This is a genomic window from Breznakia pachnodae (genome assembly GCF_030814225.1).
Taxonomy (GTDB): Bacteria; Bacillota_I; Bacilli_A; order Erysipelotrichales; family Erysipelotrichaceae; genus Breznakia; species Breznakia pachnodae.
The window spans coordinates 230,687-275,122 of the sequence record NZ_JAUSUR010000006.1; the positions used below are offsets into that span (position 1 = coordinate 230,687).

At 33.4% G+C, this 44,436-nt stretch carries 30 protein-coding genes (1 of these 30 running past the window's edge); 4 read left to right on the forward strand and 26 right to left on the reverse strand.

Annotated features, from left to right (window positions below; genetic code table 11):
• Together J2S15_RS15715 and J2S15_RS15720 are read right to left on the reverse strand one after the other, a co-directional pair.
• Window positions 1-254 carry the 5' portion of a hypothetical protein gene (locus J2S15_RS15715; protein WP_307410042.1) on the reverse strand. 853 nt of this gene lie to the left of the window's left edge, so the window shows 254 of its 1,107 coding nt (coding positions 1-254); the start codon lies at window positions 252-254; the stop codon falls past the left edge of the window.
• A gap of 40 nt (window positions 255-294) precedes the next feature.
• Window positions 295-474: a hypothetical protein gene (locus tag J2S15_RS15720; protein WP_307410043.1), complete on the reverse strand. Its 180-nt coding sequence runs from the start codon at window positions 472-474 to the stop codon at window positions 295-297.
• Between the two features lie 171 nt (window positions 475-645).
• Here J2S15_RS15720 and J2S15_RS15725 point away from each other — a divergent pair, with 171 nt between their 5' ends.
• The 4 genes from J2S15_RS15725 (at window position 646) to J2S15_RS15740 (ending at window position 4,514) form a co-directional block, all read left to right on the forward strand.
• The gene (locus tag J2S15_RS15725) at window positions 646-1,272 is read left to right on the forward strand and encodes a helix-turn-helix domain-containing protein (protein WP_307410045.1); all 627 of its coding nucleotides are present in this window, start codon (window positions 646-648) and stop codon (window positions 1,270-1,272) included.
• 129 nt (window positions 1,273-1,401) lie between these two features.
• Window positions 1,402-2,229, forward strand: coding sequence for an undecaprenyl-diphosphate phosphatase (locus tag J2S15_RS15730; protein ID WP_442319970.1), 828 nt, complete (start codon window positions 1,402-1,404; stop codon window positions 2,227-2,229).
• Window positions 2,230-2,313: 84 nt separating this feature from the next.
• A complete protein-coding gene (locus J2S15_RS15735; RefSeq protein WP_307410049.1) occupies window positions 2,314-4,086 on the forward strand; it encodes an oleate hydratase in 1,773 nt (590 codons plus the stop codon).
• A gap of 245 nt (window positions 4,087-4,331) precedes the next feature.
• The gene (locus J2S15_RS15740; protein WP_307410050.1) at window positions 4,332-4,514 is read left to right on the forward strand and encodes a hypothetical protein; all 183 of its coding nucleotides are present in this window, start codon (window positions 4,332-4,334) and stop codon (window positions 4,512-4,514) included.
• 28 nt (window positions 4,515-4,542) lie between these two features.
• Here the strand turns inward: J2S15_RS15740 and lepB are convergent, their stop codons facing one another.
• The 24 genes from lepB to J2S15_RS15895 all read right to left on the reverse strand — a co-directional run bounded on the left by lepB (window position 4,543) and on the right by J2S15_RS15895 (window position 44,107).
• Window positions 4,543-5,112, reverse strand: a complete 570-nt coding sequence (gene lepB, locus J2S15_RS15745) for a signal peptidase I (RefSeq protein ID WP_307410052.1) — start codon at window positions 5,110-5,112, stop codon at window positions 4,543-4,545.
• A gap of 1 nt (window position 5,113) precedes the next feature.
• Window positions 5,114-6,022: a hypothetical protein gene (locus J2S15_RS15750; protein WP_307410053.1), complete on the reverse strand. Its 909-nt coding sequence runs from the start codon at window positions 6,020-6,022 to the stop codon at window positions 5,114-5,116.
• 14 nt (window positions 6,023-6,036) lie between these two features.
• A complete protein-coding gene (locus J2S15_RS15755; RefSeq protein WP_307410055.1) occupies window positions 6,037-7,158 on the reverse strand; it encodes a bactofilin family protein in 1,122 nt (373 codons plus the stop codon).
• Between the two features lie 138 nt (window positions 7,159-7,296).
• Window positions 7,297-7,758 (reverse strand): hypothetical protein, encoded by a 462-nt coding sequence (locus J2S15_RS15760; protein WP_307410057.1) that lies wholly within the window; start codon window positions 7,756-7,758, stop codon window positions 7,297-7,299.
• A 72-nt stretch (window positions 7,759-7,830) separates the two neighbouring features.
• On the reverse strand, window positions 7,831-22,995 hold the full coding sequence (locus tag J2S15_RS20350) for an immunoglobulin-like domain-containing protein (RefSeq protein ID WP_370872564.1): 15,165 nt from the start codon (window positions 22,993-22,995) through the stop codon (window positions 7,831-7,833).
• Between the two features lie 126 nt (window positions 22,996-23,121).
• A complete protein-coding gene (locus J2S15_RS15805) occupies window positions 23,122-25,767 on the reverse strand; it encodes a leucine-rich repeat domain-containing protein (RefSeq protein ID WP_307410059.1) in 2,646 nt (881 codons plus the stop codon).
• Window positions 25,764-26,936, reverse strand: coding sequence for a hypothetical protein (locus tag J2S15_RS15810; RefSeq protein ID WP_307410061.1), 1,173 nt, complete (start codon window positions 26,934-26,936; stop codon window positions 25,764-25,766). Before J2S15_RS15810 ends, J2S15_RS15805 begins: the two co-directional genes overlap by 4 nt.
• Before the next feature lie 3 nt (window positions 26,937-26,939).
• A complete protein-coding gene (locus J2S15_RS15815; protein WP_307410063.1) occupies window positions 26,940-28,259 on the reverse strand; it encodes an RNA polymerase sigma factor in 1,320 nt (439 codons plus the stop codon).
• A gap of 522 nt (window positions 28,260-28,781) precedes the next feature.
• Window positions 28,782-29,222: a PTS sugar transporter subunit IIA gene (locus J2S15_RS15820; protein ID WP_307410065.1), complete on the reverse strand. Its 441-nt coding sequence runs from the start codon at window positions 29,220-29,222 to the stop codon at window positions 28,782-28,784.
• Window positions 29,223-29,240: 18 nt separating this feature from the next.
• Window positions 29,241-30,038, reverse strand: a complete 798-nt coding sequence (locus tag J2S15_RS15825) for an alpha/beta fold hydrolase (RefSeq protein WP_307410067.1) — start codon at window positions 30,036-30,038, stop codon at window positions 29,241-29,243.
• The gene (locus tag J2S15_RS15830; protein ID WP_307410069.1) at window positions 30,031-30,864 is read right to left on the reverse strand and encodes a sugar phosphate isomerase/epimerase family protein; all 834 of its coding nucleotides are present in this window, start codon (window positions 30,862-30,864) and stop codon (window positions 30,031-30,033) included. The genes J2S15_RS15825 and J2S15_RS15830 overlap by 8 nt, the downstream gene beginning before the upstream one ends.
• 1 nt (window position 30,865) lies before the next feature.
• A complete protein-coding gene (locus J2S15_RS15835; protein ID WP_307410070.1) occupies window positions 30,866-31,954 on the reverse strand; it encodes a Gfo/Idh/MocA family protein in 1,089 nt (362 codons plus the stop codon).
• 130 nt (window positions 31,955-32,084) lie between these two features.
• Window positions 32,085-32,780 (reverse strand): DeoR/GlpR family DNA-binding transcription regulator, encoded by a 696-nt coding sequence (locus J2S15_RS15840; RefSeq protein ID WP_307410071.1) that lies wholly within the window; start codon window positions 32,778-32,780, stop codon window positions 32,085-32,087.
• 97 nt (window positions 32,781-32,877) lie between these two features.
• Window positions 32,878-33,438, reverse strand: a complete 561-nt coding sequence (hxlB, locus tag J2S15_RS15845) for a 6-phospho-3-hexuloisomerase (RefSeq protein WP_307410072.1) — start codon at window positions 33,436-33,438, stop codon at window positions 32,878-32,880.
• A gap of 1 nt (window position 33,439) precedes the next feature.
• Window positions 33,440-34,192 carry an SDR family NAD(P)-dependent oxidoreductase gene (locus tag J2S15_RS15850; protein WP_307410073.1) on the reverse strand — a complete coding sequence of 251 codons (753 nt, stop codon included), beginning with the start codon at window positions 34,190-34,192 and terminating at the stop codon, window positions 33,440-33,442.
• A gap of 18 nt (window positions 34,193-34,210) precedes the next feature.
• Window positions 34,211-34,855 (reverse strand): ribulose-phosphate 3-epimerase, encoded by a 645-nt coding sequence (locus J2S15_RS15855; RefSeq protein WP_307410074.1) that lies wholly within the window; start codon window positions 34,853-34,855, stop codon window positions 34,211-34,213.
• Window positions 34,856-34,881: 26 nt separating this feature from the next.
• Window positions 34,882-36,132, reverse strand: coding sequence for a PTS transporter subunit IIC (locus J2S15_RS15860; RefSeq protein ID WP_307410076.1), 1,251 nt, complete (start codon window positions 36,130-36,132; stop codon window positions 34,882-34,884).
• Window positions 36,133-36,189: 57 nt separating this feature from the next.
• Complete coding sequence (locus J2S15_RS15865; RefSeq protein WP_307410078.1) at window positions 36,190-36,492, reverse strand: PTS sugar transporter subunit IIB; 303 nt, start codon at window positions 36,490-36,492, stop codon at window positions 36,190-36,192.
• Between the two features lie 89 nt (window positions 36,493-36,581).
• Window positions 36,582-37,058 (reverse strand): PTS sugar transporter subunit IIA, encoded by a 477-nt coding sequence (locus J2S15_RS15870; RefSeq protein WP_307410080.1) that lies wholly within the window; start codon window positions 37,056-37,058, stop codon window positions 36,582-36,584.
• 12 nt (window positions 37,059-37,070) lie between these two features.
• Entirely contained in the window at window positions 37,071-39,128 is a 2,058-nt protein-coding gene (locus J2S15_RS15875) for a BglG family transcription antiterminator (RefSeq protein ID WP_307410082.1), read from the reverse strand.
• A gap of 152 nt (window positions 39,129-39,280) precedes the next feature.
• Window positions 39,281-42,373 (reverse strand): InlB B-repeat-containing protein, encoded by a 3,093-nt coding sequence (locus J2S15_RS15880; protein WP_307410084.1) that lies wholly within the window; start codon window positions 42,371-42,373, stop codon window positions 39,281-39,283.
• A gap of 190 nt (window positions 42,374-42,563) precedes the next feature.
• Window positions 42,564-42,998 carry a MarR family winged helix-turn-helix transcriptional regulator gene (locus J2S15_RS15885; RefSeq protein WP_307410085.1) on the reverse strand — a complete coding sequence of 145 codons (435 nt, stop codon included), beginning with the start codon at window positions 42,996-42,998 and terminating at the stop codon, window positions 42,564-42,566.
• 140 nt (window positions 42,999-43,138) lie between these two features.
• On the reverse strand, window positions 43,139-43,591 hold the full coding sequence (locus J2S15_RS15890; RefSeq protein WP_307410087.1) for a WapI family immunity protein: 453 nt from the start codon (window positions 43,589-43,591) through the stop codon (window positions 43,139-43,141).
• 36 nt (window positions 43,592-43,627) lie between these two features.
• Entirely contained in the window at window positions 43,628-44,107 is a 480-nt protein-coding gene (locus J2S15_RS15895) for a GNAT family N-acetyltransferase (RefSeq protein ID WP_307410089.1), read from the reverse strand.
• Between the last annotated feature and the right edge of the window lie 329 nt (window positions 44,108-44,436).

Here is a 44,436-nt window from a genome sequence, read left to right on the forward strand (position 1 = left end):
AATATTTCATCATTCGATGAAATATAATAAGTATTATTAAAACTATATAATTCATTATCGTTATAAACTTCAATTAGACCTATACAATCTTTATCATCATTTTTTTTATTTATATAAAAACTATATATCCCTTCATAAAACCAATAGTCTATATTTTTCCCATTATTATCAATTATTTTTAAATTTATTCTTTGCTTAATCAATTCTTTGCTATCTTCATCTTTGAATTTTACATTGACTTGTTCTCTTCCCATCTATATCCCCTCATATTTAACTAACTATTTAAACTAAAAATCAACTTTTTCTTGAAGAATACAACATTTTAAGGATTCCAATAACTGCAAATATAAAATAATACCCAGTTACTGTAATATCCACATTAAAGAGTTCTTTTGAACCTTCAATGATTAAATTATCAAATCCAAACAGCGCTAGAAACCACGCTAATATTAATGCACCTACAATACTCCACATATGATGTTCTCCTCTGTATTCCTAGAAATCACTTTTATTCTCATGAATAGATTATATCAAATGTAAAAGCACTACTACAAGTATTTATTATCAAATCAGAGATATAGAGGTTTATTGACAAAAAACTATTATAAGCATACTATGAAACAAAGAATATGGGAGTGTCATTATATGAATTTTAATGAGAAGTTACAACAACTTAGAAAACTAAATAATATGACTCAAGAAGAACTGGCAAAAGTATTGTTTGTTTCAAGAACTGCTGTTTCAAAATGGGAAAGTGGAAAAGGTTATCCCAATATTGATTCATTGAAATCAATTGCTGAAGTATTTGATATTACGATTGATGAATTATTGTCTAATGATGAATTAATTACACTTGCAATAAATGAGAATGACAGTAATATAAACAAACTATCTACCCTTGCTTTTGGTTTGCTTGATATCTTAGTTATCATCTTTATCTTTCTCCCTCTTTATGCAAAACAGGAACCTACTTATGTTCATACTGTATCACTATTATCGAATCCAGATCTTAATACAGTTACGTTCTATATGTACTTTGCGTTTTTGATTCTCCTTTCTGTATTAGGTATCATTGAAATCATCCTTCAGTTTAAGAAAGACGAAAAGAAATCAAACATAGTAAAATTAATTTCAATTGCAATTCATACAGCCACAATTCTATTGTTTATCGCATCACGTCAGCCATATGCTGCTGCACTTATGTTTATTCTTTTTGGAATTAAAATTATACTATTATTCAATAGTAAGAAATACAACAAACATTCTATTTAGGCCTATGACACGAAAAGTGTCATGGCTTTTTTATAATGTGAGTATTGGTGTCTTGCCCTTCTAATTCCTCTACTTGATAATAGGTTTATCATTATTAAACTAATTATGATGAAGGAGGTTATTGTGATGATCGATTTATATGAAATATTAAAAGTAATAATTCTAGGAATTATTGAAGGTATTACCGAGTGGTTACCAATTAGTAGCACAGGACATATGCTATTGGTTGATGAATTTATTAAACTTAATATGAGTAGCGAATTTAAAGAAATGTTTTTTGTAGTGATTCAGTTAGGTGCAATCCTTGCAGTCGCTGTTATCTTCTGGAAGAAAATGTTTCCATTTCAGTTTAAGGAAAAGAAGGAACCAATCATTAAGATGGATATTATTTCACTTTGGATGAAAGTAGTTGTTGCCTGCATCCCTGGTGCAGTAATAACCATACTTTTTGATGATTATGTAGAAGCAAACTTTAAGACACCCCTTGTGATTGCCCTTGCTTTAATTGTATACGGAATATTGTTTATTGTTATTGAAAGAAAGAATAAAAATAAAGTCCCACGAGTTAATACAATGTCGGAATTGACTTATAAAGATGCACTGGCAATTGGTGCATTTCAGGTACTATCAATTATTCCTGGTACATCACGTTCTGGTTCCACAATCATTGGTGGATTACTAATTGGTATATCAAGAATGGTAATAGCTGAGTTTACCTTCTTTCTGGCAGTTCCAGTGATGTTTGGGTTAAGTGCTATTAAATTATTGAAGTTTGGTTTTGTCTTTACACAATCACAATTAATTGTTCTTCTTGTTGGTACAATCACTGCATTTATTATTTCCATTCTGGTAATTAAGTTTTTTATTAATTATATTAAAAAACATGATTTCCAAGTTTTTGGATGGTATCGAATTGTCATCGGAATCGTTGTTTTTCTATACTTCTATTTACAATAAAATTTACTCATTCATATCAACTGCACTTTCCTCTTGTTGGGTGTATATTAGGGACGTATAGCGAGAGCTAGATAGGAGGATTATATGAAGTATACAAATGGAAACTACGAAGCATTTGCTCGTAGCAGAAAACCTGAAGGAGTAGATCAAAAATCAGCATACATTGTTGGAGGAGGGCTGGCAGGATTAACAGCTGCTGTGTTCTTGATTCGTGATGGACATATGAAAGGTGAGAATATTCATATCTTTGAAGAATTGTCTTTAAATGGTGGTTCATTGGATGGTAAATTTATCCCTCATGATGGGTTTGTAACACGTGGTGGTCGTGAAATGGAAAACCACTTTGAATGTCTATGGGATGCTTTTCGTTCCGTTCCTTCACTAGAAGTTGAGGACGCTTCAGTGTTGGATGAGTTTTATTGGTTGGATCATGATGATCCAAACTCCTCAAACTGTCGTATTATTCACAACCGTGGAGAAAGAGTAGATGATGATGGTAAGTTCACATTATCAAAAGCAGCTCAAAAAGATTTAGTTAATTTATTTATGAGCGCTGAAGATCAGTTAGTTGGTAAACGTATTGAAGATGTATTTGGAGATGAATTCTTTGAATCTAATTTCTGGTTATATTGGTGTTCAATGTTTGCTTTTGAAAAATGGCACTCTGCAATTGAAATGCGTCGTTATATCATGCGATTCATTCATCATATTAAAGGATTGCCTGATTTTACTGCACTGAAGTTTACCAGATACAATCAATATGAATCATTGGTAAAACCATTGTTGGCTTTCTTGGATAGCCACGATGTTGATTTCCAATATGAAACAACTGTAAATAATGTAATTGTTGATTTTGAAGGTAAGAAAAAAGTTGCTCGTAAACTATTGATTACCAAAGCTGGTAAAGATGAAGAAATTGAATTAACCGAAAATGAATTAGTGTTTGTAACGAATGGATCTATTACTGAAAGTTCAACTGAAGGTGATCACCATACACCAGCACCTGTTACTCATGACTTAGGTGGCAGCTGGAGATTATGGAAGAACTTAGCAAAACAATCAGAAGAATTTGGTAACCCAGATGTATTCTGTGATAACCTTCCAGATAAAAGTTGGTTTGTATCAGCTACTGTAACTTGGCAAAACAAGGAAATAGAACCATATTTTGAAAAATTAACGCAACGTAAGTTACGTACTGGTAAAATTGTAACTGGTGGTATTATTACAATTAAAGACTCTAACTGGTTAATGAGTTTTGCAACTCACAGACAACCACACTTTAAAGAACAAAATGATCAACAAACAATTACCTGGGTATATGGTCTGTTATCAAACACACCAGGTAACTATATCAAAAAGCCAATTGAAGAATGTACGGGACAAGAAATTGCTCAAGAATTAATGTACCACATGGGAGTTCCTGAAGAAGACATTGAACGTATGTCTGAAGAAGCATGTACGGTTATTCCAGTATACATGCCATTCATTACTTCATACTTTATGTTAAGAGAACCTGGAGATCGTCCACTTGTTATTCCTGAAGGATCTCAAAACTTAGCATTTATTGGTAACTTCGCTGAAACAAAACGTGACACTGTATTTACTACTGAATACTCTGTTCGTACAGCAATGGAAGCAGTATATCAATTGCTTGGTGTAGAAAGAGGGGTTCCTGAAGTATTTGCTTCTGCTTATGATATCAGAACTCTTGCTAATTCTGTATATTATTTATCAGATAAAAAGAAAATAGCAGAAATGGATCTGCCATTCTTTGAAAAAGCAATTGTGCATGAGTTCATTAAGAAAACAAAAGGAACTTATGTAGAAGAAATATTAAAGGATGCAAACCTACTTTAGAATATATAAAGGCTTCAGTTGAAGCCTTTTCTTATACTCATTCTTAACAGTTAATTAACACAATTAGACATAATACCTGTGGTATTATTTAGGTAACCTATCACATCCTTGTACTGATAGAGTGATGTGAATAATTATTCATATTAGTAGTATTCTATATTTAGAATCGCATATAATAACAATAAGAAATACTAATAGGAAGATAATTTCTGGCAGATACATACCAGGAAAAGAAAGGAGACACTATGAAAGAGAAATTGGTAGGTTTATTTCTTATCTTAATGATGTTTCTTCTGATAGGATTAATCATTTATCATGCTGATTTCGTTTATGAACTGATTATTGGTGTAATTATAGTATTTACATTAATCAGGTTTTTGATAATGATTAAGTTTTTTGGAAAAACAAATAACGAAGATAATTCATAATATAGTAAAAGCCCAATGCTGGGCTTTTTTAGTTGAATACGATTAGAAAATCTTTACTAATGATTTCACTCTTTTCAAATGGCCCCAGTTCTCTGGAATCTCTAGATACTCGTCGATTATCTCCACATAAGAAATATTCATCCTCACCTAATTCAATTGGCCCATAGTTAGAAGTAAATGGGATACTTCCATTGTTGGTTTGCTCATTTACATAATCATCATCCAGAAACGTTTCTTCAATAACTTCTCCATTAATATATAGAGTTCCATTTCGGTACTCTAAGGTCTCACCTGGTAAGCCAATTACTCGTTTTGCGAGGTTTTTTTCTTCTACATGGTCATAGACCGTAACTACATCAAATCGCTCTATTTCACCTACATAAACTCCTATTACATTGGTAATACCTATTTGCCCATCTTCTAAGAACGGATACATACTGTTCCCATTAATATAGGTCGGACGTATAAGACAGTTAATGGCAATTAGAAAAACAATCATACTAATTAGTACAATTCTTATGAGTGATAACCCCTCAAATATGAAGTTTGTTTTTCTTAACTTCTTTTTTATTTTATGGCTGTTATTTGTATCATTCATCTTAATTACCACATGTATCCTTTCTTCTTTTTAATATGAGACCAGATAAACCAACTACACTTAGTAATACAATTGCATCACTCCATGCAAATGGCAGATTAAATCCTGTTGTAATACTCGTTGTATCTTCCTTTGTTATCTGAAGTTCAAACTGCAATAATACTTCATCTTCCAATTTTAATGTATAGTAACCAATGTTATCTTCACTGATAGATGGTATGGATAAGTGATTACCGCTTTGAATAATTATTGGATTATCCACACCAACATACCAGGTAAGTTTATTAATATCACTGTTAATTGTTACTACTTCTTCACTTTCGTTCCATGCACCATCTTCATATACATACATAAGTGTTTGTTTCATATCAATCGTTATATCAAGTGAATCGCCAAGTTGTTTCTGATAATGTAATACCATACTATAATCACTTTGATCTAATTTAACATTATCTACATAAACTGAAAACTTATTGTTTTCATATAAGGAGATTTTCTGATTACTTGCAAATGTAGAAGTAGATAGTACTTCTACAAATTTATCCGATGTTCCTTCTGGTACAATAATTCGCTTAAGATAACGATTCTCTTCAAATACATCGCTTGCTACATAATTAATATCCTCATGTAACTCAATTTCTTCAAGTGCATCTGCACCAAAAAAAGCCTGATTTGAAATTGCCGTTATCTTTTGATTATCATATTCATCATCAATGACAACTTTTTTGTCATTGCCTGAATATTGTAAAATCTGATAACTGCCATCAGCTAGTTTCTGATAACTGAAATCACCGTTTGTAGTGACTTCACCAGTAGGTGCACTTGCATGTATAAGCGTAATCGAAGAAGCAAATAAAACAATGATAAAAATAATAGTTTCTTTAATAAAAATCAGATTTGATTTCTTCATAAATTAAGAACTGATTATTCCCTAGTTTGTGTATTATTTGTATCTGTTTGCTCTCCAATTCGCATTGTACCTACGATTCTTGCACCTTTTTCAATATCAATACTCATTGCTGTAATATCCCCTAATACACGAGCACCACTTGAAAATGATACCTCTTCATATGCCTGAATATCACCTTCAACTGATCCATTCACAGCGATATTTGCCGATACAATATTCCCTTTCACATAGGTGTCATTACCAATATATGTATCTTGGTTTGAAGCAATTGAACCTTCAATTTTTCCACTTTGTAAGTTCAATCGATCCGCTTTGATATTTCCATTAATTTGTGCACCATCATTAATATCAACATCTTGTCCACTTCTTACATCACCGTTTACTCTACCTTTAATAATCAATGATGCATTTGAAGTTACATTCCCATCAATTACTATTCCTTTTCCTAATACGGAAACATCATCACTCACGGTTTCATTCACTGGTGATGTTCTATTATATGATTCTACAGAATCATGATTATCTGTATTGTTATCAAATTCCATTTTTTCTTTCTCCTTAACCATTACTTGTTCCTGTGTCACTTTTTCTTTTATCTGCGGTTTTCTCATTTCATATGCAGGAGTAACCTCTTTGACATGAATTGAAGTATCTCTTTTTATTTCTTGTGTTGGTCTTGTGTATTTTGCCATAATTAATATTTCATCAATATCTTTATTTAAGGCTTCTACATCATCTTTTTCACTTTCAATTACATCATTTACATAAGATAAAACATGTGCGATTTCTTTCATCTCATATTCTTCCATATGTTCTTCATCAAGTGAAGCCACCAGAACATTACAACTATCTAAGACTTCTGCAATCTCATTGAATCTTAAATCTAAACGTTGTTCTATTTTCTTTTGCTGCACATCTAAATGGTCTCTTGATATTCTGTTTAAATCATCCCACTTGGAAGAAAATAAACGATTTCTTAAATCGTTACTTGCTTCACGTGCAAGCGCCAGTTCATTGATATATTTCTTTTTTAGAAACATTCTGATTAAAACAGTCACAATAAAAATCGCTACTAAGATACCAACTAATGTTATGATAAACGAAAATGAAAACATTGCCCCGATCAGTACGTCCATAAACACTCCTTTCTTCTAAACGATTATTTAGGTGCTTTATTAAAAAGCACAAAAGAACACTTAGGTTTTACCCTTGGTGTTCTGATTGATATTTAACATACAAGGTTATTTGAAAAAGTATTCGTCTTCATAACTACTTTATTCAATTTCTCCACATGTGTAATCATCACCTTGTAAGTTTTTAACAAGTTTTTCCAAATCATTGTAATCTTCAATTCCCAATCGTTCCATATCAATTTCTTCTGCTTTATCTGGATCAATTGTAATTTTTACATGAAGCATTTTTTCTTCTTCATCAACTGAAATATCAAATTCCATTCCTGGTTGTTCTTTCTTTTCATTGATGTAATCAGCTTCAAATGCTTTTTCTAATTCTTCAATAGATTCATAATCTTCAAAATAGAAATCCATTAATGCAGCATCTTTAGTTTTTACAATCTTGGTAATTTTCTTATCTCCATCATAAGTGATTTTTACTTTCTCATTGATTTGCGATGCACCTGAATCAAGTTCACATGTAACTTTTTTTGCTTCATCTGCACTGCTACTACACCCTGTGAAGACTAATAAACTAACTATTAATAAACAAAACTTTTTCATATTTTTACCCTCGTTTCTTTCTATCATAGGAAGCTTGGAAGATGCATTTGCATCTTCCTACCTCCAATTAAACTATGCTTCTTCTTCGTCTTTACGTCTCTTCACAACGATTATTGCTGATAATGCAATCATGAATAGTGCCAGTAATGTTGTCTTATCAGTTGTATCACCAGTCGATACACCAGGTTTTGATGGTGCTGCAGGTACTGCAATCGATGGTTTTGCATCCTTAGGATTTACTGTTACTTTAACGATTACTTCGTATTCCTCATTTTCGTGAGTAACACTGAAACGTAAGTCGTATTCGCCACCTTTTGCAGGTGCTTTTTGAATTTCACTTAAATGCGCTTCTTCGACTACTACATCGTCGACAGTTGGCACTGCAGCTCTTGATCTGCTGTCTACATCTACTTTCACGTTTGATAATGCTTTTGATGTTTCTGCATCAAGATTAGCAGCATCTTCATGTTTGATATTGAAGTCATTAGCACTAATTACTAATACTGTCTTAGAAACAGTTACAGTAATTGTACAAGTTGTTGTTGGTTCATCAACAACATAGAATGTTGCTTCATATTCACCAGCTTCACCTTTTACGTTGTGACTTTGAACTGCAACTTCTGCACTACTCAAGTCTTTCTTCAACCATGCTTCTGCATCTGATAATGCAATCAGTTCTTCATCCGTAATTGCAGATGCTGTTTGGGCATTAATTGTAATATTATTTGCTCCCATAAAGTATCTGTCACCTTCAACGATTACATCTTTAGAAACAACCTTAATTTTCACTGTTGCTTTGGTTTTTGGTTCTTCTACTACTGAGAATGTTGCAGTATAGTCTCCAGCAACTGCTTCAAATGTTGTTTCATCTAATTGAACTGTTCCTTCGCTCATATCTTTGCGTTTGTATGCTTGTGCTTTTGCAAGTTTTATTACATCATCACTTGTTTCTACTGCTTGTGCATCTTGTTCGCTTATTACGATATTACTTGCGACAATCGTGTATTCATCACCATGTTCAATGACATCACCATCAACAACTTTAATCTTCACTGTTGCTTTGGTTGTTGGCTCATCTACTACAGAGAATGTAGCTTCATAGTCTCCAACTTTTACTTCAAATGAAGTACTATCTAGTTTCACATTTGCTGCACTCATATCTTTACGTTTGAATGCTTGTGTATTTGATAGAGTAATCAAGTCGTTGCTGTCTGTCATTGCTCTAGCTTCATCCAATGTCATTACAACATTGTTTCCAACGATTGTGTATTTGTCACCATGTTCAATTACATCACTATTAACTACTTTGATTTTGATTGTTGCTTTGGTTGCTGGTTCCTCTTCTACAGAGAATACTGCAGTGTAATCTCCAGCTTCTGCAACTAATGTTGTGCTGTCCAGTTGTACACTTCCTGCACTCATGTCTCTACGCTTGAATGCTTCAGCATCAGCTAATGTAATCAATTCTTTGTTATCAGTTAATGCTTTTACTTCGTCAACACTCATTACTAAGTTATTAGCAACAATTGTATATTTGTCACCGTGTTCGATTACATCTTTATCAATTACTTTAATCATTACTTCTGCTTTTGTTGTTGGCTCATTCACTACAGAGAATGTAGCTTTGTAGTCTCCAACTTTTGCAGTAAATGTTGTGCTGTCTAGTTGTACAGCGGCTGCGCTCATGTCTTTACGTTTGTATGCTTCTACTTTGGCAACACCAATTAGTCCATTGTTGTCAGTTAATGCTTTTGCTTCATCAACGCTCATTACAACATTACTTGCTACGATTGTATACTTATCACCGTGTTCAATAATATCGCCATCAATTACTCTAATCTTAATTGTTGCTTTCGTAGTTGGTTCTTCTTCTACAGAGAATACTGCAGTATATTCACCAGCTTTTGCATCAAATGTAGTGCTGTCCAGTTGTACTGTTCCTGCACTCATATCTTTGCGTTTGTATGCTTCTGCTTGCGCAAGTGTAATCAATTCACTGTTGTCTTTAATTGCTTTTGCTTCATCTAATGTCATCACTAGGTTATTTGCTGCAATCGTATATTTATCACCATGTTCAATTACATCTTTGTCAATTACTTTAATCTTCACTTTTGCTTTTGTTTTTGGTTCATCCACTACAGAGAATGTAGCTTCATAATCACCAACTTTTGCTTCCAGTGTTGTACTATCTAACTTCACATTCGCACTTGTCATTTCTTTACGTTTGAATGCTTGTACATTTGATAGTGTAATTAAATCATCATTGTTATTCATTGCATTCACTTCATCTACAGTCATTACAATGTTACTTCCGACAATCGTATACTTGTCTCCATGTGTGATCACATCACCTTTTACAACTTTAATTTTTACCGTTGCTTTGGTTGTTTGTTCTTGACCCACATAGAATGTAGCTGTATAATCGCCTTCTTCTGCTTTAAACGTTGTTGCTTCAAGCATTACTGTTCCTGAAGTCATATCTTTACGTTTATAAGCTCTCGCTTTAGCAAGACCAATTAATTCATGATTGCTCTTAATTGCTTTTGCTTCATCAACTGTCATTACGATGTTACTTGCTACGATTGTGTATTCATCTCCATGCTCGATGACATCTCCTTCATCAACTTTAATAGAGATTGCTACTTTTACATCTTCATCATCATTTACACAGAATACTGCAGTATAGTAACCGATTTCTTTCTTGAATGTTGTAGATTCAAGTTTTACAGTTGCTTCAGATAAGTCTTCCAGTTTCCATGCTCTCGCTTTTGCCAGATCAATTAATGCATTGTTGTCTGCTACTGCTTCTGCTTCATCCAATGTCATTACAATGTTGTTGGCAACGATTGTATAATTATCGCCTTCACCAATCACATCTCCATCAACTACTTTTGCTCTAGTTGATATAACATCTTTTGCATCAGTTGCACCAATTACAGATACTTTTGCAGTATATTCTCCAACTTCTGCTTTATATCCACCATTATCTCTAACTTCTAATAATGATGATTGGATTGGTAATCCAGTCTTCATTGACCATGCTCTAGCTTCTGATTTTTCAATAATTTCTTTATCAGTTCCTGTTACATCATCTTTTAGAATAACGTAGTTTTTAATATCGAATGCATATTCATTTCCAATATATAATCCTACTACCACAACACGTACGCGTTCTGTTAGGTTACCATCACTGTCTTTCACTGAATATACTAAACGATAAACATCTTTTTTCGATGTATCAACAACTCCAGTAATTTCTAAGTCATCAATTAAATCACCATCTTCTTCATCCCAAACTGTAACATTTTCTTTTGGATCAAATGAATCGTTTAGGTCTAAGTATAAAGGTGTTTCAAAGTCAATTTCTGGTGCATTTCCATCAGTAATTCTAACTTTTACTTTTACTGTTTTTGATGGTTTATCTACAACATTGAAGATTACATAGTAATCTGTAGATTCCGTATCATCACCAATTAATTTAGATTGTACTTCAACATCAGCATCTGATAAATCTTTTAACTTCCAAGCTTCTGCTTTTGCAGCTAAGATTAATTCATCATCTGTGATGGTATCAACCTGACCTTTACGGATACTAAAGTTATTTGCACCAATTGCATAGTCATCACCAGTTTCTAATTCATCTTTATTAACTACTTTAATTTGAATTGTTGCTGTTGTTTTTGGTTCTTCCTCTACTGAGAATACAGCATTGTAAGTTCCTTCTGTGATTCCTAAAGTTGTACTATCTAAATTCACTGTTCCTTCTGTGATTGTTTTACGTTCCCATGCTTTTGCATCTGATAACGTAATAAGTGAATCTTTATCTGCTAATACTGTTTTTGCTTCTTCTGTAGTAAGAACTAAGTTGTTTGCAACGATTGTATACTTTTCACCATGTTCAATTACATGCCCGTTTACAACCTTAATTTGAATTGTTGCTGTTGTCTTTGGTTCTTCGTCTACTGAGAATTTCGCAGTATAATCACCTTCTTGTGCTTTAAACGTTGTACTGTCCAAGTTTACTTTTCCAGCACTCATATCTTTACGTTTAATTGCTTGAGCATTTGATAATGTAATTAATTCATCATTATCACTTATTGCTTTTGCTTCATCAACTGTCATTATCAGGTTGTTTGCAACGATTGTATATTCATCTCCATGTTCAATCACATCACCATTGATTACTTTGATTTGAATTATTACTTTTGTTGCTGGTTCTTCATCTACTGATAAGACCGCTTCATATGTTCCAGCTTCAGCTTTGAATGTTGTACTGTCTAAGTTTACCTTTCCAGCACTCATATCTTTTTGTTTGATTGCTTGCGCATCTGATAATGTAATTAATTCTTTATTATCAGCAATTGCTTTTGCTTCATCAACTGTCATTACGATATTGTTTGCACCAATTGTATAATTATCACCACGTTCAATGATATCTTTATCAATTACTTGAATCTTCGTTGTAACTTTTGTAGCACTTTCATCTTTCACAGAGAATACTGCTTCGTATGTTCCAACTTTTGCTTCTAGTGTTGTGCTGTCTAGTTTTACATCGGCTGCACTTAAGTCAGAAACTTTCCATGCCTGTGCCTTTGATAAACTAATTAGTTCGTCATTGTTTGCTAATGCATTTACTTCATCTACACTCATAACAAGATCACTAGCTACTAGTGTGTACTCATTACCTTCTTCAATGACATGTCCATTTACTACTTTTGCAGTTGCTGATACTACATCTTTTTCGTTTGTAGCACCTTTCACTGATACTTTTACTGTGTAATCACCAACTTCAGCTTTATATCCTCCATTGTCTCTTACTTCTAATTGTGAACTGTCTACTTGTAATCCTGATTTTACATACCAAGCTTTTGCTTCTGTATTTTTCAAGATTTCTGCATCTGTTCCTTTTACATCATCTTTCAAGATGACATAGTTGCTAATATCAAAGATATATTCTTCACCAACATATAATCCAACCGCAACTACTCTTACTTTTACATCTTCATTTCCATCACTATCTTTTACTGAATACACAAGACGATATACACCTTTTGTATTTGTATCAACAGTTCCTTCAATGTTCAGTTTATCCATTAAGTCGCCATCTTCTTCATCAGTAGCTGTTACATCTTTCTTAGGATCAAATGTATCACCTACGTTTAGATTTACTGGTGTTTCAAAATCAATTTTTGGACCATTACCTTCAACCACTCTAACTTTAACCGTTACAGTTTTTGATGGTTTATCCACAACTTTGAAACGCACAAAGTATGAAGTAGATTCTGTATCTGTTCCAATACTCTTTTCATCAACTGCAACCTCTACATTTGACAGATTACTTAGTTTCCATCCTTGTGCTTTCGCAAGTTCAATGATTTTATCATTTGTTAGAGATGCAACTTCACCTTTTCTTACCGTAAAGTTGTTTGCACCAATTGCATAATCATCACCATCTTCAAGTTCATCTTTTTCAACTACTTGAATTGTGATTGTTGCTTTGGTTGCTGGTTCTTCTTTTACTGAGAATGTAGCTTTGTATGTTCCTACTGCTGTTGCGAATGTTGTACTATCCAACTCCACTGTTCCTGCAGACAGGTCTTTACGTTTTACTGCTTCTGCTTTTGATAATGTAATCAATTCATCATTATCACTAATTGCTTTCGCTTCTTCCACAGTCATAACCAAGTTACTTGCAACAATTGTATAGTCATCACCGTGATCAATTACATGTCCACTAATAACTTTAATTTTAATTGTTGTTTTCGTAGCTGGTTCTTCATCAACAGATAAGACTGCTTCATATGTTCCTGCTTCTGCTTTGAATGTTGTACTGTCTAAGTTAACTTTTCCAGCACTCATATCTTTTTGTTTGATTGCTTCAGCATTCGATAATGTAATTAATTCATTATTATCTGCAATTGCTTTTGCTTCATCAACTGTCATTACGATGTTGTTTGCACCGATTGTATAGTTATCTCCACGTTCAATTACATCTTTATCAATTACTTTAATTGTTGTTGTAACTTTTGTAGCACTTTCCTCTTTTACTGAGAATACTGCTTCATATGTTCCAACTTTTGCTTCTAATGTTGTACTATCTAACTTCACTGTTCCAGCACTTAAATCTTCCAATTTCCATGCTTGAGCATCTGATAAGTTAATTAATTCATCATTGTCTGCTATTGCTTTTACTTCATCGACGCTCATTACCAGGTTGCTTGCTACTAATGTGTATTCGCTACCTTCTTCAATGACGTGTCCATTTACTACTTTTGCGATTGCTGATACTACATCTTTATCATCTGTAGCACCCTTCACAGATACCTTCACTGTGTAATCACCAACTTTGGCTTTATAGCCTCCGTTGTCTCTTACTTCTAATTGTGATTGATCTACTTGTAGTCCTGTATCTTTTGACCAAGCTCTTGCTTGTGTCTTTTCAATGATTTCTGCATCAGTACCTGTAACATCATCCTTTAAGATGACATAGTTATTAATATCGAAGTAGTAGTCTTCTCCTTCGATTAGACCAACTGCTACAACTCTACTTTCTTCTGCTTTGTTTCCATCACTGTCTTCTACAGAATAATCAAGGATATAAACGCCTTTTGTACTTGTATCTACAGTTCCATCGATTTCAATATCATCTGTTAAATCTCCATCTTCTGCATCCTCAGCAGTTACTCCTGCTCTTGCATCAAATGTTCCATTTAATTCAACTGTTGCATTGTCAGTTCCTTTAATCACTGGACCACTTCCATCAGTTACTTTAACTTTTACTGTTACTGTTTTTGATGGTTTGTCTACAATATGGAATGTTACATAATGATCAGTTGCATTTACATCAGTTGAAATTTTCTTTTCAGTTACTGCAACTTCTACACTAGACATATCTTTTAATAACCAACCTTCAGCTTTTGCTAAAGAAATCAGTTTTTCATCAGTTAATCCTGCAACTTCACCTTTTCTTACTGAGAAGTTATTTGCACCAATTGCGTAGTCATCACCATTTTCAATTTCATCTTTATTCTTAACTGTAATAATATTTGTAACTTTTGTTGTTTGTTCTTGATCTACATAGAATGTAGCAGCATATGTTCCAACTTTTGCTTCTAATGTAGTGTCATCCAATTTCACGGTTCCTGCACTTAAATCTGATAGATTCCATGCATTCGCTTTTGAAATTGTAACAAGTGAATCTTTATCTGCTAAAGCAGCTGTAGCTTCATCTACGTTCATTACCACATTACTTGCAACAATTGTATACTTGTCACCTTCTTCAATCACGTGACCATTTACTACTTTTGCAATTGCTGATACTACATCTAAATCCTCTGTAGCACCTTTTACTGATACTTTTACGGTGTAATCACCAACAACAGCTTTGTAGCCACCGTTGCTTCTTACTTCGAGATCAGATTGTGCAACTTCTAATCCAGTTGCTTTCGACCATGCTCTTGCACCTGTCTTATCTAAGATTTCAGCATCAGTTCCCTTTACGTCGTCTTTTAAGATTATGTAGTTATTGATATCGAAATAGTAGTCTTTTCCATCAATTAATCCTACTGCAACGATTCGTTTTTCTTCTGCCTTATTTCCATCACTGTCAGTAACTGAGTAATCAAGGATATAAACACCTTTCTCACTTGTATTTACAGTTCCAGCAATTTTAATATCTGCAGTTAAATCACCATCTTCATCATCATTGGCAGTTACTCCAGCTCTTGCATCAAATGTTGTATTCAAAGGAATATTAACATCATCTGCTCCTTCAATCTTAGGACCACTTCCATCACTTACTGTAACCTTAACTGTTACTTGTTTTGATGGTTTATCCACAATATTGAATGTCACAAAATAATTCGTTGCTGTTGGATCACTACCAATTAACTTATCTGTAACTTCTACGGTTGCAGATGATGAATCTTTTAGTTTCCATCCTTCTGCTTTTGCTAGTTCAATTAATTTGTCATCAGTTAATCCAGCAACTTCACCTTTTCTTACTGTAAAGTTATTTGCACCAATTGCATAGTCATCACCGTTTTCGATTTCATCTTTATTCTTAACTGTAATAACATTTGTTACTTTTGTTGTCTTCTCCTCATCTACATAGAATGTAGCGGCATATGTTCCTACTTCTGCTTTTAGAGTAGTATCCTCTAATTTCACTGTACCTTTGGTAAAGTCTTCCAACTTCCATGCAGTTGCTTTAGAAATAGTAATTAATGAATCTTTGTCTGCTAAAGCTGCAGTTGCTTCATCTACATTCATTACTACATTGCTTGCAACGATTGTATACTTGTCACCTTCTTCAATCACGTGACCATTCACTACTTTTGCGATTGCCGATACTACATCTTTATCATCTGTAGCAGCGTTCACAGATACTTTAACTGTATATTCACCAACTTCGGCTTTATACCCACCATTACTTCTTACTTCAAGATCAGACTTCGCAACTTCTGCACCTGTTGATTTCAACCATGCTCTTGCACCTGTCTTTTCTAGAATTTCTGCATCGGTTCCAGTAACATCATCTTTTAAGATTACATAATTATTGATATCGAAATAGTAGTCTTTTCCATCGATTAGTCCTACTGCCACGATTCTCGTTTCTTCTGCTTTATTTCCATCACTGTCTTCTACAGAATACTCAAGGATATAAACGCCTTTTTTGCTAGTATCTACTGTTCCATCGATTTCGATATCCGCAGTTAAGTCACCATCTTCATCATCAGTAGCGGTTACACCAGCTCTTGCATCAAATGTATCATTTAAAGGTATGCTTACATCATCTGCACCGTCAATTGTTGGTGCTCCCCCATCAGTCACTTTAACTTTTACTGTTACTGTTTTTGATGGTTTATCTACAATATGGAATGTTACATAATGTTCAGTTGAACTTACATCAGTTGAAATTTTCTTTTCAGTTACATCAACTTCAACATTAGACATATCTTTTAATAACCAACCTTCAGCTTTTGCTAAAGAAATCAGTTTTTCATCAGTTAATCCTGCAACTTCACCTTTTCTCACAGAGAAATCATTTGCTCCGATTGCATAATCATCACCGTTTTCAATTTCATCTTTATTCTTAACTGTAATGATATTTGTAACTTTTGTTGTCTGTTCTTCATCTACATAGAATGTAGCTGCATAGGTTCCCGTTTTTGCTTCTAATGTAGTGTCTTCTAACTTCACTGTTCCTTCACTTAAATCAGACAGATTCCATGCTTTCGCTTTTGAAATCGTAACTAGCGAATCTTTGTCTGCTAAAGCAGCTGTAGCTTCATCAACATTCATTACTACATTACTTGCAACGATTGTATACTTGTCACCTTCTTCAATGACATGTCCATTTACTACTTTTGCAATTGCTGATACTACATCTAAATCATCTGTAGCACCTTTTACTGATACTTTTACGGTGTAATCACCAACAACAGCTTTGTAGCCACCGTTGCTTCTTACTTCGAGATCAGATTGTGCAACTTCTAATCCAGTTGCTTTCGACCATGCTCTTGCACCTGTCTTATCTAAGATTTCAGCATCAGTTCCCTTTACGTCGTCTTTTAAGATTACGTAGTTATTGATATCGAAATAGTAGTCTTTTCCATCAATTAATCCTACAGCTACTATACGTTTTTCTTCTGCTTTATTTCCATCACTGTCAGTAACTGAGTAATCAAGGATATAAACACCTTTTTCACTTGTATTTACAGTTCCAGCAATTTTAATATCTGCAGTTAAATCACCATCTTCATCATCACTAGCAGTTACCCCTGCTCTTGCATCAAATGATGTATTCAGAGGAATATTAACATCATCTGCTCCTGCAATTTTAGGCGCACTTCCATCTGTTACTTTCACTTTTATAGTTACAGTTTTTGATGGCTTGTCCACAATGTGGAAAGTCACATAGTAATTTGTTGCACTTGGATCTGTGCCAATTGATTTTTCGCTTACTGCTACTACAGCACTAGAAGAATCTTTTAGTTTCCATCCTTCTGCTTTTGCTAATTTAATTAATTTTTCATCAGTTAATCCAGCAACTTCACCTTTTCTTATTGTGAAGTTATTAGCACCGATTGCATAATCATCTCCACTTTCGATTTCATCTTTGTTTTTAACTGTAATAACATTTGTTACTTTTGTTGTTTTCTCTTCATCTACATAGAATGTAGCAGCATAAGTACCTTCTTCTGCCTTTAGAGTAGTGTCTTCTAATTTAACAGTTCCTTTACTTAGGTCTTCTAATTTCCACGCATTTGCTTTTGAAATTGTAACTAAAGAATCTTTGTCAGCTAATGCAGCTGTTGCATCTTCTACACTCATCACTACATTATTTGCTACAATTGTATACTTGTCACCTTCTTCAATGACATGTCCGTTTACTACTTTTGCAACTGCTGATACTATATCTAAATCATCTGTAGCACCTTTTACTGATACTTTTACTGTGTAATCACCAACGACTGCTTTATAGCCTCCGTTACTTCTTACTTCAAGATCAGACTTCGCAACTTCTGCACCTGTTGATTTCAACCATGCTCTTGCACCTGTCTTTTCTAGAATTTCTGCATCGGTTCCAGTAACATCATCTTTTAAGATTACATAATTATTGATATCGAAATAGTAGTCTTTTCCATCGATTAGTCCTACTGCCACGATTCTAGTTTCTTCTGCTGTATTACCATCACTGTCTTCTACAGAATACTCAAGGATATAAACACCTTTCTTACTTGTATCTACTGTTCCATCGATTTTAATATCTGCAGTTAAATCACCATCTTCGTCATCTTCAGCAGTTACTCCATCTCTTTCATCAAATGTAGAATTTAGTGGAATATTTACATCATCTGCACCATTAATTACTGGCGCATTTCCATCTGTAACTGTAACTTTTACAGTTACTTTCTTTGATGGTTTATCTACAATATGGAATGTTACAAAATAATCAGTTGCTGTTGGATCAGTACCAATTTTCTTTTCTGTAACTGCTACTGTAGCACTTGATGAATCTTTTAATAACCAACCTTCTACCTTTGCAAGTTCGATTAGTTTGTCATCCGTTAATCCAGCAACTTCACCTTTTCTTACTGAGAAGTTGTTTGCACCGATTGCATAATCATCGCCACTTTCAATTTCATCTTTGTTTTTAACTGTAATAATATTTGTTACTTTTGTTGTCTGTTCTTCATCTACATAGAATGTCGCTGCATAGGTTCCAGTTTTTGCTTCTAATGTAGTATCTTCTAACTTCACTGTTCCTTCACTGAAATCATCTAATTTCCATGCTCTTGCTTTTGAAGTCGTAACTAGCGAATCTTTATCTGCTAAGGCAGCAGCAGCTTGATCTACACTCATTACTACATTGTTAGCTACGATTGTATAGTTGTCACCTTCTTCAATTACGTGCCCAGTTACTACTTTTGCAACTGCTGAAACTACATCTAAATCATCTGTAGCACCTTTTACTGATACTTTTACTGTGTATTCACCAACTTCAGCTTTGTAGCCTCCATTGCTTCTTACTTCAAGATCAGACTTCGCAACTTCTGCTCCAGTTGATTTTAACCAAGCTCTTGCACCTGTCTTGTCTAGAATTTCATCATCTGTTCCTTTTACATCATCTTTTAAGATAACGTAGTTATTAATGTCAAAGTAATAGTCTTTTCCATCAATTAACCCAACTGCTACGATTCTAGTTTCTTCTGCTGTATTACCATCACTGTCAGTTACTGAGTATTTTAGAATATATACACCTTTTGTACTTGTATCAACTGTTCCAATAATATTAATACTAGATGTTATATCGCCATCTTCTTTATCACTGGCAGTTACTCCTGCTCTTGCATCAAATGCAGTATTTAATGGAATACTTACATCATCTGCTCCTTCAATTGTTGGAGCTTCTCCTATAATTACTTTAACTTTTACTGTAGCTTTTACAGTTGTATCATTGTTAACTTTGAATGTTGCATTATAGATTCCTTCTGCACCTTTTACCGTGTGTGAATCTAATGAAACTGCTACTTCACTGCGATCAGAACGTTTCCATCCTGTAACATCTGTAAGTTCTGTCAGTTTTTCACCAGCAACTGTAGAATCTTTTTCGATTGAATCTGCCAGACCTCGATAAATCGTAATATGATTAGCTGCAATAATATAATCATCAGTTGTTACTACAACATCATATGGAAGTACTTCAAATGTAACTTTCTTTTCAATATCTTGTTCTTTTTTAACAGCAAATACAACTTCATAGGTACCAGCTGTTTCTTTGAATTGCGATGATTTTACGACTACTTCGGCATCGCTTCCATCCGATACATCTTTTGCAGATGCCTTTGCAAGACTAATTAAATCATCGTTTGTTAATACTAATTTTGCATCATCCAATCCAAGGATTACATTATTTGCATCAATTGTATATGGAATCTTTTTTACTACTGTTTTTGTAGCTGCTTTAAATTGGGTATTATCTTTCTTTAATGCGTCATGATAATCTGTATCAGATACAGGGTTTTTATTACCATTTGCATCTTCTAAGAATATCTGAATTACATCATTTTCTTTTAATGTTGTTCCTTGCGGCAATGTATATGTCCATGTATTATCAGCATTGATTGTTCCTTCATTACCTAAATCCGTTCCATTCAATGTTGCGCTCACTTTTACTGGTGCATCACTATTGTGTGCACCATCTAGTGCCCAAGTACCATTGATTACAGTAGTGTTTGTATAAACAGTTGTACTGATTTCTGCTGGTAGCGGAGGTGTTTTATCAACTACTGTTACTACACCTGTCAGAATATCTTCTGCTGCAGCTTCATGAACTCTGGCTCCACTCTTGTCTGGATCTTCTTCACCACGCCATGCACGTATAACTTCATACGTTGCACCAGTAACAGCGAAGTCATCCAATTCAAATACGTAGATACCTCCACGTGCTGCTTCACCATAGATTGCAACTCCTGCATCATCATCACCCATTCCATATGACACAGCTTTTACTTCTCGTTGTGTGCCATCTGGTAATGTTTCACGCAATACCACATATACTTCATCAGTCCACGCATCACGTAGATCTGAGTAGAATCCTTCTGGGACTCCGACATGTCCGTAAATATATTTATCCGCATTCTCAGGAACGCGTAATTCATCAACTACTGGACTGGCATTATTACCGTTGATTCGACTATACTCTGCCATCCCCTTACTTCCAAATGAGGTATCCGTTGCGTTAAATTCATCACTGTGACTTGTACTAACAATCGTTCCAAAGTTTGCACCTTTTAAACTGAAATCAAGAATCGTCCAACTACGTTTTGGATTTCCATTAATATCTGTACCCGTTTTCCAAACTGCTATATCTGAGTTTGTAGATGTATAGGTTGAGTTTGCACCAACTTTAAATACTAATCCACCTGCTGCTCTTGTATTTGCGAAGTCATAATATAATGGACTGTCTGTAGTAAAGTTTACATTACTAACATTAAATATTGCTGCAGATGCTCCACTTGTCTGACCTCTTGCAATAAATACGGCTTGATCAGATACATTGATTTTCGCTGCACCTGAACCAGCAATATCTACTGCTGCTCCATGCTTTGCGATAATTTCAATTGCTGAACCTTTTCCAGAAACATCAAATACTTGTGATGATGAACCACCACTTGTATACTGAATTCCTTGGTTTCTACCATTTCCACCTGGATCATAATCTGTCGAGTATCCTTCATTATATACTTTGATCTTTCCTCCACTACGTACATATAGTGAGTTACTTTGACCATAGAAACGCATTGCAGGAGCACGTGATACGGTTCCTGTTTTACTTATATTAACTTCAGCATTATCAGAAACATCAAATTTTTGGTTCCCTACAAGACGAAGTCTGAATGCAGCTCCATATGTATTGTGTCCACCTAATGTTTTAATATTCATTTGGGTTCCAGTACCAGTTACTCTAAATACTCCACCATCAATTTGAGAAATAACACCAGGGAATGCTCTGCTGCCATCACCCTTGCTGTCAACATCCAAGATAGCTCCACCAGAAATTTCTACTAAAGAATCTCCTGCTACAACTTCTCCTTCTTCTGGATCATCACCGTCTTCGGAATCATCTCCTTCTTTTGCAGTTCCCGCAAAAGATACAACGGCATTCGAGTTACCTGTTCCAGTACCATTTGAAGAAGCATACACTTCGGTACCAGCTCCAGTAATAACTACATTATTTGAGTTCCCTCTACCTTCTTTTCCTAACCAGATTGTAGCTTCTTCTTGTGAGTATAGATTCACTTTTGAGCCACCATCAATACGCATTGAGATTTTTGTATCAGCACTGTATGGGCGCGAGTTAAAGATTACTCTTCTTGATGTAATATTAACATTTGCCCCATTAGTGATTGTAAAACCTCTAGCTACAATGATTCCACTTGTAGATCCTGTACCTGAACTATGTGTATTACTTGTAGAATTCCAAGTAATATTTCCAGTTAATGTAATATCACTACCCGTTGCTTTGAAAATACTATTTGCTGTTGTACTTTCTGCATGTGATAGATTATGTATTTTCACATCCCAGTTAATAGAATATGCACTATTATTAGTAGATGCATCACTATTATCCGTTTGTCGGATTAAATACTCACAACCTTGATTCGCAACCACAACATCGTTAAGTTCAAAACTTGTTAATGTTGTAGCCCTTGCCAATATAAAGGCTGCATTACTATCTTTTTGGAAATCAAGTGTATAACCATTTCCTGAAATTTTTAAATTTCTGCCAATTGCTGGCAAATCGTTTGATGAATTTCCAGTTCTCGTAATATTATTTTTCAAAATAATATGTGAGACACTTGGTTCAGCTACTGCAGCCTTTAATTCATCCCAAGTTGAAACTTCAGTTTCAGCAGCTAAAGGTGCTATATCTCGAGTAGAAATTTCTTCTTCTTGTTGTGGTTCTTCCTCTTCTACTGGAGTTTCATCTTCAACTTCTTCAACCTCATCAGACTCTTCATCTTCGTCTAACAGGTCTTCCTCCGTTTCATCTTCTAAAACTTCCTCTGGAATTACTTCCTCTACTTCAGCATCATCTGCATCAGCCGTGAGTAAAACGTCACCTACTAATGTTGATACTCCTATAGAAGTGAAAGTAAGTAATAAACAAAGTACTACTTTAAAAAATGTGCTTTGTTTTTTCCAGAAACTTGTTTTCTTTTTACTCATTTATTCACCCTCCTGCTTCAATATTTTGGTAATAAATCAATACTCGTTTACACAGAAACCACACAATCTATGCCTGAGTGTAAGTAAGACGCACGAGTAAAAAAACAGGTTTTCATTTTATTAAAATTATTTTTGTCTCTTATATTTTTTTATCCATCTCACCATGATACAGCCACTGGCAATCATCATATAAATTGCTATTTGCAGTGTATTATTATTGATATCTCCAGCTCCAATTCCTGAAGAGTTATTTGCTGTCGAAGAATTTGCTTTGCCACCTTCTACATTGCTCACTTCATTTATTCCTCGTACATAAACGCTTATTTGGGTTGTTACTGTTTTATTTGAATTTTCATCCGTTGCATAGAAAGTTAATGTATATTCCCCACCTTCTTCACCAACATTATGAATCAGTTTCAATGCCTCTTCATCAAGGGAAACTGATTCAATCATTTCTGTTCGTTTTAATAAGGTTACATAAACTTCTGCTCGCTCTATTGCATCGTCTTTTGATAATGTTTTCGCTTCACGATTAGAGATTGTGAAACTTTTTGCAGTAATTGCCAGTTCATCATTTTCAACTGGAGTTGGTTGTGGTGTGCTTCCACCTAATACAACCGCACTTACATTTTTACTTACCTCATCTCCATCTTTTGAAATAGTATAAATAACATTATAGATTCCACCTGTATGTGCACCATTTTTCAAATCATTTAAAGAATCTTCTGATACGCTAACACTATTACTTACATCCTGAAACCCAGTAATATGTTGTTTGTCATCATACTCTATCTGAAATGCCCTGGCATTACCAAACGACACTAGCATAGATGCATTTGCCTCTTTACCATTACTGTAAGAGAGTTGGTATCCTTGTGCACTGATGAGTAGTGTTGAATCATTATTTAAAGTACTATCCTCATCAGTAATTAGAATTGGTACAATTACTTTCTTTTCAATATTTTTCGTTGTTGTTATTGTATACTCAATTTGGTAAATCCCCACTTGGTCAAAGGAAGTAGAAGGCCCATCAATAATGTTATATGTGATGTTACTTTTATCTATTTTTGATTCTTTTGGTTTTTCACCAACTTTATTTTGTGCTTCCTGCCAATATGCATCAACATTTTCTTTGATACTATAATCGATACGTTCATTGTTAATCTCATATTTTTGTCCATATACATGTATCTGTAATTCCTGATGTACTTTTACCACTCTAGATAACTCACTTGTATATCCTTTGCTGTCAGTAACCTTATAGAGAACCTCATAGGTTCCTGCTACATTTGTATCAACTGTTGATGATATTACCTCAATGCTTTTACTGATATCGTTTCCGTTACATTCAACAGCACTAATATCTTTGAATGGATCAAAGGTATCACCTATATAAAGTTCCATTGTTGAAGTAGTCATTACTGGATTACTCCACCAGATGATCGGTTGGGTTACAACCGCAAGATATCTGGTAGTACCCGTATTGTATTCAACTTTATAGGTATAGTAAGATTGTGTTTCACTATCCAGTTGAAGGGTAACTTCTTTTTTTAAATCACCATCAATTTCCATATCGGCAATCATTCCATCGCGATTAATAATTGCTGATGATATTGTTACTTCTCCTGTTGTTTTATCTCCATAGATTGTTTCCGCTTGTATCTGTTGTCCTAAGTTATCTTCAGGCGCCAGGTATGGATCAATATCCGAGCTGTTTTGTGCGTAAATAAATGCATCAATATCTTTTAATGGTGACATATCAGCTATCTGATTATTGTTTAATCGGAAAGTGGCATTTGGTTTTGTCTGAATATTACTAAGAGGTGAAACATCTTTGATATTATTATTGGAAAGATGCAGACTGCTAATTCCAGTCAATCCACTTAGTGGTGTTAAATCTTCAATCTGGTTATGACTCAACACCAGTCGTTCAACATTTAAATAATAAGTGAATGGAGTTAAATCACTAATATAGTTATTTTGGAAATGGAATACTGCATTTTGAATGGTATCTGTTTTTGGCAGGGTTGCCAGTTCTGCATCAGTAATTCCATTATTATTGAACATCATCTGTTCTTTTAGTGCTGGAAAACGTGAAGCAGTTAATAACGAAAAATCACTGATTTCATTTGTACCATCACTCCAGTTACTGAATTCCATAATTGTAAGTTGCGAATATACCGAATTACGCATTGGTTCAAGGGTTTTTATATTCTGGTCATTTAAATAAATGTATTTTAATGACGTCATGTATTCTATTCCAGTTAAATCACTAATCCGTTTACTTGCATCTTCTGTACTATAACTGATTGATGTTACACTCTGTAAATCACTAATATCAAAATCATAAGGTAGACCTACTTCATTAATCAGATAATTTCTGAAGTTTTCATCAGGAACTAACTGGATACTGCTACGTGATGATCCTTTTTTACTTTCATCTAATTGATCAATGACAATTGTCTGATAGAAGGTAGCTTCTTCTCCTTCTTCATCAAGATAAGTAACCTCAAATATATACTCACCATTGGTTGTCACTCTATAGGTTGGTGAAGTCAAATCCAAATTACTGTTCGTCGGATCCATAATGGACACTACAGTATATTCTTCATTTAATTTATCAAAATGAATTTCTGCTGAAGAGGATTCAACATTTTCTATTGAATACTCCATTGCCATTACTTCATCTGCATTATAGAACTGCAGGAACGCAAAAAAGAGCCCACACAATATTAAGACAATCGAAATATTTCTTACTTCTTGCTTTTTCATTTTGTATCCCTCCTTATCCCTTTTCTACTTTTCTTATAGAAATATAAGAAAAGTAAGATAATAAGTAATACAACAATGAGCGGTATTGCACTTATTGTAATCCGATTAAATAATGACTCATTAGCAATTTGTTTTATTTGAAATGAAAAATCATTGAGTGTTTCTTTATATTCCTGACTTGTAACTGGAATAATTTCAATTCCTCTGCTTCCTTCAATAATTCCATTAATACGATAACGCAATCCTGACTTCGAAGCTTTTACAGTTTCAAAAAGGGCATAGACATTAGTATCGTCTTGAATATTAGATAATTCTCCATCCCAACCGACAAATACAGTATCTTCTACTCCATCAGGAGTAATATAGCTTGCATTATCACCATAGAATACTACTTCCTGATAATAAAGAGTTTCATCTACATAATAAGATACTAGAAATTGTTTCCGATTATATACAGCATACAAGTCCATAGAGGACGTTATTTTCTCTCCATTATAATAAGTTCCACTTCCATCTGAATCCAGATTAAAACCTAACAGATTATGTCCCTCTTTCTGAATGTTTGGTATATCTACAGTTTGATTATTGGCAACAACAACACTTCCCAGTAGTGTTGTACCATCATAGAAATTTACACGATGATAACTTGTTCCCTCTAAATCACCATGGAACAATTGTTCATAACGTTCTTTATCATCACCCACCGTTATCTGATCAGATGCAACTATTACATCTCCGCTAATCTTCCCTCTGGTTGATTTTGTTGCTTTTACCTCTATTTCGATTGTAGTAGAAGTTGAACCTAAAGATACTCCATATCCTTTACCTATTAATTTTTTATAATTTTCTTTGCTTAATGATTCTCCATTGATACTTAATATACCTTCTCTATATGTTAAAAACTCGAATCCTTCCTTTTCTTTTAGCGAAAGGGTAGATTCGATTGTTCCTGATTGGTTTTTAATCTGGATCTTTATTCGAAGTTTTGATCCACTTGGTATAGTTGTTGATGAAGTAAGGGGAACACTGCTTCCATCTGATTTCACCAGACTGGCACTTGAAGATATTGCGATATCAAATTGTGTCTCTTTAGCAGAAATTGTATCAATGCGAAAGATACTTCCAATTAAAATCATTACTATACAAACTACTTGAATTAACTTTTTCATATTCTATTTCTCTATACTAATAACGTATGAAATCATATTTCCTGTTTTATCATAAATAAGTAAGTTAACATCTCCATTTAATTCCCCTTCAATTAACTCTTTTTGTGATAATGACACTTCTTTCTCATTAAATATAATTTTTGATGCTTCATAATCTACTCCGGATAAGTCATCACTTGCAGATACTGTTAGAACATTATTTTCATATTGAATATCTTCTACTCTTGGCGCCTGCTTATCAATATTTTTAATATTGATTACTTGTGTATCATCATCTACCTTAACTGTATATTCACCATTTTCTTGTGCATCAAAAGTAATGATATTACCTTCAATATTATGAACAATAGTCTCATTGTTAAAGGTTACTGCTATTTCTTCATTATTAACTGGATTGTTCATGACGATTTTCACACGAACATCCTTGTTTGTATACTCTCCATAATAATCGATTGTTTCGATTGTTGCTGCTTCTAAACTTAAACTTTCATACACAACATAACTTCCAACTGCACCTACTCCTAGAGCTGCTGCAATTCCTGCTTTGGTAACTGTTGATAGTCCAGTTTTCGCAAAATTTGAAATTACTGCACCGCCTGTACCTACTGCTGCAATTTTATCTGTGTTTTCACTGATTGATTCATATAAATGAACAGCTTTTTCACTTGAAAGTGCATTGTCAGAAATGAGTGTCTGGAATAAATTAAACGCAAACGGTGTAAATGCAAAACTCAGATATTGACGTGGTCCATATCCTTTTGAAGCAAGTCCTGGTTTGATTGCAAGACGAACTCGACGTAATCTTGTTTTTACTGTACCTGTTGGAATCTCTAAGATTTCTGAGATTTCATTAATTGATAGTCCTTCAAAATATTTCAACATTCCTACCTGTGCATATTTGGTAGGAATTTGTTCAAGTTCTTTTTTTACTGCATCAAATACTTCTTTTTCTTCAATTGCTCCTACTTGTGTATTATCTGCTTTTAATATCTCTTCAAGATTTGTTTCCTCGCCCAAACCAACCATTTTTGAACCTTTACGGTGAATTGATTGTGATCGGTTAAATGCAATGGAAAAAAGCCATGCATGAAATGCTTTTGGCTGTTCCAATGTATGAATTTTTTCATAAGCTTTTATAAATGTTTCCTGTACAACCTCTTCAGCATCTGCCTGGTTTTGCATAAGTTTCAGACTGAAATAATATAACGAATCTTTATAGTAATCATAGATATAAGCAAATGCACTTATATCTCCCGCTTGAAACCGAGTAATATATGACTCATCAATACACTTTCGTCCTGACTGTCTTCTTTTTCTTTCCATATTGAAAAATACCCTCCTTCCAAGTATCTTCGAGTAAGACGCGCAACTTAGAAAAAAGGTTTCAAAATAATTAAATTGGTTATTATAACTAAGGTTTAACTACACTGCAAAAACTATATACTACAATGATTCTTCTTTTAAACACACTTTTATAACCTAAAAAACATAATTATATATACACTTCAATTTGCCCATCCATCTACTCTAAAATACTTCTCAATCAATGCATTCTCATCTTTTCCTTCTACCTGTTTGTCGCAAAAAAGGGAAATATAGTTCACTTTTTTACAAAATACAACTAAATACATTATTTTTCATAAACTTTTTCGTCATTGTCGAATCGCTAAGCTTACTATGATAAAAATGTTGTCTTAGCAGTTTTTGCAATGCTTTTTTATCATAAAGGTAACAGTAATCTTTTAAATAAGATTATTGTAAACTATCAATATTTTGCAGTGAATTTATAAATATTTAGTAAAAGTAAGAAAAAACCGCTTTTTAAAAACGGTTTTAGCAACTATACTATTTATCAATCATCTGCAAGATATCAAATATTTCTTTTTCATTAGTCGAAGTTAACAGTGCGTTTCGAAAATCCTCATCTGTAAGATTAACTGCAATATTATTTAAAATTCGCATATGTATTTCAGCACTATTTTTTAGTGGGAGTCCAATCATAAAAATCATCTGGACATCAATCTCATCCCATTTAAAACTTTGAGTTGCTCTGCTGAAGATTATAAAAGGTTCTTTTACACTATCACATTCACCATGTGGCACTGCGCTTAAACAGCCAATAGCGGTTGAAAATTCTTCTTCTCGCTGAAGTACAGTATTTTCATAATCTTCAACATCACTTACTTTATCACAATCCTTTGCAAGTAATGATAACTCTTTGATTACCTGATACTTATCTTTATATTCTTTATTTAAACAAATCAATTCTTTCTCTATTAGTGCCATGTATTATCCTCTCTAAGTTTATAAATTTAGTTGTTCACTTATAAATTCATTCACATATTTATTAAACTGCTCCTTATGAAGTTCTTCACTAATTACTTTTGATTCTATTTGATAATATTGTGAGTTCTTTATATGTTTATGTAATATCTTACTATACTCAATTGGATGAATTGGGTCTAAGTCATTACTTAGTATCAATGTTGGTATCTGTAGTGTTCTTAAAACTGTTAGATCTTCTATTGGTTTGCTGTTTGGTAACATTACAAATTTCTTATGATAGTGTAGTGAAGGTTTTTCATCAAAGAAACGAAGAAATGACTCCGCTGTTTTTGGTGCTTTCTTTTTCATCTCTTTAATTTCTTGACTCTTTTGATATTCACGTTTTCCATCTTCTTTTGATAAGTTTTCTTCCAATAGTGTAAACCACTGTAATAACTCTTCATTCATTGGCTGATCAATCCAAGCTGCTCGAATTAGTATTAATCCTAATAACTTGTTTTGGTATCGTAATGCAAAGTTTAAAGAAACAGCTGCTCCCATTGAAATTCCACCAATAAAAAACTTATCAATAGCCAGATATTGAGTGAGTGATATTATATCATCAGCCATTGCATAAAAATTCATGTCATCCCACTTTACTGTACTTTGCCCATGACCTCTTTGATCGATTAAAATCAGTTGAATATTCTCCATTTGGTTATATGCTTTTTTGATTTGATTACAATCTCCTCCTAAACCATGCAGAAAGATGAAGGGAACACCTTCACCATGAATTTCATAATATAATGTTACTCCATTTGTTTCATATTTAGGCATCTTTCATTTTCTCCTTTAAGAAGTTTATACTTCTTGGTATCTGTTCAACGGATAAGCCATGCATTACCAACGGTCCTTTATAATTAACTTTATTTAACAAATGAATATAAATATCAAAGTTTAATACCCCTTCTCCTGCTGCCACAAAACTAATGTCTTCTCCCTTCGCTAAGTCTTTAGCATGAGCCAAGACAATATCATCACCTAATAAATCAAATGCACTTTCTAGTACGTCTTTCATATCATCTATCTGGTTTGGAAGAAATAAGTTGGCCCCATCCATTACAATTTTCAAATAACTGCTTTGAAATGAATCCAGATATAGCCTTGCTCTTTTCGGAGTATTAATAATGTTACTTGCTTCTGTTTCCACTCCTAGAATAATATTATGTTCTTCAGCAAATTTTAAAATTCTTGATGTAGTCTTAAGTAAATCACGCCATGCTTCTACACTATTGTTATCATCATGCCATTTCCATTTACTCTCTAAATTTCGTGATCCTGTACATAAGGTAATACTAGGAATCTCTAAGTATTTAGCAATCTTACACAATACTTCAAATTGTTTAATCCCTTCTTCTCTTTTTTCAATATTTGGATCAATCATATTAAATGTGCCTGACAACGCACATAAGTTAATCTGATATTGTTTTGCCATTTCTTTTATATAGTCTAATTTCTCTGTATCAATTGTATCTGGCATTGTTGGTAATCCTGCTGATGTCAGATTAAACTGGGTATCATAAATACCTAAATTTGTCATTTCTTTAAACACTTCTTCTAGGTTATCACTTTCCCAAGTTCTTGAAAATATTCCAATGTTCATATTAGATACTTCCTTTCACATCTTTCAGGTAAATCTTAGTTCCACCTGCTTCTACTGATTCATAGGTTGCTATGATTGCTTTCACCGCTTCTAAGCCATCTTCAACATCTCCACCAACTTGTGGTTCGTTATTTAGTATCACATCAGCAAACCCTTCTATCTGGCGCCTAAAGAAGTGTCCATCTGGATTATATGGCTTTGTAATTAACTTGGTTGTCTGATTACAACATTCTACTTCCGATGTTCGTAACGTCCATGGGTTATAGGTTTTTGCAAATACAGTTCCATTGGTACCATATACTTCCAGTCCCTCATGCCAGTCAGCACGAATCGCAACAGTAAGATCCAAGTTCCCAATTGCACCATTTTCAAACTCACAGGCAATTAACCAAGAATACAAATCTTCTTTCACTACATGTTTTGCTTCTACACTTATAATAGGTCCCATCATATATCTTGCAGTATCAAATAAATGACTTGCATGACCAAGTAGATAGTATTTATCTTTATCTGCTTTCGGATTTCCTGTAGGTTTCTTCATTTGTGAACTGGAGTATAAAACAGGCATTACATTATCACATACCTGGTATCTTTCAGTGCTATCACAATACCAGCCTTTGAACGTAGTAACTTCACCAATCTCTTCTTCAATAAATTTCTTGGCGAACTGTAATCCTGGATCAAAGCGTTTCATATTCCCTACTTGAAGCACTAATCCTCGCTCTATTACCAAATCTTTTAAACTATTAATTTCAGCAATACTAACTCCTAGTGGCTTCTCTACAAGTACATGTTTCCCTGCTTCAATTGCCTGTTTTGCACAATCCACATGAAACTGATCACCAATCCCAATGATAACTGCATCAATGTCTTTATCTTCTAACATCTTTACATAATCTGTATATATTTTTGGTGCATCATACATCACTTGCATTTTATGTAATAAGTCTTCAGCTACATCACAAATAGCAGTAATCTCTGCATTATATGCTTTGGTAGTTCCAATAAAATGTGCAGCCTGACAAATGGTTCCACACCCAAGAATTCCTATGTGTAATCGCTGTTCTTTTTTCTTAATATTATTATCCATAATTACACCTCCATCTACACTTAAAGTACAATGTTATTCATTGTAGCGTCAAGCATGATTTATGCGTGTTTATGCGTGTTTTGAATAATAAAATAATGCAGTTTCACTTCGATAAAACTACACTTGTTTCCTATTCATCAGTAATAATCATTGATATTTCATCATAGTCACATATTTTATACTTTGATTTTCGTTTTATTTTTTCCTGCGTACTTAATGCAATAGTTGTATCAGAAATTTCAACAAATTTTCGTTTTATACTTACTTCCTCTAAATATGGTGCAGTAATTCCATACTTCTTATCAACAGCATAGACACCTAAAAAACATACATCAGGGTTATATCTTGATGCTTGCTCTACTGCTATCTCACCTACTGTAGTTAAAGATTCATTTAGATAATCTCCACCTAATAGAATTACTTTCACATTTACATGATTTCGTAATTCATTAGCAATTGGAAAACTATTTGTAAGAATTGTTAGTTTATAATTGATGGGAATAATAGAAGCTAACATCTTATTTGTTGATCCTCCATCTAACACAATAAACTGCCCTTCATTAATATACTTCAATCCTTCTTTAGCCATCTCATATTTCTTACTGCGATTCACTCGTTCTCTTTGATTATAATCAGGTACTGGTAAATTGTAAGGGAGTGCACCACCAAAAACACGACGAACCATACACTTTTCTTCTAATTCATTTAAGTCACGTCTTACTGTATCTTTTGAGATACTAAACTTATCAGATAAATCATTTACCATGACTTTTCCAAACTCATGCAATTCATTTAAAATAATCTGTTGGCGTTCTTCTTTCAACATAGATACTACCTCTTACTTATAAAATCATAGTATCATAGTTCTTTATTTTAAAAAAGAAAAGCATCAAAAAACACTTTATACAAAGTGTTTTTTAGGGTTATTCAAAATCTGCGTGACGTTTGAACATAGAATCTGATGTTTCATTCATTTGATCCATTAAGGTTAATATAATTGCATCAAAACTTAGAAATGCTAGTTGTTCGAATGCAGAACCCATTGGTTGCGAGAAACTATCTTCATCACGTTCATTATCATCTTTGGTTGTTCCTGGTAATACTAATACTGCACTTGCCAGTTTAGCAATCGTAGAATCTTGTTTCATTGTAATCAATGCTACATCAACGCCACTGTTACTTGCTTTTGCAGCTAAACTTTTCAGGCTTCCTGTTTCTCCAGAACCTGAGCATATTATCAGTAAGTCACCTTCGTGTGAGTGTGGTGAACTGATTTCACCAACAATGCTTACTGAGAATCCAAGATGCATTAAACGATTGGCAAATGCCTGAATCGCAATTCCTGAACGACCTGCACCAGACAGGAAGATATGCTTCGCTGCTTTGATCTGTCTAATAAATGTTTCTGCTTGTGTATCTTCAATTTTACTAGCATTATTAGTTAGTTCTTGAAGAATACTCAATGTATTTTCTTTTACACCCATACTATGCAATTGTTCTTCCACCATCTAATAAGATAGTTTGCCCTTGAATATATGAGTTAGCAGGATCTGCTAAGAATAATGTAAGGTTTGCAACATCTTCTACTGTTCCTAAACGGCGTACTGGAATTTTATCCAACACTGCACGTAAACTTTCTTCCGTAGGATAGTTTACTCTCATCATTTTTCCTGAATCAATTAGTCTAGGCGCAATAATATTTACATTAACACCCTTAGGTCCTAATTCTTTTGCAAGTCCTCTCATAAGTCCTTCACCACCAGCTTTTGATGCTGGATAAGATACTCCACCACCAGTACCACTTAGTGCAGAACCTGAACTAATATATACCATTGAACCATTGTTTGTAAGGAAGTCATTATAGAATGCCTTAACAGTATTAAATAGTCCTGATAAATTAATGTTCAATGTTTTATTCCATTCTTCAAACGTAATATTATCTACTTTGTTTGCAAATGCTACTCCTGCATTTAAAACTAAGATATCAATTCTTCCAAATTCTTCAAATACACGTTCACGTACATGAACAAGTGCTTCTGGATTGGAAACATCAGTTTGAACAAATATCGATCTCTGATATTTTGTTGTTATTTCATTTGCTGTTTCTTCACCTTTTTCTGCATCATAATCTACAATTACTGTATTTGCACCTTCTTGTGCAAATTGCTCTGCAATTCCTTTTCCTATTCCATTTGCTGCTCCTGTAATAAGTGCAACTTTACCGTCAAATTTTCCCATTGTAATATTTCCTTTCTGTTAACTAATCGCTTCTCTTAATTTTTGATACTGAACACTAGGATCATTTGAGAATAAGAACCCACCAACAACGATTAATTCTGCACCTGCATCTTTACATTGCTTTGCAATTGCATCATTTACTCCACCATCTACTTCAATCTGAATTGGTCGATCACCAATCAGTTGTTTGGTGTGTCTGATTTTTTCTAAACTTTGTTCAATGAACTTCTCCCCCTTATGTCCTGGATTGATTGTCATAACCAAAATATAGTCCAAATCATCTAATAGATATTCTAATTCCTCTGGTCTGGTAGAAGGAGTAATTGCTACTCCTGCTTTTCTACCACTACCTTTTATTTTTTTAATTAATCTATGAATATGAGGTGTTGCCTCATAATGAACACAAATCATTTCCACCCCAGCATCCAAAACGCTGTCTATGTGATCAAATGGATGATCAACCATCATATGCACATCAAATATCATATTGGTTCTTTTCTTTAAATCATTGATTTGAATATCGCCAAATGCGATATTTGGAACAAAGTTTCCATCCATCATATCTACATGTAATATTGTTGTTTTTTCATTTTTTAAAAATTCTAATTCGTCATTTAAGTTACCTAAATCGGCTCCAAAAATTGATGGTAATATCTCCGCCATATATTTCCCCTTTCAATAGCTGTTTACTAAATAATTGTACTAATCCAATATGCAATAATTTCCCATGGACCAGTTAATACAAAGTCTGAACCTAAACCATTCAATTCTACTCCAGCACCTTGTAAGAACTGTGTAGCTCCTGGTGCAACATAAGCTGCAAGATACATTACTACGATACTAAATACAGTTGTTGAAATAATTGTACGTAGGATGTTTCCTTTACTAGCCATTGCTGTCATTGTTGTCATATAAATAATTGAAGTTAAAATTCCAATTGGGAATAATTGAATTCCTGGTAATACCAATGCAGCAAGCATTGTTAATGGAATACTAATTACAGTAGCTGTTACTGTTGCTGGATCTCCAAGTGCAAGTGCACAGTCCATTCCAATATTAAGTTCTGCATCATCACCCATTTGTTTTACCATATATTCTTTGGCTTTAATTCCTATTGGTGATAGTCCTTCCATAAGTACTGATACCATCTTAGGAAGTAATACCATAACTGCAGCTACTCCCATAGCCATTGCTACTAAACCTTCTACTGGTTGAGAAGTAAGAAGTCCAAGAATTAATCCAACAAGTACCCCAATAATTGCTGGTTCTCCAAATACTCCTAATCTTGCCTGTAGTTTATCTAAACTAACATCCAGTTTGTTAAGTCCTGGAATGAAATCAATAATCTTATTAATTAACCATGCAAATGGAAGTGTCCACCCTGTATGAATGATTGTTGTACAAGTTGTTTCTTCTAATCCATAATATTCTTGCCATTTTGGAGCAATTAAATCTCCAATAAATAATGCAGCCACCGATAATAGAACTGTTACTGCTAGTCCTAGGAAGAAATTATTAAATAAGAAGTATACTAATGCACCTGGAACTAAGAAATGCATGTAATTCCAAATATCTACATTTAATGTTTTTGTTAATTTCATACGTACTAGTGCTAAGTTTAGTACGATACCAATTGGAACTGCAAGTCCTGCAAATGGTGCCATCCAAGATGCTGCTCCTACTGCAGACCATCCAATATCCATAATTGTAAATCCTGATCCCATTTCACCATAATAAGTAATGGCTGGATCTAATGTTGAACTAAGTAATCCTACTACTAGTGATAATCCAATAAATCCAATTCCTACTGTAATTCCTGCTTTGATTGCAGGACCAGGTTTCATTCTAAATACAAGTCCTAAGACAAAGATTACTAATGGTAATACGGCAGATGCCCCCATGTTTGTAATTGTCTGCATTATATTCATTAATGTATCCATATTATATATATTCTCCTTTTTTTACTTTAGTATTTATTTCCCTTTCCCTGCTCCAATTTAACTATTTGCTATTTCTAACAATACTTCTTTTAATTGTTCTACTAATTTTTCTTGTCTGATTCCAGTAATAAAAGCCGAAATACTCATATGACGTACACCTAAGTCTTCTTTAAAATTGTTTGTTGTTAAGACTAGATCTTTTCCTTCCAGTTGACCACGAAGTTCAACCATACTGCTTTTACTGATTTTATAATTTAATCCTAATTCTTCACATATCTTTTTAACTTCATCAGCTGCTAGTGTAGAGGTTGCAACTCCACTACCACATGCTACCAGAATGTTAATTGCTTCTTTTCTCATGTTTTTCTCCTTTACATATATCTGTAATCTTCATCAAATAATTCTAAATCCATGGCTTTTAAAACGATCTGATAAAGAGACATACCAACTTAATTCTTGTCTTCTTTATTACAATATTCTTCAATAACTTCAACAATTGCTGCTGTGCTATTTGTTTTCTCAATAATATCAATTACTTCTTTACACTGAATCATATTAATAAATTCTCTCAATACAACTAAATGTGAATTACTTTCTTTTAATCCCAATAAGAAGAATGTCTTTACATCTACTTCAGTACTTGCATCATCCATTTTTCTCATCTTTACTGGTTTCTTTAATGTTAAGGCAACAATAAAGTCTTTCTTTATTACATCAGGATTTGCATGCGGAATTGCTACTGCATATTCTTCCATATCTAATCCTGTTGGAAATTCATTTTCTCTTTTCGTTAATGCGTGGTAATAATCTTTTTCCACAAATCCTTCTTTATATAGTTTCTCTGCGCAATCGTAGAATAACTGATCACGGTTATGATATTCTCTTTGTAACCAAATAAGGCTCTCATCTAAATAGTCTGTTATCATCTTTCTTCTCCTTTAAATTCTATATAATACATCCAGAACAGCTTCATCAGAATCTGCACTGTATAATTCTTCTAATAATTGTTCATTTCTTGCTAGTTTCATTACCTGATTTAATGCTGTTAAATGATCCAATCCTTCAACAACAGAGATCGTTACAAATACCTGCGGGATGTGTAAATCATCAGGTTTATTTTTTATAAGTAGTAAACTCATTCCCAAATCCAGTGAACCATATCTTGCTTCCAAGTGTGGTATCGCTATTTTTTGATTTAGAATAATATGTGGTGTTGATTCTTTGAACACTTCTACTAACTTGTCTTGGTATGCTTTTGTAATCTTTTCACTTTCAAGTAAGAGATTACTAGATTTTACAACCGCATCCTTCCAATCATCCACATCATCAATTATGCTAATCCCCCCAACTTTTACCAAGTCGGCAAGATTCACTCCATTTTTTTGTGTTACTGGTTTTTCTTTTGGTTGTTTAATATCAACTGTTTTGTTGTTGAGCAGATGATAGAGTTCCTCTTTCAATCTGCTTTCATCAAAGTTATCCTTCATACTATCACGAATCAGTTTCACCGCACTTTCAATGTCAACTGCTGTTATTTCTGTATCATATAATGTACTCATTACTCGTTTCTTCAGATAGTATTTTTCTTCTTCACTCATAATCTCATTCACAATAAACAATGGTTTGTTTGTTGTTAACTGAATTGATGAGAATACAATACTGTATTCTTTATCAAAACTTTCAAATGAGCGTTTCGACATTGCTGGATAGAAAACAAATTCTGGAAATATATTAATCAGGTTTGATTTCATCAGGTTTGACATTGACACTCCACTCTGGCAAACCACAACTGCATATGTTCTCTTATGATTAATTAGTTGATTTCTTTCCTCATCAACTAATGTCCCCCCCATAAATAATGTTATATAAGCTATTTCATTATCTGGGATTGTACACCCTAAATATGTTTCCACTGGTGAAATCGACTGTGATACAAGTGTATTGATTGCTCCAAATCCTTTACTTACCTTATCCAATATATCGTAACTAGTAGTTAGATTATATTTGATACGATAGTATGCTGGTTTGAAATGACTTAGCAGTCGTTCCAATAGAACTTCTTTATTACTGATGTCAATCAACGAATTTCTTTCAAATTCAAGAATAAATTCTTCCAGCGCATCTCTTAACTTTGTCAATTCCTTACTATCCAATACTTCTTTCTTAATTGCATTTGAAGTTAATAAGTGAAGTGTCATATACAACAGTTCGGATTGTGGTATATCTTCAAACTCACTTAATATAATTTTAGATGCTTCATATTCATCGGTATCAGATAACTCACTTGATTCAATAAAGAAGTTTTTCGCTACATACGATTTCTTAGTAATCCTTGTAAGTATTGCCTTTAAGTAATAGATTAATAAGATAAAATGATAATCCGTAAAATGTAGTGAGAGTACATCTTCTACATTTTGAACTGTTGCCTCCAATGCTGCATACTCTTCATTGCTGAGGTTCATAACCTCACTCAACTGACCTTCCCCACTGTTTTCCAACATATATTGAATTGCTTTCATAAACATTGAGCGTTTATCCCATTCATTACCTTTTATGAAATATCCGTCAACCTTTGAATTCACAATACTTAATTTAACATTTGCTTTTTTAAATATTTCATCGCATTTTTTCATATCCGTAAGTACGGTATTTTTACTAACCCCTAATTCATAGGAGAAATAATCGAGTGATAATGGTTCGTTTCGTAACAGTATCTGAATAATAATTGCATATACTCGTTCTACTTGTGAGTATACATAACCATGATCCGCATTTGTTAAACTGGTAAACCATTTAATAATTTCATCATTTATGTAATACTTTCCACTTGTCTTTCTAATTTTACTGACTTTATTTAATGCTAATTCATCATTGATTTGTGAAATACTATATTCGATCTGACGTTTTGATAATCCAAAATCATCAATTATTTTTTCCACTGATGTTGGGCTTTGTTTAATCAAACAATTCAGAATCGATGTATTACGTTCGTTCATGATTATTTCCTCCTTTCATAATTCTATAATAAAGCATGGATGGAAACTTATCTATACTCTTTAATCACAAAAAATGTTTTCATTTACACAAAAATTTGTGTTCATTTGTAAACAAGCACAAAAAAAGCCTTTAAATAAAGGCTTTTCAAATTCTAGTTATTTGTCTTGTGATACTTTTTGTGATATCCATATACACCAATTACAGCCATTGCAAAGCCTAACATTACAAGCAAGTTTACTATGTTTGTAGTATCTCCGGTGCTAGGACTTGCTGGTTTAGTTACCTGTGGTGTAGTTGATGTTGGTGGCGTTGGTTTCGATGGAGTTGGAGGTATAACACTTGGTTTCTTAATTGTCTCCTTTGTCCATTTTGCATACACAATTACATCTTCAGTAAGTGGAGTTGTAAAATCATACTCTACTATAAATAATGTATCTGTATACCAACCTTCAAATTTATATCCATCTTCTCTAGGATCTGCTGGTTTCGTACCTGCTGTATTTTCAAGTACTGTTTGATCAGCTACCTGTTCACCATATCCCTGCATATCAAAACTTAAGGTATAGTATTCTTTTTCTGGTTGAATTACTATTTCCCATTTTGCATATACAGTTGTATTTTTTGTGATGACTTTTGTGAAATCATATTCTGTAGTAAAAGTTGTATCTGTATACCAACCTTTGAATGCATAACCAGCTTCACTAGGGTCTGCTGGTTTGGTTGGAGTTTTATTCTCTGCAACAATCTGTTGAGGAACCTGCGTACCATGACCTTGCATATCAAAATCTAATGTATAAGTTTCTTCAGCACGCCATTTTGCATATAATGTGACATCCTTGGTAACTGTATCAGTATCAAAGTCCCATTCACTTCCTGCATAAGTATCATCTTCATACCAGCCATCAAAAACAAATCCATCTTTTTGAGGTTCTGAAGCAGGAACTGTTCCTAAATTACCATTTACATTTTTCAAAATTATTTGAGTAATAAAATGATCATCACAATTTTCTTTTGGACTTCCTCCCATTAAATCAAAATCTAAGTGGAACTCATCCAATCTCCACTGTGCAACATATGTCTGTTTACGACATGTATAATCTGCATTTACATCTTTTAAATCACTTATTAATTTATCATTCTGCCATCCAACAAATCCATAATCAGTTGGACCAGTTAATGTATTTCTTGTGAATGTTTTATTTACATCATATATAGGATCTCCTGATGATGTAAATGTAGGTGGGTTGTTAATTTTATAAAACTGACCTGGATAAGCCAATGATTCAATTCCACCTTCTGTTTCTACATTGAAACGACTTGACCATGCTCCAGTACCTGGATCAAACTTTGTCCAATAGATTTCTACTGATCCTGCATTTGGATAATATGGATTTTCTGGTGTTAAACTTTCTCTTGGATAACCTCTAACATCTTCCAATACTCCTGTTATCGTACGAGGATCATTGGTACGTAACATTTCATCAATTCTTGGACTTGGGATATATGCACTGTTTACTTGTGTATGACCAGCTGCTCCTGCACTTCCAAAGGTGATAGGTTTAGCATCTCCAACACTTGCATATGATGGCATTGTATCTCCAGCCTTATAGAAATCAACAAAGATATTCTCTAATACTACAAGTGCATTACGAGTATCATCATCTGGAATAAACTTTTGTCCATTATCATAACCAACATTTCCATTGTTTCCAACATTCGCTGTTACTGTAACTTTAGTAGCGACATTCTGTTGAATAGAACTTGCGCCTGTTGATGTATTATCTACAAAAATATTATTTGCTACTTTTGCTGAATTCACTGCATTTGTAGCACCACTAATTCCAATTGCTCCACCACCATATGAAGTCGCATTTTTATTTTGATAGAAAGTATTGTGAGAAATCGTTGATGTTGGTGCTCCATAGGTCTGAATCGCTCCACCAACTGCAGTTGGAGATCCAACTGCATTGGCAACATTCTGCACAAATGTATTGTTATAAACATTTGCTACTGTTACACCATCATTTGTTGCTTCAATTAGCATAGCACCGCCATTATCAGCAGCTATATTTCCTGTAAAGTTACATCCTGCAATTGTAATATTTCCTGTATATGATGCATCATTGTTCTTTATTGCTATTGCTCCTCCATCTGAAAGGTTATTATTTCCATTTGCTTTATTTCCTTCAAATACTGAATCCAATATTTGAACATCTCCACCTCTTAAATGATAAATACCGATAGCACCACCAACATTGTTTGTTGTTGAGTTATTCAAAAAATATGAGTTTTTAACTGTTAAATTAATATTGGCACCATCATGTCTAGTAGCAATTGCTCCACCCATACCTGTAGCTAAATTATTATTTTCAAATGTTGAATTTTCAATAACTGCTACTGCATTTGAAGAAATTTGAACTCCTCCACCAATTCCATATTGACCATTCGTATTACTATTATAGAAATAGGTATTACTAATATTAACAATATGAGATGTAGTGGTTTCATCATATAACATAGGTCCTAACCCACTTAAGAAATTACATGAATCAACCGTTAATGTTCCTGTTGATTTATTTCTTAGTGATGATTCTTTCACTGTATCAAATGTTACATTCTCAAAAGTTACATTTCCTGTCCCACTTATCTCTATAGCTGTCTTAGGTAAATTCTTAATTGTCATATTACGAAACGTAATCGTACCAGAACCGTTATGAGTTAGTTTAAACAACGTAGTACCTAAAGCTGCACTTCCTTCCAGGGTCTGATTTTTTCCATCAATAATAATTGAACGATTATCGTCTGGTTGTGTTGTTAATGTAACTCCCGTAGTTGTCGTAAGTAATTCATTGATAAACGTTTGTGTAAATAATAATTCATCATTATTACTTGCGGCATCAAAAGTATCACTGAAACCACTTATTGAACTAACGTCAACAAGTGCTCTCATACTTAGTTTTTTTGGTTCTGTAGTAGTTTCTGCATCTGTAACATCTTCTACCACATCTTCCAATATTTCTTCTGATTCTACCTCTTCCGTCTCTATAGAATCATCAAGAATAATTTCTTCTGTTTCTTCTAAATCTTCTATTTCTTCAATCTTCTCTTCTTCTTGTAGTTCTTCTACTACTTCGTCTTCGCCTTTTGCTTCTTCTAATTCATTTGCATAGATACTTGTATGTATAACACCAAATAACATTACAAATGCAAAAGCAAGGCATAAAATCTTTTTGCCTTTTTTCATGTGACTCGCCCTCCGCACATTTTATGTTTTCTTTTGCCTATATATAAATTTTGCCCTTTCACCATTTAGACGATATCATTAAAAACATCGTTCATTGCGGATTGATTGTTCGGTAATGTCGAAAAAAGTGGATGTTTTCTTATATTTCCACTTCAATATTGAATACATTTTTTCAATTACTTACAGCATCTTATATTTCTAAATTCATATAATAGTTTAATTTAGCATAATATTTTTTTAATACTGTTAATAATTCGTTAAGTTCATCACTTATATCATCATTTACTAAATCAAAGAAATAACTGTAACTAGAATCTGATATCTTTTTTCCTTTCTCAGTTATTACTATATAGGTTACACGTTTATCTACTTGGGAACTCTTTTTCCTTAATAATTTACTTTTCACCAACTTTGTAATAATTACTGATAAATTTGCAGGTGCTTTATTCAACACCTCTGATAACTTATTAAGCGTTAAATTCTCATGAGAATCACAAACCCTTAGTATTCTTAATTCTGCATAAGATACCTTATTTTTTTCAAAAAAATTGCTCATTAGTTTTAACACCGTATCTTGAATTTTAAAACTTAACAGTTCTACTTCATCCAATGTCTTTGCATCCATACTTTCGCCTCCTGCCCAATTATATAAATATTATAACATGATTATATATAATGTATAATAAATGGAATGACTTATCATTCAGCAATAAAAAAGTAATAGAAGAATTTCCATTACTTTTTCTTATTACTTAGTATTCACAATTAAGAAAGTGATGTGTTTAATGATTTAAAATATACTTCTATTTCTTTTAGATTAGTTATTGTTTCTAGTAAATAAGTTTGATCAGTATCTGTCTGAAAACTGATTTTAATATTTTCTAAACTATAGTCTCTATAATCTACAGCAATCATAACATGACCACACTGACCCATTTTTATGTTTAGATTTAAGTTATCCTCATAATCAGAACGATAATTAGCTTCACCCTTCAGATTATTATATATATTTTGAAGTTCTTCAAGAAATTTTCTTGTGGCTTCTGATGTTGAATGGAAACTATCGTCTTTTAGTTTAAATCCATTACATTCAATATATAAAACTCCTTGAAACCCGAATCCACCGTCCCAAGTATTTGTATCTGTAAATACTTTAGTAATATCAAATTGGATTAATGCATTATATCCTTTTAAAATTAATTTTTTATCTTTTGTCATATATCTTCCTTCTTAATCTATTATTTCTTTCTACCATCATCTAGTATGCTTTGCTAATTGAAATATACTTATATAATAATTATCTTCCTTAAAGTCTCCAAGATATTCAGTATATTTTTCATATATTTCTTTTAGTTTAGGATTACCAGCCCAGCAATCAAGATAACAATTACGATTTTCTTTTATACTCAATTCTTTACTATACTCTATTACTTTGGATAAGAATGATTGACCTTGATACTCTGGAAGAATAGCAATTTTCCCTAAATATAAATCTCCTTGTTTCATCATATAATTATTTGAATCAAGGAGTATAAGTTCAAAACACCCTATAACATCTTCGCCATTATATAATAAATATAAATTGTTAATCATAGACAATATATCATTCTTTGTCCATGGATACTCCCACTGATGAATTTCTTTTCTTAATAGTTCGATTGTTACTTTATTATATACTTCAAGAATCCTTTCAATATTTGTATTATTTGCCTTCTTTATTATCATTCGTTTCATCTTTATCACCTATTACAAGTACATCTCTTTTGATTATACCAAACAAAATAAATACATGATATCAAGAAAAGATTTCTACGAAATCATATTAAATACAAAGATTTAATACCAGGTACCTTTCTTGAAGCCCTGTAGGATATATCCTCTTTTCATCCTTCCTCATATTTCGAGGTGGTGCGATGAAAAAATAGATATATCTTTTTGTATGTACTTTGATGGAATTCCATCTATAATACCGACCAATCATCTTCCACTAGTGATTGCATTAATATTATAGTTCCATCTATTTCTTAGTTATCTATTCTAGTCTGAGAAACTCATTCCTCGTC

Coding starts and splice junctions, on each gene's coding strand:
- J2S15_RS15720 (WP_307410043.1), bottom strand. CDS start 474: ATGTGGAGTATTGTAGGTGCATTAATATTAGCGTGGTTTCTAGCGCTG.
- J2S15_RS15725 (WP_307410045.1), top strand. CDS start 646: ATGAATTTTAATGAGAAGTTACAACAACTTAGAAAACTAAATAATATG.
- J2S15_RS15735 (WP_307410049.1), top strand. CDS start 2,314: ATGAAGTATACAAATGGAAACTACGAAGCATTTGCTCGTAGCAGAAAA.
- J2S15_RS15740 (WP_307410050.1), top strand. CDS start 4,332: ATGAAAGAGAAATTGGTAGGTTTATTTCTTATCTTAATGATGTTTCTT.
- lepB (WP_307410052.1), bottom strand. CDS start 5,112: ATGAATGATACAAATAACAGCCATAAAATAAAAAAGAAGTTAAGAAAA.
- J2S15_RS15750 (WP_307410053.1), bottom strand. CDS start 6,022: ATGAAGAAATCAAATCTGATTTTTATTAAAGAAACTATTATTTTTATC.
- J2S15_RS15755 (WP_307410055.1), bottom strand. CDS start 7,158: ATGGACGTACTGATCGGGGCAATGTTTTCATTTTCGTTTATCATAACA.
- J2S15_RS15760 (WP_307410057.1), bottom strand. CDS start 7,758: ATGAAAAAGTTTTGTTTATTAATAGTTAGTTTATTAGTCTTCACAGGG.
- J2S15_RS20350 (WP_370872564.1), bottom strand. CDS start 22,995: ATGAGTAAAAAGAAAACAAGTTTCTGGAAAAAACAAAGCACATTTTTT.
- J2S15_RS15805 (WP_307410059.1), bottom strand. CDS start 25,767: ATGAAAAAGCAAGAAGTAAGAAATATTTCGATTGTCTTAATATTGTGT.
- J2S15_RS15810 (WP_307410061.1), bottom strand. CDS start 26,936: ATGAAAAAGTTAATTCAAGTAGTTTGTATAGTAATGATTTTAATTGGA.
- J2S15_RS15815 (WP_307410063.1), bottom strand. CDS start 28,259: ATGGAAAGAAAAAGAAGACAGTCAGGACGAAAGTGTATTGATGAGTCA.
- J2S15_RS15820 (WP_307410065.1), bottom strand. CDS start 29,222: ATGGCACTAATAGAGAAAGAATTGATTTGTTTAAATAAAGAATATAAA.
- J2S15_RS15825 (WP_307410067.1), bottom strand. CDS start 30,038: ATGCCTAAATATGAAACAAATGGAGTAACATTATATTATGAAATTCAT.
- J2S15_RS15830 (WP_307410069.1), bottom strand. CDS start 30,864: ATGAACATTGGAATATTTTCAAGAACTTGGGAAAGTGATAACCTAGAA.
- J2S15_RS15835 (WP_307410070.1), bottom strand. CDS start 31,954: ATGGATAATAATATTAAGAAAAAAGAACAGCGATTACACATAGGAATT.
- J2S15_RS15840 (WP_307410071.1), bottom strand. CDS start 32,780: ATGTTGAAAGAAGAACGCCAACAGATTATTTTAAATGAATTGCATGAG.
- hxlB (WP_307410072.1), bottom strand. CDS start 33,438: ATGGGTGTAAAAGAAAATACATTGAGTATTCTTCAAGAACTAACTAAT.
- J2S15_RS15850 (WP_307410073.1), bottom strand. CDS start 34,192: ATGGGAAAATTTGACGGTAAAGTTGCACTTATTACAGGAGCAGCAAAT.
- J2S15_RS15855 (WP_307410074.1), bottom strand. CDS start 34,855: ATGGCGGAGATATTACCATCAATTTTTGGAGCCGATTTAGGTAACTTA.
- J2S15_RS15860 (WP_307410076.1), bottom strand. CDS start 36,132: ATGGATACATTAATGAATATAATGCAGACAATTACAAACATGGGGGCA.
- J2S15_RS15865 (WP_307410078.1), bottom strand. CDS start 36,492: ATGAGAAAAGAAGCAATTAACATTCTGGTAGCATGTGGTAGTGGAGTT.
- J2S15_RS15870 (WP_307410080.1), bottom strand. CDS start 37,058: ATGATAACAGACTATTTAGATGAGAGCCTTATTTGGTTACAAAGAGAA.
- J2S15_RS15875 (WP_307410082.1), bottom strand. CDS start 39,128: ATGAACGAACGTAATACATCGATTCTGAATTGTTTGATTAAACAAAGC.
- J2S15_RS15880 (WP_307410084.1), bottom strand. CDS start 42,373: ATGAAAAAAGGCAAAAAGATTTTATGCCTTGCTTTTGCATTTGTAATG.
- J2S15_RS15885 (WP_307410085.1), bottom strand. CDS start 42,998: ATGGATGCAAAGACATTGGATGAAGTAGAACTGTTAAGTTTTAAAATT.
- J2S15_RS15890 (WP_307410087.1), bottom strand. CDS start 43,591: ATGACAAAAGATAAAAAATTAATTTTAAAAGGATATAATGCATTAATC.
- J2S15_RS15895 (WP_307410089.1), bottom strand. CDS start 44,107: ATGAAACGAATGATAATAAAGAAGGCAAATAATACAAATATTGAAAGG.